This window comes from Tissierellales bacterium (assembly GCA_025210965.1).
Taxonomy (GTDB): Bacteria; Bacillota; Clostridia; order Tissierellales; family JAOAQY01; genus JAOAQY01.
This window is the reverse complement of the sequence record JAOAQY010000197.1, coordinates 1-57,671: the sequence shown is the minus strand read 5'-3', so window position 1 is coordinate 57,671 and position 57,671 is coordinate 1. Positions and strand designations below refer to the sequence as shown.

Annotated in this window: 47 protein-coding genes and 1 riboswitch (1 of these 48 running past the window's edge); of the genes, 40 read left to right on the top strand and 7 right to left on the bottom strand. The window is 34.5% G+C overall.

Annotation, left to right across the window (positions count from 1 at the left end; all coding sequences use genetic code 11):
• From N4A40_14480 to N4A40_14470, 3 genes are all read left to right on the top strand, one after another.
• Positions 1–947, top strand: the 3' portion of a protein-coding gene (locus N4A40_14480; protein ID MCT4663061.1) for a sigma 54-interacting transcriptional regulator. It extends 886 nt beyond the left edge of the window; 947 of the gene's 1,833 nt are visible here — the last part of the coding sequence; its start codon lies off the left edge, out of view; it ends in the stop codon at positions 945–947.
• Positions 948–1,072: 125 nt separating this feature from the next.
• Positions 1,073–2,356, top strand: coding sequence for an L-serine ammonia-lyase, iron-sulfur-dependent, subunit alpha (locus tag N4A40_14475; GenBank protein MCT4663060.1), 1,284 nt, complete (start codon positions 1,073–1,075; stop codon positions 2,354–2,356).
• Between the two features lie 18 nt (positions 2,357–2,374).
• On the top strand, positions 2,375–3,016 hold the full coding sequence (locus N4A40_14470) for a hypothetical protein (protein MCT4663059.1): 642 nt from the start codon (positions 2,375–2,377) through the stop codon (positions 3,014–3,016).
• A 173-nt stretch (positions 3,017–3,189) separates the two neighbouring features.
• Here the strand turns inward: N4A40_14470 and N4A40_14465 are convergent, their stop codons facing one another.
• Positions 3,190–4,536, bottom strand: coding sequence for an MATE family efflux transporter (locus N4A40_14465; protein ID MCT4663058.1), 1,347 nt, complete (start codon positions 4,534–4,536; stop codon positions 3,190–3,192).
• A 215-nt stretch (positions 4,537–4,751) separates the two neighbouring features.
• On the opposite strand from N4A40_14465, the gene N4A40_14460 reads away from it, so the two are divergent.
• The 17 genes from N4A40_14460 to N4A40_14380 all read left to right on the top strand — a co-directional run bounded on the left by N4A40_14460 (position 4,752) and on the right by N4A40_14380 (position 23,639).
• Complete coding sequence (locus N4A40_14460; GenBank protein ID MCT4663057.1) at positions 4,752–5,327, top strand: TetR/AcrR family transcriptional regulator; 576 nt, start codon at positions 4,752–4,754, stop codon at positions 5,325–5,327.
• 171 nt (positions 5,328–5,498) lie between these two features.
• Entirely contained in the window at positions 5,499–6,473 is a 975-nt protein-coding gene (gene galE / locus N4A40_14455; GenBank protein ID MCT4663056.1) for a UDP-glucose 4-epimerase GalE, read from the top strand.
• A 96-nt stretch (positions 6,474–6,569) separates the two neighbouring features.
• On the top strand, positions 6,570–7,196 hold the full coding sequence (locus N4A40_14450) for an HAD family hydrolase (protein MCT4663055.1): 627 nt from the start codon (positions 6,570–6,572) through the stop codon (positions 7,194–7,196).
• 114 nt (positions 7,197–7,310) lie between these two features.
• Positions 7,311–8,576: an MFS transporter gene (locus N4A40_14445; GenBank protein MCT4663054.1), complete on the top strand. Its 1,266-nt coding sequence runs from the start codon at positions 7,311–7,313 to the stop codon at positions 8,574–8,576.
• A gap of 51 nt (positions 8,577–8,627) precedes the next feature.
• Positions 8,628–9,194 carry a helix-turn-helix domain-containing protein gene (locus tag N4A40_14440; protein ID MCT4663053.1) on the top strand — a complete coding sequence of 189 codons (567 nt, stop codon included), beginning with the start codon at positions 8,628–8,630 and terminating at the stop codon, positions 9,192–9,194.
• 106 nt (positions 9,195–9,300) lie between these two features.
• The gene (locus tag N4A40_14435) at positions 9,301–10,416 is read left to right on the top strand and encodes an HD-GYP domain-containing protein (GenBank protein ID MCT4663052.1); all 1,116 of its coding nucleotides are present in this window, start codon (positions 9,301–9,303) and stop codon (positions 10,414–10,416) included.
• Between the two features lie 106 nt (positions 10,417–10,522).
• Entirely contained in the window at positions 10,523–11,344 is an 822-nt protein-coding gene (larE, locus tag N4A40_14430) for an ATP-dependent sacrificial sulfur transferase LarE (GenBank protein MCT4663051.1), read from the top strand.
• A 1-nt stretch (position 11,345) separates the two neighbouring features.
• On the top strand, positions 11,346–12,128 hold the full coding sequence (gene larB / locus N4A40_14425; protein MCT4663050.1) for a nickel pincer cofactor biosynthesis protein LarB: 783 nt from the start codon (positions 11,346–11,348) through the stop codon (positions 12,126–12,128).
• On the top strand, positions 12,121–13,065 hold the full coding sequence (locus N4A40_14420) for a LarC family nickel insertion protein (protein MCT4663049.1): 945 nt from the start codon (positions 12,121–12,123) through the stop codon (positions 13,063–13,065). The genes larB and N4A40_14420 overlap by 8 nt, the downstream gene beginning before the upstream one ends.
• Before the next feature lie 26 nt (positions 13,066–13,091).
• Entirely contained in the window at positions 13,092–13,499 is a 408-nt protein-coding gene (locus N4A40_14415) for a LarC family nickel insertion protein (protein ID MCT4663048.1), read from the top strand.
• A gap of 185 nt (positions 13,500–13,684) precedes the next feature.
• Positions 13,685–14,770, top strand: coding sequence for a D-xylose ABC transporter substrate-binding protein (xylF, locus tag N4A40_14410; GenBank protein MCT4663047.1), 1,086 nt, complete (start codon positions 13,685–13,687; stop codon positions 14,768–14,770).
• A 179-nt stretch (positions 14,771–14,949) separates the two neighbouring features.
• Positions 14,950–16,491: a xylose ABC transporter ATP-binding protein gene (locus N4A40_14405; GenBank protein ID MCT4663046.1), complete on the top strand. Its 1,542-nt coding sequence runs from the start codon at positions 14,950–14,952 to the stop codon at positions 16,489–16,491.
• Positions 16,481–17,614, top strand: coding sequence for a sugar ABC transporter permease (gguB, locus tag N4A40_14400; GenBank protein ID MCT4663045.1), 1,134 nt, complete (start codon positions 16,481–16,483; stop codon positions 17,612–17,614). The genes N4A40_14405 and gguB overlap by 11 nt, the downstream gene beginning before the upstream one ends.
• Before the next feature lie 158 nt (positions 17,615–17,772).
• The gene (locus N4A40_14395) at positions 17,773–18,720 is read left to right on the top strand and encodes a substrate-binding domain-containing protein (GenBank protein MCT4663044.1); all 948 of its coding nucleotides are present in this window, start codon (positions 17,773–17,775) and stop codon (positions 18,718–18,720) included.
• The gene (locus tag N4A40_14390) at positions 18,707–20,131 is read left to right on the top strand and encodes a histidine kinase (protein ID MCT4663043.1); all 1,425 of its coding nucleotides are present in this window, start codon (positions 18,707–18,709) and stop codon (positions 20,129–20,131) included. Before N4A40_14395 ends, N4A40_14390 begins: the two co-directional genes overlap by 14 nt.
• Complete coding sequence (locus tag N4A40_14385) at positions 20,124–21,614, top strand: response regulator (protein MCT4663042.1); 1,491 nt, start codon at positions 20,124–20,126, stop codon at positions 21,612–21,614. The genes N4A40_14390 and N4A40_14385 overlap by 8 nt, the downstream gene beginning before the upstream one ends.
• A gap of 81 nt (positions 21,615–21,695) precedes the next feature.
• Positions 21,696–23,639, top strand: coding sequence for an NAD(+) synthase (locus tag N4A40_14380; protein MCT4663041.1), 1,944 nt, complete (start codon positions 21,696–21,698; stop codon positions 23,637–23,639).
• On the opposite strand, the gene N4A40_14375 is transcribed toward N4A40_14380, so the two are convergent.
• A complete protein-coding gene (locus N4A40_14375) occupies positions 23,614–24,060 on the bottom strand; it encodes a C-GCAxxG-C-C family protein (GenBank protein MCT4663040.1) in 447 nt (148 codons plus the stop codon). The two genes, N4A40_14380 and N4A40_14375, sit on opposite strands and share 26 nt — an antisense overlap.
• A 167-nt stretch (positions 24,061–24,227) precedes the next feature.
• On the opposite strand from N4A40_14375, the gene N4A40_14370 reads away from it, so the two are divergent.
• Positions 24,228–24,491: a TfoX/Sxy family protein gene (locus N4A40_14370; protein MCT4663039.1), complete on the top strand. Its 264-nt coding sequence runs from the start codon at positions 24,228–24,230 to the stop codon at positions 24,489–24,491.
• Between the two features lie 100 nt (positions 24,492–24,591).
• Here N4A40_14370 and N4A40_14365 read toward each other — a convergent pair whose 3' ends face one another.
• The 3 genes from N4A40_14365 to N4A40_14355 form a co-directional block, all read right to left on the bottom strand.
• Positions 24,592–26,397, bottom strand: a complete 1,806-nt coding sequence (locus tag N4A40_14365; protein MCT4663038.1) for an ABC transporter ATP-binding protein/permease — start codon at positions 26,395–26,397, stop codon at positions 24,592–24,594.
• A gap of 12 nt (positions 26,398–26,409) precedes the next feature.
• A complete protein-coding gene (locus N4A40_14360; GenBank protein ID MCT4663037.1) occupies positions 26,410–28,206 on the bottom strand; it encodes an ABC transporter ATP-binding protein/permease in 1,797 nt (598 codons plus the stop codon).
• Between the two features lie 231 nt (positions 28,207–28,437).
• Complete coding sequence (locus N4A40_14355; GenBank protein ID MCT4663036.1) at positions 28,438–28,620, bottom strand: hypothetical protein; 183 nt, start codon at positions 28,618–28,620, stop codon at positions 28,438–28,440.
• Positions 28,621–29,128: 508 nt separating this feature from the next.
• Here N4A40_14355 and N4A40_14350 point away from each other — a divergent pair.
• The 3 genes from N4A40_14350 to N4A40_14340 all read left to right on the top strand — a co-directional run bounded on the left by N4A40_14350 (position 29,129) and on the right by N4A40_14340 (position 32,447).
• Entirely contained in the window at positions 29,129–30,400 is a 1,272-nt protein-coding gene (locus N4A40_14350) for an MFS transporter (protein MCT4663035.1), read from the top strand.
• A 180-nt stretch (positions 30,401–30,580) separates the two neighbouring features.
• Positions 30,581–31,123, top strand: a complete 543-nt coding sequence (locus N4A40_14345) for an XRE family transcriptional regulator (GenBank protein MCT4663034.1) — start codon at positions 30,581–30,583, stop codon at positions 31,121–31,123.
• A 247-nt stretch (positions 31,124–31,370) separates the two neighbouring features.
• On the top strand, positions 31,371–32,447 hold the full coding sequence (locus tag N4A40_14340; GenBank protein MCT4663033.1) for a Xaa-Pro peptidase family protein: 1,077 nt from the start codon (positions 31,371–31,373) through the stop codon (positions 32,445–32,447).
• A 117-nt stretch (positions 32,448–32,564) separates the two neighbouring features.
• Here N4A40_14340 and N4A40_14335 read toward each other — a convergent pair whose 3' ends face one another.
• Positions 32,565–34,244: a cache domain-containing protein gene (locus N4A40_14335; protein MCT4663032.1), complete on the bottom strand. Its 1,680-nt coding sequence runs from the start codon at positions 34,242–34,244 to the stop codon at positions 32,565–32,567.
• 3 nt (positions 34,245–34,247) lie between these two features.
• The gene (locus tag N4A40_14330; GenBank protein ID MCT4663031.1) at positions 34,248–36,638 is read right to left on the bottom strand and encodes a cache domain-containing protein; all 2,391 of its coding nucleotides are present in this window, start codon (positions 36,636–36,638) and stop codon (positions 34,248–34,250) included.
• 134 nt (positions 36,639–36,772) lie between these two features.
• Here N4A40_14330 and N4A40_14325 point away from each other — a divergent pair, with 134 nt between their 5' ends.
• The 16 genes from N4A40_14325 to recQ form a co-directional block, all read left to right on the top strand.
• On the top strand, positions 36,773–37,483 hold the full coding sequence (locus N4A40_14325; GenBank protein MCT4663030.1) for an ABC transporter ATP-binding protein: 711 nt from the start codon (positions 36,773–36,775) through the stop codon (positions 37,481–37,483).
• Positions 37,483–39,828: an ABC transporter permease gene (locus tag N4A40_14320; protein MCT4663029.1), complete on the top strand. Its 2,346-nt coding sequence runs from the start codon at positions 37,483–37,485 to the stop codon at positions 39,826–39,828. Before N4A40_14325 ends, N4A40_14320 begins: the two co-directional genes overlap by 1 nt.
• Before the next feature lie 16 nt (positions 39,829–39,844).
• A complete protein-coding gene (locus N4A40_14315) occupies positions 39,845–41,077 on the top strand; it encodes an efflux RND transporter periplasmic adaptor subunit (protein ID MCT4663028.1) in 1,233 nt (410 codons plus the stop codon).
• Between the two features lie 73 nt (positions 41,078–41,150).
• A riboswitch (purine riboswitch) is annotated at positions 41,151–41,253 on the top strand.
• A gap of 151 nt (positions 41,254–41,404) precedes the next feature.
• Positions 41,405–41,989, top strand: a complete 585-nt coding sequence (locus N4A40_14310) for a xanthine phosphoribosyltransferase (protein ID MCT4663027.1) — start codon at positions 41,405–41,407, stop codon at positions 41,987–41,989.
• Between the two features lie 2 nt (positions 41,990–41,991).
• Positions 41,992–43,131 (top strand): BMP family ABC transporter substrate-binding protein, encoded by a 1,140-nt coding sequence (locus N4A40_14305; GenBank protein MCT4663026.1) that lies wholly within the window; start codon positions 41,992–41,994, stop codon positions 43,129–43,131.
• 14 nt (positions 43,132–43,145) lie between these two features.
• Positions 43,146–44,666: an ABC transporter ATP-binding protein gene (locus N4A40_14300; GenBank protein MCT4663025.1), complete on the top strand. Its 1,521-nt coding sequence runs from the start codon at positions 43,146–43,148 to the stop codon at positions 44,664–44,666.
• Positions 44,659–45,732, top strand: a complete 1,074-nt coding sequence (locus N4A40_14295; GenBank protein ID MCT4663024.1) for an ABC transporter permease — start codon at positions 44,659–44,661, stop codon at positions 45,730–45,732. The genes N4A40_14300 and N4A40_14295 overlap by 8 nt, the downstream gene beginning before the upstream one ends.
• Positions 45,732–46,661, top strand: coding sequence for an ABC transporter permease (locus N4A40_14290; protein ID MCT4663023.1), 930 nt, complete (start codon positions 45,732–45,734; stop codon positions 46,659–46,661). Before N4A40_14295 ends, N4A40_14290 begins: the two co-directional genes overlap by 1 nt.
• 85 nt (positions 46,662–46,746) lie before the next feature.
• Positions 46,747–47,823: a response regulator gene (locus tag N4A40_14285; GenBank protein ID MCT4663022.1), complete on the top strand. Its 1,077-nt coding sequence runs from the start codon at positions 46,747–46,749 to the stop codon at positions 47,821–47,823.
• A gap of 782 nt (positions 47,824–48,605) precedes the next feature.
• Complete coding sequence (tig, locus tag N4A40_14280; GenBank protein MCT4663021.1) at positions 48,606–49,886, top strand: trigger factor; 1,281 nt, start codon at positions 48,606–48,608, stop codon at positions 49,884–49,886.
• 79 nt (positions 49,887–49,965) lie between these two features.
• Positions 49,966–50,550 carry an ATP-dependent Clp endopeptidase proteolytic subunit ClpP gene (clpP, locus tag N4A40_14275; GenBank protein ID MCT4663020.1) on the top strand — a complete coding sequence of 195 codons (585 nt, stop codon included), beginning with the start codon at positions 49,966–49,968 and terminating at the stop codon, positions 50,548–50,550.
• Positions 50,551–50,610: 60 nt separating this feature from the next.
• The gene (clpX, locus tag N4A40_14270; GenBank protein ID MCT4663019.1) at positions 50,611–51,882 is read left to right on the top strand and encodes an ATP-dependent Clp protease ATP-binding subunit ClpX; all 1,272 of its coding nucleotides are present in this window, start codon (positions 50,611–50,613) and stop codon (positions 51,880–51,882) included.
• 161 nt (positions 51,883–52,043) lie between these two features.
• Positions 52,044–54,434, top strand: coding sequence for an endopeptidase La (lon, locus tag N4A40_14265; protein MCT4663018.1), 2,391 nt, complete (start codon positions 52,044–52,046; stop codon positions 54,432–54,434).
• Positions 54,435–54,437: 3 nt separating this feature from the next.
• A complete protein-coding gene (gene yihA / locus N4A40_14260; GenBank protein MCT4663017.1) occupies positions 54,438–55,073 on the top strand; it encodes a ribosome biogenesis GTP-binding protein YihA/YsxC in 636 nt (211 codons plus the stop codon).
• A 329-nt stretch (positions 55,074–55,402) separates the two neighbouring features.
• A complete protein-coding gene (locus N4A40_14255; GenBank protein MCT4663016.1) occupies positions 55,403–55,804 on the top strand; it encodes an ATP-binding protein in 402 nt (133 codons plus the stop codon).
• Positions 55,805–55,865: 61 nt separating this feature from the next.
• On the top strand, positions 55,866–57,671 hold a 1,806-nt coding region (gene recQ / locus N4A40_14250), incomplete at its 3' end, for a DNA helicase RecQ (GenBank protein ID MCT4663015.1).

The window sequence follows — 57,671 nt, the reverse complement described above, 5'->3', positions numbered from 1 at the left end:
CTGCCAAATCGAATTCTACAGTGCTTATACAAGGAGAGAGCGGTACAGGTAAAGAACTATTTGCTAGAGCAATACATTTTCACAGTCATAGAGCGCAGAGACCATTTATAGCAATAAATTGTGCAGCTATTCCAGAACAACTATTAGAAAGTGAATTGTTTGGATATGAATCGGGTGCATTTACAGGTGCCAAAAAGAGCGGGAAGGCAGGAAAATTTGAATTAGCACGTAAGGGAACATTATTTCTAGATGAAATCGGAGATATGCCTCTTCACTTACAGACAAAACTTCTAAGGGTGTTGCAAGAAAAGACTATAGAAAAAATAGGAGGAACGTCTAGTATCCCTATAGATATAAGAATAATAGCAGCAACTAATAGAGATTTAGAAAAGCAGGTAGCAGAAGGTGCATTTAGAAGTGATTTGTACTATAGATTGAATGTAATACCAATAAAAATACCACCACTTAGGATGAGACCTGATGATTTAGATGAACTCATAGATTTTGGATTGAAAAAATTCAATGATAAACTAGATAAACAAATAACTAAAATAAGCGATAGAGCTAAAATGAGTTTGAAAAAACATGCATGGGAAGGAAATGTAAGAGAACTTGAGAATGTACTAGAATATGCTATAAATATGTGCAAAAAAGATAAAATAGATATAGAGGATTTGCCGAGTAAATTTAGAGGAGTAGATAGTCAAGAGGAAGTATATGTACCACAGACACTTGATGAATTAGAGAAAAGTGCTATAGAAAAAACTATGAATATATATGCTAATTGTCCTAAAAAAGTAGAAGAAGCTGCAAAAGCATTGGGAATCAGTAGGGCGACACTTTATAGAAAATTAAAAAAATATAAAATGATCGAAAACGAAGAGTCTCATATTGAGACGAAAAAAGAGCAAAAAGAAGAAGAAATGATAGAAATAATCTCATATTGAGACGAAAAAGGTCGGAAAAAGTCTCGTTTTGAGACTTTTTTTGTACGGATGGCTTATTTGAGCGATTTGTTAAATGGCACGCTATTTGCAAGTATATAAAAACAAATATATGCGGAGGTGCCATTATGAATAGAAGCGATATGATATTAGAGACACTAAAGAGAGAAGTTGTTCCAGCAATGGGATGTACTGAGCCAGTAGCGGTAGCGCTAGCGTGTGCAAAGGCAAAAGAGCTAAAATACGGAGTAATAGAAGATATATCAGTTAAGGTTAGTCCAAATATATACAAGAATGGATTAGCGGTAGGAATACCACATACAGAAGAAGTCGGTTTATTTATAGCAGCGGCTTTGGGGATAATAGCAGGAGATAGTGAGAAAAATCTAGAAGTACTTAGTGAAATAGAAGACCGTGAAGTTGATAGTGCTAAAGCACTTTTGAAATCAGGTAAATTGAGTTTAGATATAGCGGATACTGATGAAAAAATATATATAGAAGTAGTTTACAAAACTAACGGAGGTAGCTCTAAAGTTATAATACAGGGTAAGCACAATAATTTTACATATATAGATGTTGACGGAAAAGCTTTAGTTGATGATAGAGTAGAAAATTCTACTACTAATAGTTCAAAAAACTTGTTGTATACATTGCCAATTCGTGAGATAATTCAAGTAGTAGAGAGTATGAACGGTAATGATTTAGAATTTATGCTAGATGGATTTGAGATGAATGAGCGTATTGCCAAAAAGGGTTTAGAGAGTAAATTAGGTATGGGTGTTGGCTATGGACTTCAGGCAAATATAGAAAAAGGTATATTGAGCGACGATTTACACAATATAGCTATGGTACTTACTGCAGCAGCATCTGATGCTAGAATGTCAGGTACAACACTTCCTGTTATGAGTTCAAATGGAAGCGGGAACAATGGGCTTACAGCGATATTGCCATTAGTAGCGTATTCTAAAAAAATAGAGGTAGACGATGAGCGTATGGCGAAATCACTTGCCATAAGTCATCTTATAAATAGCTATATAAAAAATTATATAGGAAGATTATCGGCTATTTGTGGTTGTGGAGTAGCGGCAGGTACAGGAGCTGGTGCGGCATTAGCATGGCTTATGGGAGCTAGTTATGATCAAATTGATGGAGTAATAAACAATATGCTAGCGAATACTAGCGGTATGGTTTGCGATGGAGCAAAAGTTGGATGTGCGTTGAAGTTGGCTACATCTGCTTCGGCAGCAGTTCAATCAGCCTTACTCGCACTAGAGGGAAGTATAGTACCTATGCACAATGGGATAGTCGGAGAAACAGTAGAAGAAACTATAAGAAATCTAGGAATAGTATCTGATAAAGGAATGAGAATTACAGATAGCGTCATCCTTCAAGTCATGAGGGAGATGCAATAAGACTAGGGGGAGAATTCTATGGCGGAGATAAAATTTCATTTAGCAAGTGCAAATAGTAAACCAGTTACTAAATTTAATCTAGACAAAAAGTTTAGTAATCACAAATTTGGAAGAGAGATATTCAAAAAAAGTCCACAGGAAAGCTTGATGGCACTAAAACAAAAATTAGAGGAGCGGATTACAAAGATACAAGAAGGTGACTCGCCAACTGAAATAAAGCAAGAACTCATTAAAAATTTGAAAAGTCAGATAAAATTGTTGGATTTGCGAATGGAAGAGCAGCACCGTCAGAAGATAAAACAAGAAGAAGAAAAGATAAAGAAAAAAGCTCGCGAAAGACAGATTGAAAAAGCCGATTCAAAAGAGGAGGTTTCTGAAATAGAAATGGAAGATATGATTCAAAATATGGGAGCATATCAAAGTGCTGCTAAAAAAATGGCACTAGGACATGGTATGAAGCATAGCGCTAAAATTTATAGAGCAGAAGCAAAGGTCGGTAGATATTTTGACGAATCGAAGATAGAGAAGGCAGAAGAAGTCGAGATGAAGCAAACTAAAGTCGAAGCAGAATCATTAAAAGAGCTTAAAAACATAAATGATAGAAAAAAAGAAATTGAAAAAGATAGGAAGAAAAAAGAAGAACGTATCAATAAAAATTAAAAGTGTAAAAATATGCCTAGTTGCTATTTAAATTATCTCCAAAATAAAAATTTTGAGGGGTAACTTAAAACGCTAGGCATATTTTTTATTGAAAATTATCAGAGCAAAGCATTGCAGAAACTTTTTTGCAATTTGAAAGCGTAGAGCCACTATGGCTTTGACCTAGTAGTGGATTAAATTATTTTTTTCTGCCATCTGCCAGTTTTAAATATAGAAAAACCAACGATGCAAATTATCGCATTGCTTAAAACCATAGCGTACCAAACTCCATTTGATTCCCAAGCAGTAAATGTCTTAAATAATATTATAAGAGGAATTCTAACTAGCCACAATCTGCCCATAGTTATAATCATTGCTGATTTTGTATGACCAGAACCTTGAAATACTCCTATTAGAATTTGGAAAAAACCCATCAAAGGAAGTCCGGCAGATATCCAATGCAAATAATTTGTGGAAAGATCAACAATGTGCTGACTTTCTGCGAATTGCCTAACTATACTCTCTGACAATAAAAAGATTGTACATCCACCAATTACTAAAAAAACAGTAGAGAGAATAGCACTTTGCTTTATGGCTTCCTTTGCTCTAGGTAGATTGTCGGCTCCTAGATTCTGACCGATTATAGGAATTAAAGCATTGCCAATTCCCATCGCAGGCATTAGCACTAGTGAATTTATTCTATTTCCTATACCAAAAGCTGTTATAGTACTATCACCATATGATATTATGAAGAAATTAAGTACTGAGAAACCAAGTGCCGCAGTAGATTGACCTATAGAAGATGGCAATCCAATTCTTAGTATTTCTTTTAATAAAATCCTATCGGGTCTCAAATCATTTATGTGAAGCTTATGTTCTGATGTTGATTTGAAAAGAGTTGAAATAGCATATATAGCAAATATACCTCTTGCAAGAACTGTTGCATATGCAGCCCCTGCAATTCCAAGATTAAATACAAATATAAAAATAGGGTCAAGCAGTATATTTAGCCCAACGGAAAGCCCTCCTATAATCATGGGCTTAAAGGTATCGCCAAACCCCTGTCGTATAGAGTTATATGAAAACATCAAAAACATAGTGGGCATACCAGCTAATATTATTTTCAAAAACGTAGTTGAAGCATGATAAATCTTGTCTTCAGCTCCAAATAAACTAACTAAAGTTGGGGCTAATAAATATCCAAGAATACCAAATATAATAGAAAAAACAATTGAAAAAAATATCATTTGACCAGATATTTTAGTTGCTTTATCATAATCTTCAGATCCTATATATTGAGAAATTAGAGTAGAACCTCCAGCTGCTATACCGAGCCCTAGAGCCATTACAAAAAATATTACAGGCCATACAAGTGTTATAGCTCCTACATATATCTCATCTATTTGACCTACGAACCAAGTATCTGTCAAATTGTATATAGTTTGTATGAGGTTATTTAGCATTATTGGGGCGGCTAATGTAAGTAGAACTTTGTTCATATTTCCACTTAAAATCATTTGTCTTTTGTCGGATGAATTCATAAAAAAGCTCCTTTCAAAGTCATCGTATGGATGAAATTTACAAGTTATGCTATTAGTTTACAACAAAACTATTTTACATTCAAATGTTAAAAAGTGTTAATAAAGAGTAAAATAATTTTAAAATATAATGAAATGGATTGACATCGCGTTTTATCTTTGTTATTATGAATTTGTGATCGCTAAACAGCGAGAAAAAACATAAAAGGAGTGCTAGTATGCCAAAGATTATAAAAAATATTGAACAAAAAATCTTTAATGCTGCTTTTGAGCTATTTGGAACAGAAGGTTATAGAGGGGTAGACATGAAGTCAATTGCTCAAAAAGCAGGAATCGGCGTCGGAACCCTTTACAACTACTATCCAAACAAAAAAGAATTATTTTTAAGTGTTCTTGAAAGTAGCTGGGAAGATACGATTCTTAAAGTTAGTCAAAACTTGAGTCCGAAGTATTCAGCTCGAGAAAATATTAAGAAATTTGTCGAAGTATATTATGGGGAAATTGAGAAGAGAAAAGGTATGGGCAAGGTAGTTACCAGAGAAAAAGACTTCAAAAACCATAGGGATTTCTTTAAAAAAGTACAAAAAAGATTGGCAGATGTTTTATTTAAAAACATACATGCAGGTCTAGATGATCATATTTTGATGGAAGATACTAGATTAGGAGATGCATTAGCAGTAGTAGTAAATATGAATGCAGATTTATATCCAGATGAAAAAGAAAGAAATATAGAATTTTTATATTATTTACTTTGCAAGATTCTATTGAAATCAAATCAAATAGCTAAGTTATAGGATTAGAAAACAAATAGGAACCAACGACCTTGTGCGGCGAGTTCCTTTTTTTTGCTCTAAATCATAAAATACGGAAAAATTTTATTTCAAAATTCATCGTAGTTTAATCATATTTTAACGTCAAACATGTACTATATAAGTATAAATAGTAAATGACTAGGAGGCGAATTTATGATTTTAGTATGTGGTGGAGCAGGATATATAGGCAGTCATATGGTTAGATTGCTAAATAATAGTGACGAAGATGTAATTGTAATAGATAATTTAGTAAATGGACATGTAGAATCAATTCCGGAGGGAGTTAAATTTTGCAAAGGAGATCTTAGAGATGAAAAATTTCTAGATAAGATATTTTCGGAAAATGATATAGAATCTGTAATTCACTTTGCTGCTTATTCTATAGTGCCACAAAGTGTAAAAGAACCTATAGACTACTATGAAAACAATGTCTATGGTACAATGTGCCTATTGAGAGCTATGGTAAATCACAATGTAAAAAAAATAGTATTCTCATCTACGGCGGCGGTTTATGGAGAGCCAAAAAACATTCCGATAAAGGAGACTGACCAAACAGAACCTACAAATACGTATGGAGAGACAAAACTTGCAATGGAAAAAATGTTTAAACGACTTGAAATAGCACATGATATAAGATATATTGCACTCAGATATTTCAATGTTGCTGGTGCAGATGCTAGTGGAGAAATAGGAGAAAGTCACAGTCCTGAAACACATCTCATACCACTTATACTACAAGTTCCACTTGGAAAGAGAGAGAAAATATATATTTTTGGCGATGATTATGAAACTAGAGATGGCAGTTGTGTTAGAGACTATATTCATGTAATGGATTTGGTAAAAGCTCACAAATTAGCACTTGGTAAGCTTAGAGATGGAGGAAAGAGCGATGTCTACAATCTAGGTAGCGGAGAAGGTTTTAGCGTAAAAGAAATGATAGAAGCTGCTAGAAAAGTTACAGGTCATCCGATACCAGCAGAGCTTGCGCCGAGAAGAGCTGGAGATCCAGCGACACTTATTGCTTCCTCAGATAAAGCAAGAAATGAATTGGGATGGAAACCTAAATATGAAAATGTAGAGAAAATGATACAAACAGCTTGGAACTGGCATAAAAATCAGAGATACTAAATTAGAAGTGATATTTAAAACAAATTATTAATACAAAAAGTAAGTAAAGAAAGAGATGTTAAATCATCTCTTTCTTTTAGCAAAGGGGAGAAATAAATGTACAAATGCATTATATTTGATGTTGATGGAACACTTATAGACACAGAGTCCGTGATACTTAGAACATATCAAGAACTTATGAAAACGAAGAAAAACAAACACTATGAGATCGAAGATTTAAAATTCACTATGACTATGACTGGAGAAGATTCATTTATAGCCTTAGGTTTTGAAGATATGGACGAAGCAACTAATGACTTCAATGCGATACTTATAAATCATTTAGATGAACTTATTCCATTTGATGGTATGTCAGAAACCATAGAAAGCCTTAGAGAGAATAATGTATTGCTAGGAGTGGTTACATCGAGAGTGCATGATGAATTGGTAGCTGATTTTGACAGAGCATGGCCTGATAACTATTTTGAAGCAATAATATGTGCAGATGATACAGATCATCATAAGCCACACCCGGAGCCACTTGAGCTATTTTTTAGAGCAACAGGAATAAGAAAAGAAGAATCTGTATATATCGGAGATACCCACACAGATGCTAAATGTGCTAAAGCTGCAGGTGTAGATTTTTTATTAGCTGGTTGGGGAGCTGGAGATATGCAAGATGAATCATATACAAGAATTGAGACTCCAGCTGAAATACTCAAATACGTAAACGTATCGAAATAAAAAATAAGCAGAAACACCATAATTTGTTACGGAAATGAAAAATATCACTTGACAAACTTATACCCTAACGTTAAAATATTTATAACGATAAAAATAATTTAATGGGGGTTGTTTATGTCAGGGAGAATAGGGTTAAAGAAAAATTGGAATTTCAAAAAGGTTTTAGGAGCGACACTGATAAGCAGATTTGGTGATGCAATAGATAGTATTGCGATAAGCTGGCTAGTATATGTGCTTACTGGATCGAAATTATTGATGGGAACACTATTTGCACTTAGCTATGTCCCAAATTTGATAATGACACCTATAGGTGGAGTAGTGGCGGATGTATTTCCTAAGAAAAAAACAGTTGTTTTAGGTGATTTTGGAAGAGGAATATTAGCAGTCTGTTTGGGTCTAGCTTACTATTTTCAAGTACTAGAAGTTTGGCATTTGATAGTATTTACACTTTTAAATTCGACGTTTGAATCGTTTTCAGAACCTTCAAGGGGTGCATTGTTTCCACTCTTAGTTGACAAGGAAGACATAGTTTCTGCTAGGGGGATGAGCTCTACAATTCAGACAATAGGGACACTTGGTGGATTAGGTGCGGCTGGAATGATAATATCGTTTATTGATATATCAGGAGCTATATGGGTAGATGCTGCAACGTTTTTTGCATCTGGATTATTGGTTTCTATAATAAAATTAAATGAAAAAATAAATAAAGATGTGAAATTGGATTTTAATAAGACCAAGCAATTGATGAAAGAAGGAGCTATTTATGTCAAGGGGAGAAAAGTGCTCATGTATTTTGTCATGGCAGCTGCATTTATAAATTTTGCATTTGTACCATTTAATGTGCTTAGACCAGTATACGTAGATGAAGTATTAAAATCTGGCGCAGCAGGATTAAGTCTTACTGGTATGGGGCTTATGTTTGGAATGTTGCTTGGAGGTATATTAGTAGCAAAACTAGGTTCAAAATTAAAGATAGTTCAAACTATTGGGCTTGGAATATTTTTTGTAGGCTTAGCTTATGCAGCACTTGCAATTCCAAATTTTGTTGAGTTTTCACCAAATATAGCGCTTTATTTTGCAATAGGTGATTGCTTGCTATTTGGTCTATGTATACCATTTATACAAGCGCCATTGTCAGGGTATCTTATGAAAACAACAGATCCAGACAAGATGGGACGAGTGATGTCTATACTAAATCTTATAAACTTAAGTACAGTTCCAATTGGCGGATTTTTAGTGGGTGCGCTAGGTGAATATTTTTCAGTGTCGACTCTATTTATGATAATGGGACTTATGAGCACATTAGGCGCAGTGCTATTTATAGTAAATCCTACCATCAAAAAAGAATTTAAAGAAGATGAGATAAAACAATCTGCCTAGTAAATTGTAACAATATAAAAAATGATGTATAATGGGTGCGAGGTGATTAACATGGGCGGAGTCCGTCAAATAGAAACAGATGAAGAAATAAAAATTGTTTCAGATCCATATCGCATGAAAATTATATCTACATTTTCGAGGATGAATAGACCTTCGACAGTTAAAGAAATTGCAGATAATATGGGAGAAGTGCCGGCAAAAGTACATTACCATGTGAAGAAACTTTTGAGTATAGATTTATTAGAATTGGACCATACCGAGACTATTAACGGTATAATTGCCAAATATTATAAATTGACAGCTGAGAGATTTGAAATCAAATATAAAGATGAAGATCAAGTCAACGTCAAAAATCTAGATTCTCGTTTGAGAGTTGTTATGACAGTAATTGATAGTTTTAAACAGGATTTTTACGATATGTACGAAATAAGGAAAAAAAATAAGGTAAAAGGGGAGTCAGGAAAAGCTATGATTAGTCAGGAAAACATATATGTGACTCTTGAAGATCTAGAAGACTTTTACCAGGAAATAGAGAAATTCATGGAAAGTCATAGAGAGAAAAAATCAGAGGAACAAAGGGAGTTTAGTTTATTTACTGGATATGTTCAAAAAGATTAAAATATGATATAATATTAAAGAACTACTTATTAAGTGGTTCTTTTATTGTATATTAGGGATGAATGGTGTTAGGAGAATTAATATCCTAAAGAAGTAGGTGGTAAAGATGAGAATAAAACCTATAAATTCGGTCAAGCCAGGAGATTGCTTGGGAAGAACATTGTACAATGCTCAGGGGAAAGCTATGCTACATGCTGGGGCAGTTTTAAATGCTGTTATTATAAAGCGAATTAGGGATCATGGATATTTGTCACTATATGTCCAGGATGAGTTTAATAACGATTTGGAAGACGTCGTTCGACCAGAAATCAGACAAAAGGCGATTAATGTTATAAGAGAAAGTTTTGACAGTTTTGAAAAATATGTCAAGTACATAAATAGTGGAATAAAAGTAAACAAAAAGTTGATGGCAAAGCTTCGAAATGAATTTGCCGAAAAGGTAGACCATATAGGTAAAGATTTAGTAGATGAGGTTCTAAGTAATAGAGACGTTTCTATAAATATAGTAGATATAAAGAGTATGGACAGCTATACTTATCAGCATTCGGTAAATGTATGTGTATTATCTGTTGCGCTTGGAATAGAGATGGGACTGAACAAATATCAATTGAATGATTTAGCGGTAGGTGCGCTATTGCACGATATAGGAAAGACGTTTATACCTATGGAAGTTTTGATGAAGCCAGGACGATTGACTGATGAAGAATTTGAACAGATTAGAAGTCATTCGCAATTAGGGTATGATTACTTGAAGAAAAACATTATGCTCTGTGGTTTGTCAAAAATCATAGTTCACCAGCATCATGAGAGGCTTGATGGAACTGGATATCCTAGAAAACTCGAAGGTGATCAAATACATAGATATGCAAAAGCTGTGGCTATTTGTGATGTCTATGATGCACTTACATCAGACCGAGTGTACAAAAAGGCTGATTCACCTGGATTTGCACTTGAATATATAATGTCAAATGCAGGGATACAATTTGACAAAGAGCTTTGTAAGCTTTTTTTCAAGAGAATAATACCGTATCCAGTTGGAACACTTGTCCAATTGAGCACGGGAGAAAAGGCCATAGTTGAGAGACTGAATAGATTTTTGGCGCTTAGACCAGTTGTACGAGTTATAGATACAGGTGTTGTCTATGATTTAGAGAAGGTCAGAAATATAGTTATAAAAGGGCCGAATAGTGGAGAAATTAACAATCGAAGTATGGAGATATGATAGAAGTGATTCACTTCTATTTTTTTCTTGCTAAAAATTTGAAAATTTGATACAAATAAAAGGGGAGAGATTTCCCAAAATACAATATATAGAAAGAGGTTTTTGCGTGAATATCCAGGAAAAATATGAAAAGCTAAAAATGATTTTGAGAGAAATGGGCGAGATTGCAGTAGCTTATTCTGGTGGAGTTGACTCGAATTTTTTGGCAAAAGTAGCAAAGGATGTTCTCGAAGAACGAGCAATCGCAATTACTATGATTGCCCCACTTCACTCTGAAAGTGAAATGGAAGAAGCTAATGAATTAGCTAAACAAATAGGAATTAGAAGAATTATAATCAGGGAAAATGTATTGGAGCAGAATGTATTCAAAGAAAATCCAGAAGATCGCTGCTATCATTGTAAAAAACTTATATTTTCTATGATAAAAAAAGTGGCAGAATCGCAGAATATAGCATATGTAGCAGATGGATCTAATATGGACGATATGGGAGATTATAGACCAGGGCTTAAAGCTATAAAGGAATTAGGGGTCAGAAGTCCTCTTAAAGAAGCGAATTTAACAAAACAAGAAATTAGAGAATTATCTAAACAGCTAAATCTTCCTACTTGGGATAAACCTGCATTTGCCTGTCTTGCAACTAGATTTCCCTATGGAGAAACAATAACAAATGAGGGGCTTAGAGCTGTTGAAATGGCAGAAAATTATTTATATAAAGAAGGATTTAAGCAATATAGAGTGAGATGTCATGGTAATTTGGCTAGAATTGAAGTCTTGCCAGAAGATCGAAAAAGATTTTTTGATCAAAAATACATGGATGAAGTTGCTCTAAAATTTAAGTCATTTGGATTTACCTATGTATCATTGGATTTACAAGGATATAGAATGGGAAGTATGAATGAATCCATAGAGACTAGTGGGGGGAATTAGTATGGAAGAAAAGCAGATTAAAGAATTATTAGAAGCTGTGAAAAGTGGACAAGTAAATGTAGAATCAGCTATGGGAAAATTAAAGGATTTGCCTTTTGAAGATATAGGATATGCCAAAATAGATCATCATAGAAGTTTACGAAACGGATATCCAGAAGTAATATTTTGTGAAGGAAAGGCAATAGAGCACATAGTTGGTATAGTTGAAAGAATGCTTTTGAGAGACTGTAATATATTGGCAACTAGAGCTAGTGAAGACGTATTTGAAGCAGTTTCAAAGATAACAGACCTAGCAGAGTATCACAAGCAATCTAAGCTCATAATTATAAGAAAAACTGAAATTCAAACCACAAGACACAAAATACTAATAGCGACAGGTGGAACTTCAGATATAGCAGTAGCAGAAGAAGCTGCTCTTACAGCTGAAATTCTAGGAAATAGTGTTGAAAGACTATACGATGTAGGTGTAGCGGGAATTCACAGGTTACTTTCAAATAGAGAGATGCTCGCTGAAGCAAGTGTAGTGATAGCAGTAGCAGGTATGGAAGGTGCACTGGCAAGTGTTGTAGGTGGACTGGTAGATGTGCCTGTAATAGCAGTTCCAACGAGTATAGGATATGGTGCAAACTTTGGTGGATTAGCCGCACTACTTGCTATGTTAAATAGCTGTGCGAGTGGAATCAGTGTTGTAAATATAGACAATGGTTTTGGAGCAGGATACTTAGCAAGCACTATGAATAGACAACTAGAACAAGCTTATGAGAGGGGAATGGAAGATGCCTAATACACTTTATATAGAATGTTTATCAGGAATCAGTGGAGATATGACTATAGGAGCTTTTTTGGATTTGGGAGTAGACCAAAAACTCTTTTTACAAGAACTATCAAAAATTAATATAGATGGATACAAAATAGAGATTCGAAAAGATCAAAAAAATGGAATTACAGGAACTAAATTTGATGTGATACTAGACTGTGATGGTGCACACGAGCACAGTCATGACCACGACCATACACATGGACACAGTCATGACCACGACCATGCACATGAACACAGTCACGGCCATACACGCGATCACGACCATACACACGATCATGACCATACACACAATCACGAACACACACATGATCATGACCATACACACAATCATGAACACGGACACAGCCATGATCATTCTCATGGAGATCATCATCACGAGCATAGAAATTTGGAAGCGATAAATGCAATTATAGAAAAAGCAGAACTATCAGAGCGAGTAAAAAAACTTAGCAAAGAGATGTTTTTACATGTAGCAAAAGCAGAGGCTAAAATACATGATAAACCGCTTAATGAAGTTCATTTTCACGAGGTTGGAGCGGTGGATTCTATAGTAGATATTATAGGTGCGGCTATATGCATTGATTTACTGGATATAGATGAAATTATAGCTACGCCAATTCATACAGGAACAGGATTTGTCAAATGCGCACATGGTAAAATACCAGTACCTGCACCTGCAACACTAGAAATACTTAAAGGAATGCCAGTATATTCAACTGGAATTCGAAGTGAACTAGTAACACCAACAGGAGCAGCTATAGCGAAAACATTGGTACAAAAATTTGATGATAGACCAGAGATGAGTATCGAGCGAGTGGGATATGGACTTGGAACAAAAGATTTAGAAATATCGAATTTACTCAGAATGAGTATAGGTAAAAAAAAACAAGTGAGATACTAACTATAATAGAGACAAATATTGATGATATGAATCCTGAATTTTACGATACATTGATGGGAGAATTATTTGAATTAGGTGCATTAGATGTATACACTACACCTATTATGATGAAAAAAAATAGACCAGCAAATAAACTGAGCGTATTGGTTAAAAATGAAGATTTAAAAATCGCAAGTGAAAAAATACTTAGAGGAACTACTACATTTGGAGTTCGGTATTATGATGTAAATAGGACTATACTAGATAGAAAGTTTGAAAAAATAGATACAAAATACGGACAAATTAAAGTTAAAATCGGAATTTTAGATGAGGAAATATTGAAAGTAGTCCCAGAGTATGAAGATTGTAAAAAAATAGCAAAAGCTCATAGATTAAGCGTTATAGAGGTTTATAGATTAGCGCAGAGTGAAGCTTTAAAGATATTTGTAAAATAAAGCAAGGAAAAAATCAACTATTATTTTGTTGTCATGACAAAATAATGCTAGTTGATTTTTTTTTGTTCAAAATGGGTAATATAATGCATGAGTAAGATAATATTTTATGTAAATGATTTGATATACTATGTGCAAGAGGAAAACCATTTCCTAAAAGTTTGTACGATAATGAGGGAGGATGAATCATGAAATTTAACAAAATGAAGAAATTTTTAGTATTATCTTGTGCAGCAATTATGACAGTAGGTATGTTAGCAGGTTGTGGTGAAAAGAAGGAAGAACAAACAGCATCTACACCAGCAGAAAAGGACACTATCGTCGTAGGATTCTCTATGGACACACTTAAAGAAGAGAGATGGCAAAAAGACAGAGACACACTTATGGCATTAGCTAAAGAGTGGGGTGTAGAGATTAAGATTCAAGCAGCTAATGGAGATGACAATAAGCAATTGTCACAGGCAGAGAACTTAATTGCTCAAGGCGTTGATGTTCTTATGGTAGCACCTCATAATGCAGAGGTAGCAGCTTCAATCGTTGATAATGCTCATGCAGAAGGTATTCCAGTATTATCATACGATAGACTTATTAAAAACTCAGATGTAGACGTTTACGTTTCATTTGATAACGAAAAAGTAGGGGAATTGCAAGCTAAGTATATAACAGGCATAGTGGATTCAGGAAACTTTGTTTATATAGGTGGAGCTCCAACAGATAACAACGCTCACTTATTTAAAAAAGGTGCTATGAACATATTGCAACCAATGATTGATGAAGGGAAAATCAATTTAGTTTATGATCAAATGTCAAAAGACTGGCAACCATCAGAAGCTCAAAAACACATGGAAAATGCACTTACAGCAAATAGCAACAAAGTAGATGCAGTTATTTGTGCAAATGATGGAACAGCTGGTGGAGCTATATCAGCATTAGCAGAGCAGCAATTAGCGGGTAAAGTACCTGTAACTGGACAAGATGCTCAAGTCGGTGCACTTCAAAGAATTGCAGAAGGACAGCAAAGCATGACAGTTTACAAGCCAATTCCTAAATTAGCTGAAAAAGCACTTAGTGTAGCTATTCAATTAGCTAAAAAAGAAGACGTTGAAACTAACTCAGCGGTTAACAATGGAAAGATTGATGTTCCATCTGTACTTTTAGAGCCAGTTGTTGTAGATAAAGAAAATATCATGGATACTATCGTAAAAGATGGATACCATCCATATGAAGAAATCTACAAAAACGTACCAGAGAGCGAAAGACCAGAAAAGAAATAGAATTATTAAATTAAATGCGGGGGAGTCCCCCTCCCCTCAATGTGGATTGGATGCTATTTTGAGAAAAATAGCTTCCAATCTTTTTTAAGAAATTGAGGAAAGGACATAGAGATGAGGCTATGGTTTTTCCTGAATGACATAAAGAATAGGGGCTATGTGATATTAATGGAGGGGAAAAGATGAGTGATTATATTTTAGAAATGCGAAACATCACCAAAGAATTTCCTGGTGTAAAAGCACTAGATCACGTTAATTTTGAAGTATCTAGAGGCGAAGTACACGCTCTATGTGGCGAAAATGGAGCTGGAAAATCTACACTTATGAAAGTTCTAAGCGGAGTTTATCCATATGGAACTTATGATGGCGACATAGTTTTAAATGGCGAAGTTCAGCAGTTTAGACACATCAAAGATTCAGAAGAAAAAAAGGTAGCAATAGTGTATCAAGAATTAGCACTAGTACCGCAAATGACAGTGGCAGAGAATATATTTTTGGCGAACGAACCACTGAAATTTGGAAAGACCACTATAGACGATGACAGATTAAATTATATGGCAAAGCAATTATTAGATAAGTTAGGTTTGGATTTATCTCCAGATACGAAAGTAGGTTCACTAGGGGTTGGCCGACAACAATTAGTGGAAATAGCTAAAGCACTTTCAAAAGATGTTGAGCTACTAATATTAGACGAACCTACAGCAGCACTTACAGATTCAGAGGTAGAGACATTATTTAGAATCATTGGAGAGCTGAGAGAAAAAGGAATTTCATTTATAATAATAACTCACAAGTTAGAAGAAATATTTGCTATAGCAGATACAGTTACTATACTTAGAGATGGTCAAACCATATCAACTCACAATATTGACGAATTAGATGAAGATGCAATTATTCAAAAAATGGTTGGTAGAGAATTAGATGAAAGATATCCAAAGATAGTTCACAAGGGAGAAGAGACAGTATTAGAGGTCAAAAACTTTACTGTAAAAGATCCATCGAATTCTGGAAGAATACTAGTTGACAACGTAAGTTTTGAAGTGAAGAAAGGTGAGATACTTGGCATTTCAGGACTAGTTGGGGCTGGTAGAACAGAACTAGTAATGGGGATATTTGGAGCTTATCCTGCATATAGTACTGGAGAGATATACCTAGATGGTGAACAAATCAAAATAAAATCTCCAAAGGATGCTATCGAAAAAGGACTAGCATTAGTAACAGAGGATAGAAAGGGAAATGGACTTATACTAGATCAGAGTATAACTATAAATACTACACTTCCTGCGCTATACAAATGCATGAACAATGGTGTAATAAATGATAGCAAGGAAATCTACCATACAAATAGATATGTAGAAGAATTGAAGACTAAAACACCAACAATAGAGCAGAAACTTAAAAACCTTTCTGGTGGTAATCAGCAAAAAGTTGTTTTAGGTAAATGGCTAATGACGGATCCAAAGGTGCTCATATTAGATGAACCTACTAGAGGAATCGATGTTGGTGCAAAATACGAAATCTACAATATAATGAATCAATTGGTAGAGCGAGGCGTAGCAGTTGTGATGATTTCATCTGAATTGCCGGAAATACTAGGTATGTCAGATAGGATACTTGTCATGCATGAAGGACAGTTTAGAGGAGAGCTTTATTATGGAGAAGCTACTCAAGAAGATGTTATGTATTTCGCAACAGGAAGGAGACGTGTAGAAAGTGAAAACTAATCTAAAAAATATAGATGTAAGAAAATATACTATGATGATTGCCTTGGTGGGAATACTAATACTATTCACATTCTTGGATAGCTCAGGAACATTTCTGAGTGCTAGAAATATGTCAAATTTAGTTAGACAAATGGCTGTAACAGCAGTACTCGCAATGGGTATGTTCATGATATTAGTTGATCTTCATATCGACTTATCACTTGGATCATTGGTTGGATTGACAGGGGGAGTTAGTGCAATACTCATGTACCAATTCAATATGAATCCTATAATTGCAATACTACTTACTATAGCACTTGGAGCACTATGTGGTGTGTTCACGGGAACTTGGGTAAACAAGGGTGTACCTGCATTTATTGCATCGCTAGGTGGAATGCTTGCTTATAGAGGGGCTATAATGGGGCTATCTAAGGGTCAATCGATACCAGTTAGCAGTGATACTTATAGATTTTTAGGAACAGCTTATTTACCAACAACAGTAGGCCTTGTAATAGGTATCGCAGCAAGTGTTGTTGTAGTTATGATGATATTTAAGAAGAGAAAAGAACGTCAAGATTTTGGTTTTAAAGTAAGACCAATGGTTGGAGAAATAGCATATAGTGTAATTTATGTAGTAAGTATAATGGGATTTGTATTCTTAATGAACTCATACAAAGGTATTCCAATGCCTATATTCATAGTATTGATATTAGGGTTATTACTTAGTTTTGTTACTAAGAAAACCAGATTTGGTAGACAGGTATTTGCAATTGGAGGAAACAAAGAAGCGGCTAAACTTTCTGGTGTAAACATCAAGAGAAGAACACTTCAGATATTTGTTATTTCAGGAGTGATGGCCTCGCTTGCAGGTATACTTCTTACAGCAAGACTTGGAACTGCAACAACAGATGCTGGTAATAGTTTCGAATTAGACGCGGTTGCATCGTGCGTAATCGGTGGAACTTCACTATTAGGTGGAGAAGGAACTATAATGGGTGCTATACTAGGAGCACTTGTAATGGCTACTATAGACAATGGTATGAGTATATTAAATACAGAGTCTTATTGGCAGCTTATAGTAAAAGGTTTGATCTTGATAGTGGCAGTATTTGTCGATATCAATTCAAAAAATAAAGCAAAGTAACCTTTCCTCAAGAAGGCTCTCTACGTGCAATTGCAGTAGAGGGCTTTTGCTATTTTTGATTATTAGGATTATATAGAAAAAAATGGCAGAAAAAAGCACTGAGATGGGTATAATAAAATAAAATACTGATTTAGAAATAAACTTAAAAGAGGGATACTATGAAACGAAGAATAGTTGTATTAATGGGAATCATGGCTATACTTACGATAATAACATTTGCCATGCAGCCAAGATTTTATACATCTCAGGAACAAAAAGAATATATTCAAACTGGAGATTATCACTTCATACTAATACTTAAAGAAAAAGATTCTTTTTGGCAAGATGTAGAGAAGGGTGCTAGGGAATATGCAAGGGCAAACAATATCACATTGTCAGTACTAAAACAAGATTACTTTGAAAAAGAAAATATTTATCAAATGATGGATAGAGCTATAGAGTCAAATCCAGATGGAATAATGGCTTATGGACTCAATAGTGAAGAGAGTGAGAATCTTATAAATAAAAGTATAGAACTAAACATACCATGGATTTGTTTAGGTGAAGATGTGCTAAAGAGCAATAGGAGTGGATACATAGGTATCAATGACTATTATGTGGGTAAACTGATGACTCGAAAAATGATAGATCATATAAACTACTATGGAGATTTGGCAATAGTTATGAATAGTGAGGAGAGTAGTTTTATACTTTCTGCGATAAAGGAAATGACAAATGAGAGGAAATACGTAAACGTAATTGAAACAGCATATATAGATATGAATAGAGTAAATACGTACAAGATAATAGAAGATATAGTGCAAAGAAATCCAGAGCTGAAAGGAATAATATGCACTGATCCTTATGCAACTTATGTAGCCGGGCAAGTTATTGTAAGGCTAAACAAAGTTGGTCAAATAAAAATTGTAGGTATAGGAGAACTAGAGGAAACACAGAGATTTGTGGAAAAAGGAGTAATTCAGGGTGCAGTTATGAGAAGTCCAGTTATTATGGGCGAAAAAGCAGTTGAGACAATGCACGATATGAAAAAAGATGAATTGGTAAATGATGCTATATTTATAGATGTAAGTTATTTTGAAGGGGGCATACATGATGAAGATGACTAGGCCTCTAACGATAAGAGAAAAGGTTATTATAAGTTATATGCTACTTATAATGATTTTAGCATGGCTTATTGGAAATCTGCTCTATTCAAATTATACGCTAGCTCAGAGCTACAATGAGCTAATGGGAGATTTAGTAGATTTAAACAATATTAGTCAAGAGATAGACAATAGCATGGAGAGTATAGATAGGTTACTTCTGACACGTTCGACTGTATATATTGACAGATATTACTCACACATGTACGATGCTGGTGCTGAAATGGTAGTATTTGAGAATGGAAATATAAGTGAAGAAAATTACTATAGAATGAAAGACTTGAGACAGCTTATGGTTAGCTATCAAGGCTATTGTGAAAAAACATATACCATAGCACTATCAAGTAATGATGAAAGGTATATAGAAAACTACAACGATGCTCAGAGAATATATGGATACATGAAAGCCCTTATACAAGAAACATATGATGGTATATCCGAAAAAGGATTTAGCAACTATGAGCAAATGGAAAATTACAATAATCTTATGTGGTGGATATTCACTATACTTTTTGTGATAATGGTTTTGGGCGCATCGGTATATGCATATGAATTTTCAAAAGAAATCACAAAGAATATTCACGAACTGACTGAGGCATCGAAGAGAATATCAAAAGGATATTTCGATCTCGTAGAGCTAAAGGGAACACCAGATGAGGAAATAAGCATACTAGCGGGAGCTTTTAACAAAATGGTTATAAATACAAGGAGGCTTATGCATGAGATACAGAGAAAGGCTGATTTAGAGAAAGAGGCTCAATTTAAAGCTCTTCAAGCTCAAATAAATCCTCACTTTTTGTTTAACACATTAAATGTGATAGACAAATTAGCACTAATAGAAGGTGCAGATAGAACCTGTGAACTTATAGAATCCCTTTCTGATTTACTCAGATACAATCTAAGAAGAATAGATGCACATGTAACATTACAAGATGAGATATACAATATTAGAGAATATGTAAATATACAAAAGGCAAGATTTAGCGATAGACTTGAATATATAGAGGACATAGATGAAAATTTATTGCCATACACATTGCCAGCGCTGAGTCTACAGCCGGTAATAGAAAATGCTTTTAAACATGGACTTGAAGGGAGCGAAGAAAAAGGAGAAATCCGATTGACTATAAAAGAATTTAATGAGAAAATCATCATAGAGGTATGGGATAATGGCAAAGGTATAGACAAAAGCGTACTTAGTGGTGAAAAAAAGAGTACATCTAAGGGGCACACCACTGGTATTGGGGTAGATAATGTAAGACAGCGTTTGAATTTATATTTTAAGGAAAAAAGTCAATTTATAATGGAAAATCATGAACAGGGAGCAGTTGTAAAAATGATTATACCAAAGGTAAGGGGAGAGGGTTATGTATAAACTACTTATAGCAGATGATGAACCTTTAGAGAGAGAAGGCATACGGGTAATAATAGAGAAATACACGGAGGATATAGATCTAGTAGGAAAGGCTAAAAACGGAAGAGAAGCGATAGAACTTACTAGAAAATATATGCCAGACATAGTATTTTTGGACATAAAAATGCCGGGAATAGATGGAATTGATGCAGCTAGAGAAATAAAGTCGATAAACCCAGATATAATAATATATATTTTGACAGCACACGATTACTTTGAATATGCAAAAGAAAGTGTGGCTATAGGAATTAACGACTATCTGCTAAAACCAGTTAGAAAACAGATTATAGTAGATAAATTAGAAGAGGCAAAAAAACTGGTAGATCAAAGGCAAAATGAAAAAAATGAAAGCTTGAAGATGAGAGAAGTACTAGGTGGAGCAAAGGATCTCATAGAAAAGAGAATGGCACACATAGTACTAGAAGACTTACTTGAAAAAGATGAAGCAGCGAAGCACCAAATAGAGCTATTAGAGTTAGATTTTAAAAACTTTTGTGTTCTCGCTATAAAATGTCAAGAGTCAACAGATTATCTAGAACTATATAACGAAGTAAAGTCTATTTACAAAAGAAATGACCAAAATTTAGTTTCGCTATATAATGATTGTGTATATTTGATATTAGCAGAAAATGAAGCTGACGAAATTGACTTACAAAATTTAGCTCTTAAAAGTGCAGAAACAGCATACAAGAGGCTTAAAAGAGCTGGATACAATGTAAAAATAGGTGTTGGATTTGGAGATCACTATAGTGAACTTAAGGAAACACTCATAGAGGCTAGAAAAATCCTTAGAAAAACAGATAAAGAAATCACAATAGTTCATGAGAGTATAGTTATAGAATCAGAAGTAAATGAAAAATTGAATGAGAAATTGTCACTAGTGAAAAAAATTCAGAGAGGAGACTTCATAGAAGAAGAGAGTGTAAAAACACAAATAGACACCTACTTTGAAGAAAGATGGAGATTTGAATTATTTGAATTACTAGTGATACTTCGAGATAGATTCTATGCTTATAAAAAGAATGTATATTTTGATGAACCCATAGACTTAATAAAAAAAGACGAAGATATGGAACTCATAAAACAATCATTCTACAGAGAAATAGAAAGGTATAGAAAAGATATTTTGTCTATAAATGACAGAATAATATTGTCTTCAAAGCAATACATCCGAAATAATTATGGAAGTGATATCACACTTGAGAAAATAGCACAAAAATTTGCGATAAGCCCTCACTATTTTTCGAAATTATTTAAACAAGAGACTGGAAAAAACTTTATAGAATTTTTAACTGAAGTTAGAATACAAGAAGCGAAAGAAAGACTCATGAATGGAACATCTATAAAAGAAGTGGCAATAGATGTCGGCTACAAGGACCCTAATTATTTTAGCAGGGTATTTAAGAGAGTTACAGGAGAGAGACCTAGCTCTTATAGCAAATAGATTGACAGACTTTTCACGCCTCTAGCGGAGAATAGATTTTTTATGTATAATTACAATAGAAAAATAATGGGAGGCAGAATTATGAAAAGCTACGGAATAATACGTGTTGCTGCAGGTGTAAACAGATTAAAGATAGCAGATCCACTTGCAAATGCACAAAATAGCATAGAACTTATAAAAAAAGCTAAGAGTCAAAAAGTACAACTACTAGTGCTTCCAGAGTTAAACATTACAGGATACACATGTGCAGATCTATTCTTCCAAGAACAATTATTAAAGCGTGTAGATCATGCAGTTGAGCTAATTAGTGAAGAGACAAAAGGATACAACGGAATAGTATATATAGGGATTCCGTATCTGTATAAGAATAGATTGTATAATTGTGCACTTGCAATTCAAAATGGCAAGTACTTAGGTCTTGCACCTAAACAATACATTCCAAACAATAAGGAATTTTACGAAAAAAGATGGTTTACATCTGGAGACAAGGTACTAGAGAAGACTGTATTTGTAGAATACAGAGGGCAGAATATACCATTTGGTAGATTCTTACTGGAAGATTCGCAGACTAAAGCTATAATTGGAGCAGAAATATGTGAAGACTTGTGGGCACCTATACCACCATCTAGCATATTGGCATTAAATGGAGCAAATATAATAGTCAATCTATCGGCAAGTAATGAATTAGTTGCCAAAAGCGAATACAGAAGAGATTTGGTAAAAAATCAAAGTGCGAGATTACAATGTGCCTATATTTACTCATCATCTGGCGTTGATGAAGCAACTAATGATGTAGTATTTGGTGGGGACACCCTCATATTTGAAAATGGCAGGTCGTTAGCGATAGGAGAGCGATTTAAAAGAGAGAGCTTTTTAACTATAGCAGATGTAGATGTCGAACAATTAAACTTTGAAAGAATGAGTTCTAAAACGTTTGCAGATTGTAGCATAAACTATGAACTGGACATAGAGCGAGTGATAGTAAAACCATTAGTGGAAATAGAAGATTTAAAAGAAAGCTACAGAACATATGATAAAAATCCATTTGTACCAGGAGAAAATCAAGATAGAGCTAAGAGATGCAGAGAAATATTCGAGATACAATCAAGTGCACTTGCAAAGAGACTTGAACACATAGGATCACCTAAGGCGGTCATAGGTATATCTGGAGGTCTTGATTCGACTTTAGCGCTATTAGTTGTAGTAGAAACATTTAAAAAACTAAAAAGACCACTTACGGATATAGTTGGCATAACTATGCCTGGATTTGGAACTACAGATAGAACATATGACAATGCTATAGATTTGATGAAATCACTTGGCATAACACATAGAGAAGTAGATATAAAGAAATCTGTTAGACAGCACTTTGATGATATAAATCATGACGAATCAATTCACGATATAACATATGAGAATTGTCAAGCAAGAGAGAGAACTCAAATACTAATGGACGTTTCAAATCAAGTCAAAGGACTGGTAATAGGAACAGGAGATTTATCAGAAGTTGCACTCGGCTGGTCTACTTACAATGGAGATCACATGTCTATGTATGCAGTAAATGTAAGTGTACCTAAGACTCTAATACAATATGTAGTAAGATGGGTTTTAGAAGAACGCTTAGAAGAAAATGAATCTAAAAAAGTACTTGAAAGAGCGCTTAGAGACATATTAGATACACCTATAAGCCCTGAATTATTGCCACCAGATGAGACAGGGAATATAAAGCAAAAGACAGAAGATACAGTAGGGCCTTATATACTACATGATTTCTTTTTGTATCATACTGTTCGTGGTGGAGTTAGAAAAGAAAAATTAAGAGCTATGGCTCTGAAAACCTTCCAAGAAGATTATAAGCCTGAAATAATAGATAAATGGCTTAATCACTTCTATAGAAGATTTTTTACTCAGCAGTTTAAAAGAACTTGCATACCTGATGGACCCAAAGTAGGATCGGTATCCCTATCACCTAGAGGCGATTGGAGAATGGCAACAGATTCTAGTTTTGGAGCTTGGATGGATTGATTTTGCAATAAGTTTTTGTAGCAAATTTATTAATAGTTTCTTCTAGAGCTTCACCGGCTTCAAAGATTACAGGATTACATCCTACATCTTCACGGCGGTGGAGCTCTTTTAATTTTTCACAATGAGTACATGATAGTCGCTTTTTAAAATTTTCGAAAAAATATGCATTTATCTCTTTTAAAATTTCAGAATCGTGAGCACGTTTTTCAGTAAAAACCACACCTATAATTGCAAGTCCGCCAGTTAGAGCACCGCAGGCTTCATCTTGATACATTCCTCCACTAAATGGAGCCATAGCATGGAAAAAATCTTCAGACAGATCAAGAGAATAAGCATCAGATGCAGCCATAACAATAGTTTCAGAGCAGCTTAAATCATACAAATCCTTGTTTCTATATTTTTCTATAAATTGTTCTAACATATAAATACCTCCTAAAATATTTGATGGCTATATTATAGCACAGAGAAGTGAAATATTTACTACAAAAAGATAGATACAAATAGAACGTAAAATTTGAGATTATTTGCGAAAAAGGGTATAGTGTTAGAAGAGATATCAGAAATATAATTCGAACTGGGGGAAGATATATGGGTAAATTATCCGAAATGCCAAACATAGGTAAAGTTTTGGAGGGCAAATTAGAAAGAGCAGGTATAGACAATCCATCCGACTTAGTAGTATTTGGCAGCAAAGCTAGCTTTGAGAGAATCAAAAAAGCTGACCAAAGCGCATGTCTAAACACATTATATGCTCTAGAAGGTGCTATACAGGGAATTCGCTGGCATGGATTAGATGAAGTAAAGAAATCAGAATTAAAGGAATTTTATAGAAAGCACTATGGAAATAAATAGTGATTGATGAAAAATATTGATTAATAGAAAATGCTGATTAAGGAATAAAGCTGAGAATAGTAGAATAGTTTAACTCTACAGATTCTCAGCTTCTATTATGCTAATTTTTTATAGAAGTATTGATATTGTACTCATCAGAAAATTGTTTTTTATAAAGACTATAATACGCACCTTTTTTGTTCAACAATTCCTTGTGAGATCCAATTTCAACTATGCTACCATTTTTTAGAACCAAAATTCTATCAGCATTTCTAATGGTAGAAAGTCTGTGAGCTACTATAAAACTAGTTCTTCCATGCAAAACTTCATCTATAGCTTTTTGAATCAAAACTTCAGTTTCAGTATCGATAGAAGAAGTAGCTTCATCTAGTATAAACAAAGCAGGATCACAGAGTATAGCCCTTGCAAACGAAATTAATTGTTTTTGACCAGTTGACAATCGGCTACCACCTTCACCGACTTCTGTATCATATCCATTTTCAAGTTTTGATATAAAACTATGAGCTTTTACCATTTTAGCAGCTCGTATCATCTCTAATTCGCTAGCATCAGGATTAGAATACAATATATTATCTCGTATAGTTCCGCTAAATAGATGCGGCGATTGAAGTACGTAACCTATGTTAGAATGGAGCCATTTTTGAGGTATATCTCTTATGTCGATACCATCTATAGAAAGAGTACCAGAAGTAGCTTCATAAAATCTACATACCAGATTAACTATAGTACTTTTGCCAGATCCAGTTTCGCCAACTAAAGCAATAGTTTCTCCCGCATTTACATTTAAAGAAAAATCTTTTAGAACAGATTCTTCCTCTACATAGTGAAAATCAACATGATCAAAACAGACATTTCCCTTTATGGTTGGCAATTCATCTCCATAAGACTCTAAAGAAATTCTATCTTTTATATCAGATTCAGTTTCGATCAAAGACAAAATTCTTTCAGCAGAAGCCTGGGAATTTTGAAGTTCTGCAAATATCCTTGCAAGATCTTGTATAGGATCAAAGAAAAGTACGGTATAATTTATAAATAAAATTAAAGTACCAGGCATTAATGTTCCCACTGACATCTCATATCCACCATAAGTCATAACCAAAGCAGTTCCAATACTTCCAAGAATCAATACAACTGGAAGATATAGTGAAGAGAATATGGCAGCTCTAACAGAAGAGTTCTTCATTTTGCTAGTAAGTGACTCAAAAGAATTAAGATGGCTATCTTCTAAAACCAAAGTTTTAGTAGTTTTAGCGCCCATGATACCTTCACTGAATGCTCCAGTAATTTTTGAATTTGTCTTTCGAACTTTTCTATATGATTTAAGTATCTTTTTTTGAAAATATATACTTACAATTATCAAAATAGGTATGACAGCTAGTGTCATTAGACCAAGCTTGAAATTAGCTATGAGCATCACGACGGCAATTATTGCCATCATAGAATTAGCCCAAATCATATCGACTAATCCCCAAGAAATAGTAGAGCTCAATTTCTCAATATCAGAAGTCATTCTAGCCATTATCCAGCCAGTTGGTGTCTTATCATAATATGAAAACGAGAGCTCTTGAAGTTTTTTAAATCCATCTTTTCGTATTTCATAATTGAGTCCCATTTCTATCTTGCCAGCTATTGCTATTAGAAAATATACATTGACACTTTGAATTAGAATCAATACTCCGTAAGCGGCGCTAAATAAGCCTAATTTATCTAGTTCTTTTGGTATGATAATATAGTCGATGACGTATTTTGTGAGAAGAGGGAGTGCGGCATCTATTCCCGCAACTCCAACCATCACAATGGCTAATAATATAGCATCTTTTTTATAGGCTTTACCGTAACGAATTAGTTTTTTCCATAGCCTTAAATCTACTTTCTTGTTGTAATTTTGTTCTTTAAATTCAGCCATAATTATCCCTCCTTAGACTGAAAGAGGAAGTTCATCATCTAAATTGTTTTGTAAATTGTGTATTCGATGATAAATACCTTTATTTGCTATGAGTTCTTCATGATTACCAGATTCCATAATTTTTCCATTTTCTAACACCAATATCAAATCAGCCTCAGATAAACTAGAAACCCTATGAGAAATGATAATCTTTGTTGCATTTCTGTTTACAGATTGTAGAGCGGTTCTTATATTTAAATCTGTTTCGGTATCAACAGCACTTAGTGAATCGTCAAATATGAGTATAGGACAATTAGTAAGTATAGTTCTCGCTATTGCAACTCTTTGCTTTTGACCACCAGAGAGAGAAACTCCCTTTTCACCGACAAGAGTATCGTAACTTTTATCAAAACCCTCTATTACATCGTGAACACAGGCAATTTGAGCAGCAGCTATAATTTCTTCTTCAGTAGCATTTGGTCTTGCTATCTTGATATTTTCAGATAAAGTTTTGGCATATAGAAATGGTTCCTGGAGAACTAAACCAATCTGCTTTCTTATAAATGGTTTGTTGAAACTATTTAATTCGACACCATCTATTTTGATACTACCGCTTTTATAGTCATACAATCTAGTCAGTAAGTGAACTAATGATGATTTTCCAGAGCCAGTAGAACCTAAAATTGCTAGAGTTTGACCAGCTTTGATTTTGAAAGATATGTTGTTTAGCACATCGCTATCATCATCATAAGAGAAACACACATTGTCAAAAGTGATATTTCCGTTTACATTTACATCTTTTTTGCCGGTTTCAAAATCTTCAGCAGGAATTTCTAAAATATCGTGAATACGGCCTAGAGAAACAGTAGCTTTACCCATATCTGCTAGAATTCTTCCCATTTGACGCACTGGCCAAAGAAGCATATTTTCATAAGTTATAAATACACTCAAAGTACCAAGCGTTATCTCACCTATATAAGTTAGGTAAGAGCCATAAACTAGAACGATTGCAGCTTGAGTCAAGCATAGAAAATCGGATGAAGACCAGTAAATAGCCAATAATTTTATTAATTTATAAGTTAAATCAGTAAAATTCTTATTTTTTTCATCGAATTTATCAATTTCCAATTCCTCTTTTGCAAAAGCCCTTACAACGCGGACTCCAGTTATATTCTCTTGCAATGTAGTCGATAATTTTCCCTCAGCTTCATCAGATTTAGAGAAAAATTCTTTTACTTTCACAAAAAATATGAATGAAAATAAGAATATAAAAGGCACTATAGACATGGCAACAAGTGTCAATTTGACATTTAGACTCAACATGATAGCTATAGAACAAATCAGCATAAATACAGCTTGACCTATTGTAACAAATTGAGTAGCCAAAAATTTTCTTATAGTTTCAACATCAGAGGTACAGCGCTGAATTAAATCACCGGTTTCAGCCTTTACATGATTATCGTATGGAAGTCTTTGAAGATGGTCATAAAGAGCTTCCCTCATTTGTCTTGCGCTATCTTCAGAGGCTTGAGCTGCTAATTTTCCTTTGTAATACATGAAGAAACCTCTGATTGCAGTAAAAAATATTATAATAAATCCAATAATCCATAAGTTGTCATATAAAAAGTCTATTCCACCAATATAATTTATGACATCTGTTATTATGCCAGATTCTAATGGTTTATCTAGAAGTATTGAATCTATAGTTGTTCTTATAATAAGTGGATTAATCATTGAAAAAAGTGTAGCTAGAGCGACAGCTCCCATAGCTAGTAAATATCTGAGCTTGTTACGCTTCAAAAATACTGAAATTTTCTTTATAGTAGTCATGAAATCATCTCCTTGTGAATAAATTTTCCGGGTACGAGTTGAGTATAGGTGGAGTTCTAACCTTTTTTAAATTTGATCGGTTCTTGTTTTTTAAAACATTTGACATAGCAAAACCTCCTTTTTTGTATAAAAAAACCACAGGTATTCACCTGTGGTGGAGTAGAACTAGACAAAGGTACAAAAAAACCACAGGCTAGATGACCTGTGGTAATTAGCAGAAAAATTTACTTATCAGATCATCCGATTATGAAATTGGTCAGACTGGTCCCCAAAAAAGCCCAAATCCGCAAAATTAAACGCAAAAATCCCATATAGAGCGCGAGCAAGCACACGTACAGAAAGATTCATATTAACTTTAACAGAATTTCTAATTGAGTTAGTAATGCTTAAATCGTTATAAACCAAAGTATTCATAATCGGACCTCCTTTCGTAAATTAAAATTTTTAATCAAGTCGTAAAAATCAGAATATTTTCACGTACGCTTAGATTATACCCTTTAATTTAAAAAAAGTAATAAAAAAACCATATTTGTAACCTTATTGTAATATTTGCGAAACAAAATAGTTGTTCATTGTTTCGCTTAGATGACAAATGTGAAAAAATATTTGACAAAACGGGTATAGAGAAACTAGAATGAGATAAGACAAAGGTCAGTTTGAATATAAAAAAGGAGTGGTGACTCATGCTAGAGTACGATGATAATGTAGTAAATAAGGGATTTGAGAAGAAAATATTACACAGGTTCTAGGCATTCTACCAGAATTTATTAGACTATTGGGTTAAAGCTGAAGTGTTTTGCCACAAACTTTGATAGATCTATTTCTTTTGGAAGAACCGCTAGAAGGTTCTTTTTTTGTACCCAAATTGAGAACATAGGTTTGGCGCATATGTTAAAAGAACCAAAAGAGGGAGGAATAGATTTTGGAAATTACTAAAAAAATCAAAAAATCATTGGAGCCTTATATGGGGCTACCTAGGGAAGTATATGTCATATTTATATCGAGAATGGTCAATGCAATGGGAGCATTTGTATGGCCTATGATGACGCTTTTACTCACTAGTAAAATTGGACTTAGCGAAAAAGAAGCTGGTTGGTATATGATGCTACCGGGAATATTTTTTATATTTGCAAGTTTACTAGGAGGTAAGTTAGCAGATGTGTTCGGAAGAAAGGTTATAATAGTTACACTTGAATTAATAGCAGCAGGTTTGTATATCATGTGTGGTTTTATAGAGCCATCCATGACGACATATTATTTGATAATGGCAGCAGGTTTTTGTTATGGAGTAGCAGATCCAGCTCATGGCGCACTAATTGCAGATATAACGACACCTGAAAATAGAGATGCAGCTTACGCACTTTCTTATATGGGTTTCAATCTAGGATTTGCAATTGGGCCAGCTATTGGTGGATGGTTATTTGAAAACAATTTACACTGGTTTTTCTGGGGAGATGCAATTACTGCAATAATAGCCATAACACTTCTCATGATTTTTGTAAAAGAGACTATACATTTGACCAAAGAGGATGTTGGAGTAGACCGCCAACTTGAAAAACAAGAGCAAGGTTCTATAATAAAGGTATTATTGAAGAGACCAGTTTTAATTGGATTTGCATTTATAATGTTTGGATACAATTTTGTATACGCACAGTGGAGTTTCATGGTTCCGATTCATACAGACTTAGTTGTTGAAGAGGGAGCAAAGTGGTATGGATTTTTATCTAGTTTCAACGGATTTGTTGTTATAGCTTGTACGCCGTTGATTACACTTATACTTCACAAACTAAAAACAATACAGAGAATAGTAGTAGGCGGATTATTGTATATAGCAGGATATCTATTTTTTATACTGACACAAAATATAGCATTTTTCTTCATCGGTGTAGGAATATTTACTCTAGGAGAGATAGCAGTCACTGTAAATGCAATGCCATTTATAGCAAACCATACGCCATCTAGTCATAGAGGTCGAATGAATGCTATAATACCTATGATATCAGGATTAGGATTCACTATATCACCTATGATTATGGGAAATGTAATTGAGAGTACTAATATTACAACTGCATGGTGGTTCGTATGCATCATCATGGTTGTATTTAGTGTATTCATGGTATTGCTAGGTCATTTTGATGAAAAAAGCAAAGCGACTAATATGACAAACGAAGCTGAAAAAGTAGAGACAGTATAAAAAGTATAAACGACATAGATTTATTTACGAGCAAGACTATATGTAAAATATAAAGAAAAAACACAAAAAGCATTGATATCAACGTGATTACTCTTGTTATCAATGCTTTTATATTGCATTAAAGTGTGATATTCTAAGGTAAGGAAACAGTCGGTTAAGGATATGGGGGTTGTCGTGTAAATGAATGGTATTGCAGAAAAAATAAAAAAAGCTAGACAAATGAAAGGTTATACGTTGAAAGAGATGAATGCGCGAACAGGATTGTCTGTTAGTTTCTTGTCTCAAGTAGAAAATGGCAGTTCATCACTAGCGATTACATCACTAAAGAAAATAGCAGATGCGCTTGAAGTACCTATAAAAGCCTTTTTTGATGATTATGAGGAACATTCATATGTAACAAAATCAGAAGAACAGCATCCGTTTAAGCTAGAAAAAGCAAATATAGAATATAGAAGACTCAGTGGAGACTTTCCAGATAGAAAAATAGAGACTATATTAGTTAAAATGGGGAGTAACGAGAAGCATAGAGAAATATTCACACATCCAGGTGAAGAATTAGTATACATATTAGAAGGAGTACTAATAGTAAATCTTGATGGAAAAGAATATCTTTTGAAAAAAGGAGACACTATGCATTACCCATCTAATATACCTCATTTTTGGATAAACCCGATAGATAGGGAAAATAAATTTTTAAGCACAACAACTCAAGTGTTTTTCTAAAAACAAAAATAGCATTTTAATATTATTGTGGAATCATACACATACAATCTTTTAAAAACCACTTATAGCCGCTAAAATATATTTTGCGGTAGAGTGGTTTTTTATTGTGAAAAATAGAAATCACAAATAATTCTTGTATAGATGAAAAAAATTTACTATAACAGTAAAAATGCCTTGGCATTATTTTAAAAATTGTGATAATATTGAAATTAGTAAGAAGTCAATTATAAAATAAGAGGTGAAATAAATGAATCAAAAAAGATTAAATGTAATTTTAGGAAAAATGCAGGAAAAGGGTTTAGACCAAGTAGTAATTACTTCTCCAGAGTCAATATTCTATTTATTAGATGAGTGGATTCACCCAGGCGAGCGTATGTTAGCACTTTATTTAAACAAACAAGGCGAGACAAAATTATTCTTAAACGAATTATTCCCTATATCAAAAGATTTAGGTGTAGAGATTCAACATTACAACGATACAGAAGATCCAATTGAATACTTAACAAAAATAGTTAGTGGAAATACAGCTCTTGGAATCGACAAAGAGTGGCCATCACATTTCTTAATCAGATTGATGAAGAAAATGCCAGAACTCAAAGTAGAGATAGGTTCAGAATCAGTAGATGAAGCTAGAATGATCAAAGATGAAGATGAAAGAGAACTTTTGAGAAAAGCATCTCAAATAAACGATAAAGTAATGGCTGAAGCAATAGAATTAGTAAAAGCAGGACATTCAGAAGTAGAAGTTGGAAAGAGATTGGCGGATGTATATGCAAAATACGATACACCAGCATTCTCATTTGATCCACTTATTTGCTATGGTGAAAATGCAGCTGAGCCACATCATAGTTCTGATGAAACAAAATGGAATGAAAATGAATGTGTAATTATAGATATTGGTGGACTTACAAATAGTTATGCTTCAGATATGACTAGAAGTATATTCTTAGGTGAACCAAATGAAGAATACAAAAAAATATACAATCTAGTAAAAGAAGCAAATGCAGCTGGTATAGCAGCAGTTAAACCAGGTGCAAAATTTAGCGATATAGATAAGGCAGCTAGAAAAGTAATTGAAGACGGAGGATATGGACCATACTTCACACATAGAACTGGTCACAACGTAGGTATCTGCGTACATGAAGCGCCAGATGTTAGCATGACAAATGACATGGAAGTCAAAGAAGGAATGGTATTCTCAGTAGAGCCAGGAATTTATCTTACTGGAAAATACGGAGTTAGAATAGAAGACCTAGTATTAGTTACAAAAGACGGCTGTGAAGTATTAAATAGCTATCCAAAGGACTTACAAATAGTAAAGTAAATAATAGAAATACAAATTTAAATTAACTTCAAAAAGGGTCAAGTCTGAAATTTCAAATAACCCAAACGTTAGATGAAATCTCAGACTTGACCCTTTTTTATATTATATAACAGTAGTTTACAGCTCTTTTGGTGCATAAATATGGAAAGTAGTTCCAACTCCGATCTCGCTTTCGCACCAAATATCTCCACCAAGTTGTTCAGTTACAATAGTGTATACGAGATTTAGCCCTATTCCAGAACCTCCCTGTCCACGTCGAGTAGTAAAAAATGGATCAAATATCTTGGTTACATTTTCTTCGGGTATACCTATACCAGAATCTGCAAAATCAAGGAATACACTATCATCTTCTTCCCATATTCTTATCAATATAGTCCCATTAGTGTCATCGGTAAAAGCATGTATCAGAGAATTCATCAGCAGATTTGTAATTATTTGAGAATACGCTCCTGGATAACTATTTACAAAAATTTCTCCATCACAATCTACTATGATATCATGTCCAGAATTTTTGTATTCGTGTTTCAAACTAAATAATGTAGACTCTATATACTCATGGAGATCAAATCTAGTCATAATATTTGCATGTTGATCGACAGCCATTTGTTTGAAGTTTCTAACGAGCTCAGCTGCTCGATTCAAAGTTATAGACAGCATATTTGCAGATTCATCCATGTGATCCATGTAATTTAGCAAAGTCTTCTTCGACATTTTTTGATCTAGCAACATAGCCCTGTTTTTTTCGTTTAAATTCAATATATGAGAAACAGTAGTTATACTTGCACCAAGTGGCGTATTTATTTCATGAGTTACGCCAGATACTATATTGCCAAGTGCAGCCATTTTTTCAGATTCAAGCAATTGCCTTTGAGTCTTATTTAAAGTTTCGATAGAATCCTGTAATTCACGAGTTCTGTGCTCTACTCTCTTCTCTAATTCAGCTTCTATTTGTTTTCTTGAAGTTATTTCCTTATTTAGAGTAGTCAGCATGTAATTGAATTGAGTAGCTAGTATACCAGTTTCATCATTATTTGAAACATCTAAAGAGTCTATCTCATAATCGCCCTCAGCAACCTTGCTTATAGAATTTGTCAATTTAGATATTGGGTTTAGTATAGAATTTGATAAATAAAATACCAAAGAGAGTCCCACTAGAGACGTTATAAAAAACATGAAAATTGTTAAACTCAAAATGGAATTTGCACCTCTGTTAAAATCTTCTAGATAGATACTTGCTACTATAACCCAGTTCCAATTTTTATCGAATTCAGAGTAATTTGTCTTGGGAGCTATCACATCAGAGTATGGTAAAACCCAGTGATAATTTGTAAATCCACCTCCATCTATTGCTTTTTCTATCATTTCACGCACTATGAAATGAGAAGAATCAGCCATATCGGTAGAATCATATAGATAAGCTCCTTCAAGTGTAGGATGAGCTATTTCATATCCGTCAGTATCTAGTATGAAAAAATAACCATGCTCACCTAGTTTTAAATTGTTATTTATAGGTCTAGTACCATCATCAGCCATAGGGCCTAGTATCAATTGCTTTATATCTTCTTGTGCTTCTTCTAGTGTTAGTTGACCAGATACAACTTCATTTTGCCTGATATTTATAGCTTCCTTTATCATTCGAACTCCATTTTGCATGACTATTTTTCCAGATTCGGCTAATTCAGTTGATGCACTAGAATATGAAACATAGCCAATGATTCCGTTTGAAAGGAGAATTAATATTGAAAACGTTAATATGAACTTATATCGTATTGAAAATTTTCTGTTTTGATCATTCATTTATCAAATCTCCTTTCTGTGTTGTAACAAAGCAATAGGCAATTTCATAACCAAATTAGAGGAATTATCCTCAGCAATATCAAAAAATACAGAACCATTCAGTGTTTTATTTACGATGTTTTGTACAATAGTGAGTCCCAAACCAGAATGAGAATCAGGCATACTAGTGTAAAACGGCTTAAACATTTCATCATTTAATCTGTCACTAGCGTAGCTTTCTCGATACTCTACAAATATATTATTATCATTCTTATAAAGCCTTATAGAGACAAAAATGCCATCAGATCCAAATTCTATTGTATTGTCATAGAGCTGCTCAAATATTATATTAAAAGCATTAGGGTAAGAATCTATAGTAATATCAGCTAAAGCTAGAGAAATCGGGACGGGGTGTTCGAGCATTGGATGTTCGAAATGATGTCTGGCGATTTCTTTCAAATGAGCATTTAATGAAAAAACTTTTCGCTCACCTATAGATTGACTTCCTGATAATAACTTAAATGATTTTATCAACTTATCAACTCTTTTCAGATTGTTCTCCAAAAGTGTTGTAGATTCATCAATTTTTTTTACGAATGATATTAAATTTTTCTTAGACAATTTATTTTCCGATAGTTTCTGCACCAGCTCCTCATATATAAATCGAATATGCGAAACAGAGGAAATAGAAACGCCGAGAGGAGTATTTATATTATGAGCTACCCCAGCTACAAGATGATTCAATGATCCTAGAAGTTCTGCTTTGATAGCAGTTTCTTTTGTTTCATTTAGTAAATCTATAGTCTTTTGGAGTTCAAGCGTTCTTTCAGACACCTTTTGTTCCAAATTCATAGTAAGCTGCTTTAGTTCAGATATATCAGTGATTATACCAAATGAACCGTAAATATCTCCGAAATCATCGATTAGTGGAGTTGCATTTATTAGAGTGTAGAGCGTTTCATTTGACTTTGTCAAAAATTCCATTTCATAACTATCTTCTAACCCCATCTTTCTATCCGTTATTTTACTTGAAAGCAAATCTTTACTTTTAGAATCCAATAGCTCATACATATTCATGCTTAAAAGCTCCTCTTGAGAATAACCAAGTATTATAGCAAGCTCAGGGTTCACGTCTTTTATCTCACCATTTAGATTTATTTCTAGAAATCCCTCATTCATAGTTTCTAATATGGTTTTCAATCGTTTTTCATTTGCTCGAATCAATTCTTTCGATTCATTATTTTCAACGATTTGAAGCTTCAGCTGATCTTGTTGACCTTTGATATCATCCAAGAAATGGTTGTAGTAGCGACTTAGCGTACCGATTTCATCATCGTATTTATAATGGAAATATGCATCTAAGTTGCCTTTAGAACCATTTTGCATTTGATTTGAAAACTGTTCTAGCGGCTTACTAATAATACGGCTAGCCCTTTCGTTTATCAAAACTATTAGAACAAAAGAAGCCAAAGTTGTTAATATAAGTAGTTTTTGAACATCAAAAAGAGGAGAATAAAACTCTTCAGAATATCCAGAAGAAGTTACAATCCAATTGTACTCAGGTATAAATTCAAATACTGCCAACTTTTCTCTAAACTCATCCTCATTTGGATTTTTCCATGGATATGTGTAAACTCCAGTCTTTTTGTTGAAAATATAAAATATAGAATCATATCTTGGGTCATCCTTAGCATCCAGAATGTTTACATCTTGTAAAAACGGATGGATGATGAATTTACCATCATTTCCAATTACATAAGAATAACCTGTTTTTCCAAATTTTTTGGATAGAAAAGATTCTTCAAAGTCATGTATGTTTATAAGATCTGTGAATTCTTCTCTATAACTAGATGCAGATATAATCCAGTCCCAAGGTTCAAAGTAAGTCATGTATAGGGCTTTCGGGCGAGTTTTTGTATCCTCTGGATTTTTCCAATCATATTCTATATACCCCGTTTTTAATTCAATTTGTTTTTTACCGAAATCGAAAGTTTCGATTGAGGTTTCAACTAGTTCATCCACTGGATGAACCTCTAATATACCCTCAGAATCAACTATGTATAGATAACCTGTTGAACCTATTGTTGGTTCAAGTAACAATTTAGATACCTCAGTTTTAGCCTCTTCTAAAGTCATTTCACCTGAGAGATAACGTTTGTGATAATTTTCAGCAATGTGCTTGTAATTGTCAGCTAGTGTCCTAAGGTGGTTTTTTATGGAAGTATCAGCAGCTGTTTTAACCATATCGACCATGCTAGAAGTTGAAAGCTCAAGATGAGTTCCTATGCTGGTTTCAAGCTCAGCTTTGTAATTAGAGTACGTTATTATATTAAAAATAGAAAAGCTAAATATAAATATGGTGGAGTATAATAGCATTAGCTTGTATTTTATTTTTAAATTTTTAAAGTAGTTCATTAAATTACCACCTTTCATATATAAAAATTACCCAGAATTATTGGTTAAATGCATAAAAAATAATCATAAAATACACTAATTAAATACTATTTGGGTAAAAAGGATAAAAGGGAAGTTTTAGAATGGAGGTCAATATGGATCGAAAACCATTAATACAAACAAAGCTCTTATCAAAGCATTATCAGATGGGAGAAGTAGAAGTCAAAGCACTTAACAAAGTAGATTTACAAATTTATAGTGGTGAATTTGTAGTTATAGTAGGCCCTAGTGGTTCGGGCAAAAGTACATTATTGAATATGATAGGAGGAATGGACTTACCTAGTGAGGGAGATGTCTATTTCAAAGAAGAATGTATAACTCACTATAGCGATAAACAATTGACTGAGTACAGGAGGCACAAAATAGGTTTTGTGTTTCAATTTTACAACTTAATGGCAAACCTTACAGCTAGAGAAAATATAGAACTCGCTACGGAAATTACTACAGATGCATTGGAAATAGATAGCATAATAGAAAACCTAGGACTATCAGAGCGAAAAAGTCACTTTCCATCACAGATGAGTGGAGGTGAGCAACAGAGGGTTGCGATTGCGAGAGCCATTGCAAAAAATCCAGAGGTAATACTTTGTGATGAACCTACAGGAGCACTTGATTTTGAAACTGGAATATCGATACTATCAGTACTCAAAAAAATAAATAAAGAATATGGAAAGACCGTTATAGTAATTACTCACAATGCGGGCATATCGAAGATGGCAAATAGAGTCATAAAGATGAGAAGTGGAAAGATAATAAAAGACGAGTACAATCCATCACCGATAGCTCCTGAAAGGATTGAGTGGTAATGAGAAAGATTAATATCAGGCTTTGGAGGCGGTTGAAACAAACAAAAGGACAATTTGCAGCTATCGTAGGATTAGTAGCAATAGGTATACTTGCATATGTAACGATGAACATGGCAATTATAAACCTTGAGAACTCGCTATATCTATACTATAGTGATCAAAACTTTGCAGATTTATTTGCAGAAGTTGTTAGAATACCAGAGAGCAAAGTTGACATACTTGAGAAGGCAGAAGGAATAAAATTAGTCGAAGGAAGAATTACCCAGGACATACTCATGAAGACAGATGATGAATCGAAAGTCAAATTAAGACTGATATCTGAAAAAGAGAATGGACATATAAATAAACTATACTACAACGATGGAGGCCCGATAAAAAATACCAGAAGAGATATATTGGTTATAAAACAATTCGCAAATGCTAGAAATATAGCAGTTGGAGATGAAATGGAGATAAGCTTATCGGGAAAGACATACAAATTCTACGTAAAAGGTATAGTTTCAAGTCCAGAGTTCGTATATCTCATGGAGAGTGAGCAGAGCATGATGCCTATGCCAGACCAATTTGGAATAGTATACCTAAATGAAGAAATAGTTCAAGAACTATTGGGATATGGAGACTATTACAACGAATTGGTAATGAAAGTTCAGGCGGGTAGAGACTTAGATTATACAAAAGAAAAATTTGAGCATAAAATAGAAAAATACGGTTTGAAAAGACTCTTTACTATGAAAGATCAACTAAGTCACAACATGGTAAATGAAGAAATTCAAGGTGTGAAAAAGACTGCAAATGTAGTGCCTATAATATTTTTAGGTGCAGCAGCTATGACTATAGCTCTAATGATCTCTCGGATAGTAAAAAACGATAGAATGTCTATTGGAGTTATGAAAGCGCTTGGATATACAAATATAGAGATACTAATGCACTACACAGCTTATTCACTAATTATAGGTATTGTCGGAGCTATGGTTGGAATACTAATAGGTACACCGCTTTCAGGAGCATATGCGGAGATGTACAAAGAATTTTTTGATATTCCATATTTGAAAATTGTAATTTACTACAATTACGCATTTTTAGGAATACTACTTAGTGGAGCATTTTGTGTAGTATCTGGAGTCATGGGAGCACGAAGAATAGTACAAATAGCACCAGCAGAATCCATGAGACCAGAAGCGCCCAAAAAAGCACATGCAATATATATAGATAAAATAAATGGTATATGGAAGCATTTATCGTTTTCTTGGAAAATGGTGATGAGAAACATGCTGAGAAGCAAAAAAAGATTTCTATTTATAATATTTGGTATAGCGCTATCTTTTGCAAATATACTATTTATACTTAACATGATAAGCTCCGTCTACGTACTATTTGATTTGCAATTTGAAGAATACCAGCAGATAGACTACGTAGTAAACTTTACACAGCCAATACATGAAAGGGCAGTATTGCAGATAGATGAGCTAATAGATGCAAAAAATATAGAAGCTAGGGTAGAGTACCCATACAATTTGAAGAGCAAGTGGAGAGATAAGGTTGTAAACGTCATAGGAGTAAAGGCGAATACACCATTTTATAATCTTCAGACATTAGGAGGAAAAAGAGTTCAAATAGAAAGCGGAGGAATATACTTAAGCGAAGCACTTGCAAAGAAACTAAGAGTGGGAATAGGAGACAAAATAACAATAGAATCATTCCTACCTGAAAGAGAAGACTTAGATATAAGAGTGAAAGCCATTGTAGAGCAGGCGCTAGGAGCAAATGCATACATGGAGATAAAAGATATGCAAAAAACACTAGTAGATCCTCAGATGATAACATCTGTCATGGTAAATAGTAAAGATGATGTGAAAGACAAACTTGAGGATGTAAAAAACATAATGAATGTTCAATCGGACGATGACTACAAAGATATGTTCGACCAATTTTTAGGACTCATGATAACATCTACTACTATTATGGTTATAATGGCAGGATTTATAGGATTTGCTATAATTTATTCATCTACAGTAGTAAATATAAATGAACGAAGATTGGAACTAGCCTCACTTAGAATATTAGGTTTTTCTAAAGATGGATTGTACAAAATAATGAAAAAAGAGAATTATATCATGGCTACGCTAGGACTCATACTAGGAGTTCCAATGGGCAATGCTATGTCAGAGGCTGTTATGACAGCATTTAGCACAGAATTATATACCATGAAAGTCTATTTCGATTTCAGAGTTTATGTGGTATCAGCTGTACTTACTCTCATGTTTATAGCATTGGCACAGGGATTTGCAAAGAGAAAAATACACCATATAAACTTCATAGAAGCACTTAAAAATAGAATGACTTAGGGGAGGTTAGAGTGAGATGAAAAAGAAATATATCATAGGAACTGTAGTGGCACTTGCTGTAATTGGTGCAGGGATATACTCAACATCAAATCAAAGTCTGCCAGTTGAGACGTACGAAGTGAAAGAGATAGAACATCTAGAAAAATTTGTAGAAGAAACAGCAGTAGTAAAAGCAAGAGAACAACAAGAGGTTTACGCCATAAATCCAGGAGAGCTCACAGATATCTACGTTAGAGAAGGACAAAATGTTGATTCAGAAGTGTTACTTGGAAAACTAGATGAGCAGAATATAAAATTGCAACTAGAGCAGTTGCAGGCAAACAAAACAGAGTTAGATGCACTTTATAAAGAAACATTAAAACCTGCAGATTGGCAAGTTGTACAGGAAGCTAAGAGCAGTCTAGAAATAGCTACGAGCAACTATCAAAAAGCTCAGAAAGATTTTGAAACTGCAAAAGCACTTTATGCTAGTGGTGCAATGGATTTGAGTACATTCAACCAGCATCAAAATGCATATGAAGTCCAGAAAAACAATGTAAATATAGCGAAAAGTCAATTGAGTCTAGTGCAAAAAAATGTATCTAAGAATGTAGAGGCTCAGCTAAAGGCTAGAGTTGAGGCACTAAATAAAAATATAGCTATACTTGAGAACAATTTAGATAGATATTCTTTTAAATCATTGATTGCAGGTATAGTTACAGAGATTCCATTCAAAAAAGGACAGTATATACAACCAGGTATGAAGGTATTTGAAATAAGCGACTTAGATACATTGTATTTAGAGACAGAGGTATTAGCATCTGATGTAAAAGATTTAAATATAGGAGGGCGTGTAGTTGTAAAAGAACCCGAACTAGGGCTAGACTTCGAAGGTGAAATCACATTTATAGCTCCAAAGGCGCACAATAAACGTTCGGATTTAGGAATAGAGCAAAAACGAGTAGATGTAGAAATGACATTTAAAGGGAATCCTAAATCGCTGAAACTTAACTATGAGTTAGATGTAAAGCTAATTATAGGGGAAAGAAATAATATTATCAGCGTACCAAATAGTGCGATATTTAAAATAGATGATAGTGATTACGTTTTTGTAATAGAAAATAACGTTTCGAAGCTTAGAAAAGTAGAACTTGGACTAGAAGGTGAAGAAAATACAGAAATCATACAAGGTCTTGAAAGTGGCGAAATCATCGTAGATTCACCTAGTGATCAATTAGAAAAAGACATGAAAGTAAAGGTTGTTTCCTAAAAAAAACTTGCAACCTATAAAAAATCTTGTTATGATTAATGTAACTTAAAGATAAATACGAACATTCGTGTTTATTAACTGAATAATATTCGCTTGTATAAATCCGGCAATAAGGGCTGGGAGTTTCTACCTGACCACCGTAAATGGTCTAGGCTACAGGTGTATGGCATCTTCTTGATAAAGATGAAAGTCTTTATTTGTATGACCTATATTGTATAGTATTAGCTGTGCAATATTGCTCCTTGGGTTGGGGTTATTTTGGGATACTTATTTTGAAGAAATTGTGACTGCTTACGCCTGATTATATTTTAGAAAGAGGGATGTAAAGTGCAATCACAAATACTACAGGAAAGAATCTTAAAAGATGGGGATACAAAGGGTTTTGATATTGTAAAGGTGGATAGTTTTCTAAATCACCAGATTGATGTTACATTGATGGACCACATAGGAGAAGCTTTTTATAAAAATTTCAAAGAACAAGGCATAACAAAGGTCTTGACAATAGAAGCTTCAGGTATAGCTATTGCGATGGCAACTGCGCGTTATTTTGACGTTCCAGTTGTATTTGCAAAGAAAGTAGAGTCTAAAAACTTAGACGACGAAATCTATACTTCTGAAGTTTTTTCTTTTACCAAAAATAGAACTTACCAGGTCCGTGTTTCAAAAAGATACATCAGTCCAGATGACAAAATACTAATAGTTGACGACTTTTTAGCAAATGGAAAAGCGTGTGAAGGATTAGTTGAAATAGTAGAATCAGCAAAGGCAGAAATCAAAGGTATAGGTATCGTCATAGAAAAAGGATTCCAACCAGGCGGAGCTAACCTTAGAGGCAGGGGATTTGAAGTACAATCACTTGCTATTATAGACGCCATAGATGGTGGCAAGATTGAATTTAGGGAGGAAGTTTAAGGATGAAGAAATTAGTCAAGATCATGATGGTAATGATGGCAGTAATGGCATTAGCAGTAGGGTGTGGTGGATCAAATGATTCAAAAGAAGAAGCAAAACAAGAGGGAACAGAACAAGTAGCTAGTTCAAATGAAGCAGAAACTAAAGCAGATGATATGACTATAGGTTTCATATTCATAGGACCTATTGGAGATGGTGGATACACATATGCTCACAACGAAGGCAGATTAGAACTAGAAGAAAAACTTGGAGTAAAGACAATATACAAAGAGTCAGTACCAGAAGGACCAGAAGTAGAGAAGGTACTTAGAGATATGGTTGACCAAGGTGCAAAAGCTATATTTGCAACTAGCTTTGGATACATGGACTATGTAGAAAAAGTAGCAAAAGATTACCCAGAGGTTAAATTCTTACACTGCTCAGGATATAAATCAGGAGACAACTTCGTAAATTATTTTGGTAGAATGTATGAACCAAGATTCTTGTCAGGTTTGGTAGCAGGTATGAAAACAAAGACAAACAAAATCGGTTATGTAGGTGCATTTGAAATTCCAGAAGTTGTAAGAGGAATAAACGCATTTACACTTGGAGTAAAAACAGTAAATCCAGAAGCAGAAGTAGATGTTAGATGGACACACACTTGGTACGATCCAGCTAAAGAAAAAGAAGCAGCAAAGGCATTATTAGATGCAGGTAGCGATGTAATAGCTCAGCACCAAGATACAGCAGGTCCACAGCAAGCAGCCGAAGAAGCAGGTGCATTTGCAATTGGTTATAATACAGATTCAGAAGACAAAGCTCCAAAAGCATATATGACTGCACCAGTTTGGAACTGGGGAGTGTACTATGTAGATCAAGTACAAAAAATGATAGATGGAACATGGACGGCAGAAAACAAATGGGGCGGAATGGATGAAGACATGGTTAAACTTTCACCTCTTACTCAAAATGCACCAGAAGAAGCGAAAGCTGTAGTAGCTGAATACGAAGAAAAGATCAAATCAGGAGAATTCAAAGTATTTGGTGGAGTGATCAAGAAGCAAGATGGAACAACAATCGGAGAAGACGGCAAGGTATTAGATGACCAAACACTTCTTGGAATGGATTGGTTCGTTGACGGCGTTAAAGGTTCTATAAAGTAGTAGGGGAGATTATTATGGATAAATTGGTAAGCATGAACAATATTACCAAGAAATTTGGCGCAGTGTATGCAAATCGCTGCGTCAATCTCCATTTAAATGAAGGAGAAGTCTTGGGTATACTTGGTGAAAATGGGGCAGGAAAGAGTACTCTTATGAACGTACTTGCAGGAATATATCAGCCAGATGAAGGTAGCATAGAGATAAGTGGTAAAACAGTACATATGAAATCGCCTAGAGAAGCTATTTCAAATGGTATAGGTATGATCCATCAACATCTTAAATTGATAGATAGTCACAGTGTATTTGAAAATATAATAGTAGGAGAAAAAAAGAAATTTGTAATAAACAAGATGAAATTGCAATCAGAAATAGAAGAATTGTCTCAAAAATATGGATTGCAAATTGATCTAAATAAAAAAATAGCAGATCTTTCCATAGCAGAAAAGCAGAGAGTGGAAATACTAAAAGTCCTCTACAAAGGAGCCAAGGTTTTGATATTAGATGAACCTACAGCAGTACTGACTCCACAAGAAACTAGGGGACTTTTTGATATCGTTAGAACCATGAAAGAAAGAGGATGTGGTATCATAATCATCACTCACAAGCTTGGAGAAATACTTGAAATAAGCGATAGAATCACAGTGCTTCGCAAGGGAACATCTGTCAAAAGCTTCGAAAATAAAGGACTAGATCCAAAGATACTCACAAACGAAATGGTTGGAGAAGCAGTTGATCTAGTAATAGAAAGACCAGAGTCAAATAGTTCGGAGATAGGACTCAAGATAAGAGATTTAAACGTGACAAATGATGAAAGTGTAAAAGTACTTAGAGATATAAACCTAGATGTATACAAAGGAGAAATACTGGGTATAGCGGGAGTTGCAGGTAGTGGACAAAAAGAATTATGTGAAGCTATAGCAGGACTTCAAAAAATAAAAAGTGGATCCATAGAATTTAAAGAAAAAGATATAGTTGGATCGACTCCAAGAGAAATTATAGACAGCGGTATAAGCATGAGCTTTGTGCCAGAAGATAGACTTGGAATGGGACTAGTTGCATCTATGGATTTAGTAGACAATGTACTTCTCAAATCATACGGAAATGGCAAGGGAATATTGGTTCGAAAGAAACCAGCAATAGACAAGGCCAATGATTTAGTTGAAAAACTCAGCATATCAACACCATCTATAGAGACTCCTGTTAGAAAATTGTCTGGTGGAAATATCCAAAAAGTACTACTTGGAAGAGAGATAGAAAACTCACCAGAAATACTCATAACAGCATATGCGGCAAGAGGTCTAGACATAGGATCTGCGCACCTAGTTTATGATCTGCTAAACGATCAAAAACAAAAAAATGTAGCGGTAATGTTTGTGGGGGAAGACTTAGATGTACTTCTAAAACTTTGCGATAGAATAGCAGTATTTTACGATGGATGTATTCAAGGCGTAGAAAAAGCTCAAAACCTAGATAAAGAAAAATTAGGTTGGATGATGGCTGGCAAAGATTTAGAGGAGGTGGAATCAAATGTTTAGATTAGCGAAGAGAGACGATTTGACCAAAACGCAAATTATGATGATTAGACTCTCATCTGTATTTTTGGGATTTATAGTTATGAGTTTGTTTTTTGTAGGGCTTGGTAAAAATCCAATAGATGTATACAAAGCAATGCTAGAAGGATGTTTTGGATCACCATATAGAATAAAAGAAACCATAAGACTAATGATACCACTTGCAATCATATCACTAGGACTTATAATAGCGTTCAAAATGAAATTTTGGAATATAGGAGCAGAAGGGCAAATACTAATGGGAGCTATGGGCGCAAGCTATGTAGCACTAAACTTTCACACACTTCCAAAAGTACTCGTGTTATTACTAATGATAATAGCTTCCATAGTATGTGGAGGAATCTGGTCAATGATTCCAGCATTTTTCAAAAGCAAATACGCGACAAACGAGACACTTTTTACACTCATGCTCAACTATATAGCACTTAAGTGGGTCATATTTTTACAATACGGACCATGGAAAGACCCTAAAGCATTTGGATTTCCCAAAGTGCCAAACTTTGAAGATAGTGCACTATTACCACAAATAGGAGGACTTCACATCGGCTGGATATTCCTACTAATACTGATGGCAGCAATATATATAATGATGCATAAATCAAAATTCGGATATGAAATATCAGTTATAGGAGAGAGCGAAAACACAGCGAGATATGCTGGAATACATGTGAGCAAAATTACATTAAAAGCAATATTTTTAAGTGGTGGTATCGCAGGACTTGTCGGCATGATTCAGGTATCTGGAGTTAGCAGTACTCTAAATTATGAGATATCAGCAGGCATGGGATATACAGCTATAATAGTAACTTGGCTTGCAAACATGAAAATAGCATTTATACCGATTGTAGCATTCCTATTTGCAGTGCTAAGTCAGGGTGCATCTTATATACAGACAGCATTTCAAATACCTCAAAGTGCAGCAGAGATACTTCAGGGGATAATACTATTATTTGCTCTAGGCGGCGAATTCTTTATCCACTATAAAATATATCCTGTGCACAAAGATAAAGCATCAAAGGAGGTAGCATAATGGGTAGTTTACTATTTTTATACACAGCGATACAAGCAGGGATACCGCTTTTATTTGCAACACTTGGAGAAATCATAACAGAAAAAGCAGGGCATCTAAATCTAGGTGTTGAGGGTACTATGTTAGTTGGAGCCGTTATGGGATTTATGGTTGGAAATACCACAAATCAGCCAATACTTGCAATGCTAGCGGCTATACTAGGTGGTGCATTTATGTCACTTATATATGCATTTTTGACAGTAAGTCTCAGAACAAATCAAGTAGTTACAGGACTCTCGATAACAATACTCGGAACTGGAATATCAGGATTTGTGGGACAAGCACTAGTTGGTGAAGTTCTAAGCCCAGAGTTTAAATCATTTTTTGAAAATATATCTATACCAATACTTTCGAAAATACCGTATATAGGTCCATTGTTATTCAATCACAATATAATGGTGTATATGGGATTCATAATAGCTGTAGTACTTGGATTTTATCTGAAAAATACGCAGGCAGGGCTCAACCTTAGAACCGTTGGAGAAGACCCAGCAGTTGCAGATGCAAATGGAGTAAATGTAAACTTTTACAAATACATTCACTGCATGATAGGTGGGGGTCTATGTGGTCTAGGCGGAGCTTATCTATCGCTTATATATATACCAGCTTGGCAGGATAACATAACAGCTGGAAGAGGATGGATAGCGGTAGCACTTGTAATATTTAGCGGATGGAGTACATCAAAAGCAGTATTTGGAGCGTTATTGTTTGGAGGACTAGATATAATAGGATTTAGAATACAGGGAATGAATCTTCCAATATCACAATATCTCATAGATATGCTTCCATATTTAGTAACGATATTTGTTTTAATATACAATGCTATGAGAAAGAAAAACGATGGAGCACCAAAAGGACTCAGCGTGCCTTATTTTAGAGAAGAGCGATGAATCATTAGCATAATGCTATGATATGTGGGTAGAATAAGAGTAATGATAATGTCATTATATAGAAATCATTTAGAGAGGTGATTGTATGGCAGATGAAATTACTCGTGACATAAACGAAAAACATAGAGTGACAGTAATGTTTGTAGACGATGAAATGATGGTGCTAAAAGCTCTCCGAAGAGCACTTAGAAAAGAGCCATTTAACAAAATATATGTAAATGATCCTAGAAAGGTAATGGATATATTTGAAAGAGAAGAAATAGCAGTTATAGTTACAGATATGAAAATGCCCCATATAGACGGTTTGAAACTACTTAAAATGGTAAAAGAAGGATACCCTGATACTATAAAAATAGTTCTATCAGGATATACACAACTACCGCAAGTATTAGCAGCATTAAACCACGGCGATTTGTACAAATTTATAACCAAACCATGGGATATGGCGGATGATTTTTTGCCGATAATTCATGAAGCTATAGAAAAGTATGAAAAACTTATGGAGAGAAAAAAACTCAGTTTCAACGTAATGCAAAAAAATCAAATGTACAAAAAACTACTGGATTTATCCAAAAACAAAGAAACAAATTTTCAGCTTGAAATAAACAAGATAAAAGAACTAAGTGAGATAATGATGCAGAGACTGAGAGACATATCGCTTAGAGATCCGATTTCTATATCTAGATATATAGAGTATTATGAAAACGCATACAATGTATGGCTGTATTCAATACCTAGAAATGATTTAGAGTTTAGCATAGAAAGATTAGAATCAGACTTTAAGAAGATATTCTCGAAAAAAAATGTAGATATAGAGATTGGTGGATTAGAAAAAGAAGAGAAAAGACAAGTACTTTATGGTAATTATAGATTGTTACTAAATGCATTTATTGCTATAGATGACATGATAGTAGAGACGTGTAAAGAATCCATTCAAAAACATTCTGTTGTAGTAAAAATGCTAAATCAAGAATCCACGAAAGCATTGATATTTATGAACAAATTAGAATTTGAAAGTAAAGACGAGAAAAAATACATGGATGAATTTAGTAAATTTATGAATGAAGTGATATCTAATCTAGGTGGTAGCTTTGAAATACTCAAAGTAGAATCACAATACTACTACAGGCTCAGCACCTATTTTTCAATAAAAACGGACTAAAAACAGGCTGCTTTAAAATGAATGAACAAATTCATTTTGAAACAGCCTGTTTATTATCTAGAGAGTGCTATCATGTGAGAATCATAGAATTGTTCATTGATTAATATCGTAGGGGAGTTAGTGTTTTGGCAGTTAGTATTGCAGCAGTTAGTATTTAAGCAGTTAGTATTTAAGCAGTTAGTATTTAAGTAGTTGGTGTTTAAGCAGTTAATATTGTAAGTAGTTGTATCTAGGTGTTTATAAAGAGAAACTAAGCGCAAAAAAATTAACAGGATGGCTTATCCTGTTAATTTCGGGGTGTACAATTGAGTTTGGGTGGAATAAAATCCCTGAGATTGTTAAAAACAATGCTCAATCATATTTTAAGAGGTTGATTATTATATACCACCTGTGAAAAAGTTTAAACAAAAAAATAAAAAAAATTTTGTTAATTATAAAGAAATCGAAATAATTATGTCCAAATACTACAATATAATAAGGTAAAAAGGGCAAAAATGATTAGAAATAAAGCACGATATATTGAAAACTTGACATAGGTATTAATCATCTATATAATACACTTGATACGGAACTTGAAAATAAAAATAGAGAAAAACTTTTTTGATGAAAAGTATACTGATTACTTTGAAAGTCAAAATTCAAAAGATGTGTTAAAAAATGGATGATATTGCATTCAAAAATTATCCATATACAGGGAAACATGTCTTGTGTTATAATATATTAGTTAAGGAAAAAAACGAAAAAGAAATTGCACGTACATGCGTGTTTTAGGAGGAAATTTCATGGCAACTTTAGTAAAAAAAGAAGGAAATCAAGTAACATTTACATTTGAAATCGCATCAGAAACATTTGAAGGTGGAGTACAAAAAGCTTACCTAAAAAACAGAAAACACTTTGATATCTCTGGTTTTAGAAAAGGTAAAGTACCTAGAAAATTGATCGAACAAAGATACGGAGTAGAAGTGTTCTATGATGATGCAATCAACGAAGTATTACCAGAAGCTTATGAAGCAGCTGTAAAAGAATTAGCATTAGACCCAGTTGATCGTCCATCAGTAGACTTCAAAGAAGAAATCGTAAAAGGTCAACCAGTTGTAATGGAAGCAGAAGTAACTGTAAAGCCAGAAGTAAAATTAGGCGAATACAAAGGTCTAGAAGTAGAAAAAACTGAGCCAGAGATCACAGACGAAGCTGTAGATCATGACTTAAGCCACAAAAGAGAAGAATACGCTAGAGTAACTACAGTAGAAGATAGAGCAGCTAAAGAAGGCGACACATTAACTATCGACTACAAAGGATTCGTAGGAGAAGAGCAATTCGAAGGTGGAACAGCAGAAGGACAAACTCTTGAGTTAGGTTCAAACGCATTTATCCCAGGATTCGAAGAGCAATTAGTGGGTAAAAATGTAGGGGACGATGTAGAAGTAAAAGTTACATTCCCAGAAGAATATCATGCAGAGAACTTAGCTGGACAAGAAGCTAAATTCGAAGTAACTATTCACGAAATCAAAGAAAAAGAATTACCAGAATTAGATGATGAGTTTGCTAAAGACGTAAGTGAGTTTGATACATTAGAAGAATTAAAAGCAGATATCAAAGCTAACTTATTGAAACAAGCACAAGAATCAGCTGAGAACGAATTCAAAAACACTTTGATTGACAAAATCGTAGAAAACACAGAAATCGACTTGCCAGAAGCAATGGTAGATGGTCAAATCAATGCTGAATTACAAAACTTCCAATACAGCTTAATGTACCAAGGTCTTACTCTTGATAAATACTTCGAGCTTACAAACACTACAGCAGAAGATTTAAAAGCTCAAATGAGACCAAACGCTGAGAAAATGGTTAGAGGCGAATTGGTATTAGAAGCTATCGGTAAAGCAGAAAGCATCGAAGTATCTGACGATGAGTTAGAAGAAGAATACACTAAGATGGCAGAGCGTTACAACAGAAGCGTTGAAGACTTAAAGAAAGACTTAAAAGACGGCGATGTAGAATACATCAGAGCTGGAGCAGTTAAGAGAAAAACAATAGACTTCATAGCAGCAAACGTAAAATAATTTAGACAAAAACACATAATCGCCTACCTCAGAAGAGGGGTAGGCGTTTCATACTATAAACCTAGCGGAGGTGGAATATATGCCATTAATACCTTATGTAGTAGAAAATACAGGAAGAGGCGAGAGATCATACGATATCTATTCTAGACTTTTAAAAGAGAGAATCATCTTTTTAAACGGAGAGGTAAACGATGAATTAGCAAGCGTTGTTACAGCACAGCTTTTATTCTTGGAAGCAGAAGATCCAGACAAGGAAATTCAAATGTATATCAACAGCCCTGGCGGATCAATTACCGCTGGTATGGCGATTTACGATACTATGCAATATATCAAACCAAAGGTTTCGACTATATGTATAGGTTTGGCTGCTAGTATGGGTGCATTTTTATTAGCTGCAGGAGCTAACAAAAAGAGATTTGCATTACCAAACTCAGAAATCATGATCCATCAACCAGCAGGTGGTATTCAAGGTAAGGCTACAGATATGCACATATATACTGAGCGAATCTTGAAGACTAAGAAAAAATTAAACGAGATATTAGCAGAGAGAACTGGTCAAACTGTTGAGAAAGTTACGCAAGATACAGAACGTGATAACTTTATGTCAGCAGACGAAGCCAAAGATTATGGCTTAGTTGACGAAGTGATTTCGTATAGAGATTAGAGATCTTTTGTAAGACTTTGAAACAAGACGGTATGGAGATCTTAGATAGGAGATGTAACTATGTCAAAATATGAAGAGAAACAATTGCGTTGCTCATTTTGTGGAAAAACACAAGATCAAGTTAGAAGATTGATCGCAGGCCCAAATGTCTACATTTGCGATGAGTGTGTGACATTGTGTCAGGAAATCATCGAGGAAGAATTCGAAATCGAACGCGACAGTTTTGAAATAGAGGAATTATTGAAGCCAGCTCAGATCAAAGAGATCCTAGATCAATATGTCATAGGTCAAGATCGAGCGAAAAGATCCCTTGCCGTAGCGGTTTACAACCACTACAAGCGAATCAAAACAAACAACGTATCGGAAGATGTAGAACTTCAAAAGAGTAATATCTGCTTAGTAGGACCTACAGGTTCAGGTAAAACACTTTTAGCACAAACACTAGCGAAGATATTGAATGTGCCATTTGCTATAGCAGATGCTACATCACTTACAGAAGCAGGTTATGTTGGTGAAGACGTAGAAAACGTATTATTGAAACTCATTCAAGCTGCAGACTACGACATGGAGAAAGCAGAGAAGGGAATCATATATATAGACGAGATTGACAAGATTGCTAGAAAATCTGAAAACCCATCTATCACTAGAGACGTAAGTGGTGAAGGTGTTCAGCAAGCACTTCTTAAAATTATAGAGGGAACTGTAGCTAGCGTGCCACCACAAGGTGGTAGAAAGCATCCACACCAAGAATTTTTACAGGTAAACACTAAAAACATTTTGTTCATAGTGGGTGGAGCATTTGCAGGTCTTGACAAAATCGTTCAAAAAAGAGTAGGAAAAACATCTATGGGATTTGGAGCTGATCTAGTTAGCCAGTCACAATTTGATGAAAAAGCACTACTTGCACAGCTTCAACCAGAGGACTTATTGAAGTATGGAATCATACCAGAACTTGCTGGTAGACTTCCAGTACTAGTAACACTTAGTCCACTAGACGAAGAAATACTTCTTCAAATACTTACAGAGCCAAAGAACGCTCTAGTTAAGCAATACAAAGAACTATTTAAAATGGATCATGTAGAGCTTGAGTTTGAAGAAGAAGCATTAAAAGCAGTTGCTAAGAAGGCCATAGAGAGAAAAACCGGTGCTCGTGGTCTAAGGGGGATACTAGAAGACGTAATGACAGAAGTTATGTACGAAATCCCATCTAGAGAAGATGTAGAAAAATGCATCATCACAGAGCAATCTGTTACTGAAAAACGCGAACCGACACTTCTATTAAAAGAGGGTCACAAAAGACTAGCTTTAGAAAAAGAAGAATCAGCATCGTAAAAAAAGTGCCCACCGATGAGTGGGCTTTTTTCGTTATAATGGAAAATAACCCTTTAAATTGATTGACTAAATTACAAAATTTAGGGTAATATATAGAAGACAAAAAATAAAACAAAAAGCTTATACCATAAAATAGACCCAATGAAAAGGAGGCGGAAATAATGGAAAGCTATAAAATAGAACGTACAAGAAGAGAGATTCCGTTGATTCCACTTAGAGGACTTTCAATTTTTCCATACATGGTTATACATTTTGATGTAGGTAGAGAAAAATCGACAGCTGCTATAGAGCAGGCTATGATGACGGATTCACTTATCTTTTTGACATCACAAAAAGAAACTAGAATGGAAAATCCGACTAAGAATGATTTTTATGAAGTTGGAACGATTTGTAAGGTGAAGCAAATGCTCAGACTTCCAGGAGACACACTTAGAGTATTAGTAGAAGGACTTAAGCGTGCCGAGATACAAGAAGTGCTTAGCGAGGACGACTATTTCAATGTAATAGTAGATGAAATAGAGCTAGATGCACCAGATGAGCCAGGCTCAGAGATGGAAGCCATGATGAGAATGGTGATGGAAACATTTGAAGACTATGTTACTGCATCTAACAAAATAACTACAGATGTACTTCTCACAGTGGAAGAAATCGAAGACCCCGAGAGACTTGCAGACGTAATAGCTTCTTACATCTACTTGAAGCCAGAGAGCAAGCAAACGATACTAGAAGCATTCGACCCATTTGAAAGACTTGAAAAGTTGAACTTTATACTTAGAGAAGAACTTGAAGTAATTCAAATAGAGGAAGAAATAAACAACAAGGTAAAAACTCAAATCAACAAAGTTCAGAAAGAATACTATCTAAAAGAACAGATGAAAGCTATTCAAAAAGAACTTGGCGAAGAAATGAGCATAGACAACGAAGTAGAAGAATACTTGGCTAAGATTAAGAAATCTAAAATGCCAAAAGACGTCAAAGAGAAAGCCAAAAAAGAGGTAGGACGACTTAGACATCTATCTCCATCATCGGCAGAAACTGGCGTTATCAGAAACTATGTGGAGTGGTTAGTAGAACTTCCATGGGGCAAGATGAGTAAAGACAGTACTGATTTGAAGAGATCTAGACAGATACTAGATGAAGATCACTACGGACTTAAAGATGTAAAAGAGAGAATACTAGAGTACTTGGCAATCAGATCTATAGCGAAAGATATGAAAGCGCCTATACTTTGTCTAGTAGGACCTCCAGGAGTTGGTAAAACTTCTATAGCTAGATCTATAGCTAGATCATTGAAGAGAGAATTTGTCAGAATGTCACTTGGTGGTATGAGAGATGAAGCTGAAATCAGAGGACATAGACGTACTTATGTAGGAGCTATTCCAGGTAGAATCGTATCAAACATGAAGAAAGTTGGAGTGAAAAACCCAGTATTCTTGTTAGATGAGATAGACAAACTAAATAGCGACTTTAAAGGAGATCCAGCATCTGCACTACTAGAAGTATTAGATCCAGAGCAGAACAACACATTTACAGATCATTTCCTTGAAGTACCATTTGATCTTTCGAAAGTTATGTTTATAACTACAGCTAACACTACATCGACTATACCAGGTCCATTACTTGACCGTATGGAACTTATTCAAGTATCTAGCTACACTGAGGATGAAAAATTCCAGATAGCTAAGAGATACTTAGTGCCAAAACAGATCAAAGAACATGGATTAGAGCCATATGATGTCAAGATATCAGACAATACACTCAAAGAAGCTATATCAGGCTACACTAGAGAAGCTGGAGTTAGAAGACTTGATAGAACTATAGGAACACTTTGCCGTAAAGCAGCGAAAAAAATCGTTGAAGACAAGGTGAAGAGTGTGAGAATAAATGCAGGAAACTTAGAAAAATACCTAGGTGTCAGAAAATACTCTCCAGAGATGGTTAACAAAGAGAGTGAAGTCGGTATAGTTACAGGACTTGCGTGGACAGCAGTAGGTGGAGTTACTCTAAGTATAGAGGTAAACCTAATGCCAGGTAAAGGCAAAGTACAGCTCACAGGAAAACTTGGAGATGTAATGAAAGAATCTGCTATGATTGGTATATCTTATATCAGATCTAGATCAATCGACTTTGGAATAAATGAGAAATTCAACGAAGATACAGATATCCACATCCACATACCAGAAGGAGCTACTCCAAAGGATGGCCCATCTGCAGGTGTAACAATGGTTACAGCAGTTACATCAGCACTTACAAAAATACCAGTGAGAGCAGATGTAGCAATGACAGGTGAGGTTACACTTAGAGGTAAAGTACTTCCAATAGGTGGACTTAAGGAAAAGAGTATCGCAGCACATAGAGCAGGCATGAAAAAAGTACTAGTGCCAATGGAGAACAAAAAAGATATGGAAGAAGTGCCAGAGAAAGTTAAAAAGGCATTGGAATTCGTATTTGTAGAAAATGTTCAAGAAGTACTAGAACACGCACTTGAGAAAATGCCGACTAAGAAGAAGGTAAGTACTCGCAAGAAGACTACCAAGAAGAAGGAGCAGTAAAAAATGATAATAAAAAAATCAGAAATTCTGATTACAGCTGCACGTCCAGATCAATATCCTGAAGCAGGACCAGTTGAAATAGCGCTGGCAGGACGTTCAAACGTAGGTAAATCATCACTTATAAACACTCTGATAAATAGAAAAAATCTAGCTAGAACGAGTGGACAGCCAGGAAAGACACAGACTTTAAACTTTTACAACATCAACGACTTGTTTAGATTTGTAGACCTTCCTGGATATGGATATGCTAGAGTATCTAAAGCAGATAGAGTGCGCTGGGGTAAGATGATAAACACATATCTAGAATCTAGAGACACCATGAAAGAAATGTTCTTGCTAGTGGATATCAGACACAAGCCAAACGAGCACGATGCCATGATGTACCACTGGATGGTGGACAACGGATTTGCAGGATATGTAATAGCGACTAAAGCGGATAAAATTTCAGGTAATGACAGATTCAAAGCTGTAAAGAGAATTTGTGAAGCACTTGGAATAGAAGACAAAAAACTAGTTATTCCATTTTCAGCTACTAAGAAAATGAATATTGACAAAATATGGAGAACCATAGAAGGCATATTGATAGAAGAAGATGTAGATCTTGAAGGATATATACGAGAAGAAAACACTTCAAAATAGAATTTATGTATTTTTGTAAATAGACAGTACTGTGTAAACAGTACTGTCTATTTTTATGAAAATTTAATAAACTAATCAATTGAAAATTCGCTAATAGCGTTTTTTGTGAAAAATAAGACAATCAAGTTTATGAAAATCGGTTTTATTTTAATATTTATTTTGATATAATTATAAAGGCATTGGTAAAGGGTTTCACCTGTACAAAGATTACAAAAAATACATAAAAAACACATATAAAACATACATAAAAAATTTTTAAAACCCAAAGAGCTGGGTAAATAATAGGTGAGGCTAGTTAGTTAACAATGTAAATGAAAAGGACGGACGTGATGGAATTGAGTTGGAGTTTAAAAAAAGTATTGAGTAGTGACTTCTTGAAAATCAGAAATGAGCTAGAGCATATCTTCACAAGTATGAAGCAACAAATCAAGGATGACAATCTTTTTTTCGATACAAAATTAATATTAGATGAGCTAATATGCAATGGAATCAAACATGGCAATAGCGAAGATATAGAGAAAAAAGTCGAAGTGTCCATAGAGATAAATGATGACAATATAATGATAAAAGTCAAAGATGAGGGCGATGGATTTGACTACAATTGTGAAGACTACGACCCTTACAGCCTCGAATCTAATGGACGAGGACTTTGCTTAGTAGATGGTCTAAGTGACGAATTGCATATTGACAAAAACACCATTACTTCAATAAAATATGTAGAGAACGATTAAAAGAGACTCTTAGCCTAAGAGTCTTTTTTAGAGCGATGAAAAAAAGGTGGGGCAAGTAAACATGGATAGAGTAAAAAAACTACTAAAAAAACACTACGGATACTCAGAATTTCGAAAAGGACAAGAAGAGACCATAGAGAGCCTCATAAACGAGCGAGACACATTAGCGATAATGCCAACAGGAGCTGGTAAATCACTGTGCTATCAACTACCAGCTATGATATACGATGGGATAACCATAGTCATATCGCCTCTTATATCACTCATGAAAGACCAGGTAGATGCGCTAAATGAAGCCGGCATAAACGCAACATATATAAACAGCACACTCAGCTATGATGAAATAGACGAGAGACTATACATGCTACAGAGCGGAGAGTACAAACTCCTATACATAGCTCCAGAGAGGCTAGTCGCTCCAGATTTCAGACAGATGATGAGTCACATAAATATATCAATGATAGCCATAGACGAAGCACACTGTGTATCGCAGTGGGGACACGATTTCAGACCTAGCTATGCATCCATAGCACCTCTTATAGCAGAGATGGACAAAAGACCGATAGTAGCAGCATTTACAGCTACAGCCACAGAGAGCGTAAAACTAGACATACTAAAACTACTGAATCTAAATGATCCTAAAGTAGTGATCACAGGATTTGACAGAGAAAACCTCTACCTATCAGTTGTAAAGGGCAGAAACAAAAAAGACGTAATACTAGATTACGTATCTTCGCATAGAGAAGACGTAGGGATCATATACTGTGCTACGAGAAAAGAAGTAGATGCAACATACGACCTTCTCATGAAAAAAGGCTATGATGTGGGAAGATACCACGCAGGGCTAACAGATGAAGAGAGAAAAGAAACTCAAGAAGCATTCATATACGATGATATAAAAATCATAGTCGCGACAAATGCATTTGGTATGGGTATAGACAAATCAAACGTGCGCTACGTAATTCACCACAACCTACCTCAAAACATGGAAGCCTACTATCAAGAGGCAGGACGTGCTGGTAGAGATGGCGAGCCAAGCGAATGCATACTCATATTCTCACCACAGGACATAATGATACAAAAATTCATCATAGAACAGAGTATAGCATCACAGGATAGACAAAACATACTATATGAAAAACTTCAAACTATGGCAGACTACTGCCACACATCTAAATGTCTTAGAGAATATATACTAAACTACTTTGGCGAAGAATACGAAGATGAAACATGTGACTATTGTAGCAATTGCAAAGACGATAGTGAACTCACAGACATGACATTAGAGGCACAGAAGATATTTTCATGCATATATAGAATGGATCAAAGATTTGGAACGACAATGGTAGCAGATGTACTAAAAGGGTCAAAAAACCAAAAAGTTTTATCACAAAACTTCCAAGAACTCTCCACCTATGGTATCATGGAAGAATACGCGGCAAAAGAAATCAAAGCCATGATGAATGGACTCATAGCAGATGAATACCTAGAACTAGAAGGTAATCAATACCCTGTTGTGAGACTAAAACCAAGAGCAATAGCAGTTTTAAAAGGCAAAGAAACAGTTATGAGAAAAATGCACAAACTAGCTCCAAAATCAGAAAAAGACAGCGAGCTATTTACTATACTAAAAGACCTTCGTAAAGAAATATCACAAAGAGAAAAAGTCCCTCCATATATCATATTTGCAGATAGCACACTATCAGACATGAGCACATACATGCCCCTAAACGATAGAGAACTAATAGATATAAAAGGAGTCGGCGAATCAAAGGTCAAAAAATACGGAGCAGAATTCATAAAAGCAATAGAGAGCTACATGAAAGCTAAAGACATAGATCCAGAATCGAGACCAAATATACACAAT

Excerpts from the sequence above, each read along its gene's own strand:
- N4A40_14475 (MCT4663060.1), top strand. The coding sequence starts at position 1,073 with ATGAATAGAAGCGATATGATATTAGAGACACTAAAGAGAGAAGTTGTT.
- N4A40_14470 (MCT4663059.1), top strand. The coding sequence starts at position 2,375 with ATGGCGGAGATAAAATTTCATTTAGCAAGTGCAAATAGTAAACCAGTT.
- N4A40_14465 (MCT4663058.1), bottom strand. The coding sequence starts at position 4,536 with ATGAATTCATCCGACAAAAGACAAATGATTTTAAGTGGAAATATGAAC.
- N4A40_14460 (MCT4663057.1), top strand. The coding sequence starts at position 4,752 with ATGCCAAAGATTATAAAAAATATTGAACAAAAAATCTTTAATGCTGCT.
- galE (MCT4663056.1), top strand. The coding sequence starts at position 5,499 with ATGATTTTAGTATGTGGTGGAGCAGGATATATAGGCAGTCATATGGTT.
- N4A40_14450 (MCT4663055.1), top strand. The coding sequence starts at position 6,570 with ATGTACAAATGCATTATATTTGATGTTGATGGAACACTTATAGACACA.
- N4A40_14445 (MCT4663054.1), top strand. The coding sequence starts at position 7,311 with ATGTCAGGGAGAATAGGGTTAAAGAAAAATTGGAATTTCAAAAAGGTT.
- N4A40_14440 (MCT4663053.1), top strand. The coding sequence starts at position 8,628 with ATGGGCGGAGTCCGTCAAATAGAAACAGATGAAGAAATAAAAATTGTT.
- N4A40_14435 (MCT4663052.1), top strand. The coding sequence starts at position 9,301 with ATGAGAATAAAACCTATAAATTCGGTCAAGCCAGGAGATTGCTTGGGA.
- larB (MCT4663050.1), top strand. The coding sequence starts at position 11,346 with ATGGAAGAAAAGCAGATTAAAGAATTATTAGAAGCTGTGAAAAGTGGA.
- N4A40_14420 (MCT4663049.1), top strand. The coding sequence starts at position 12,121 with ATGCCTAATACACTTTATATAGAATGTTTATCAGGAATCAGTGGAGAT.
- N4A40_14415 (MCT4663048.1), top strand. The coding sequence starts at position 13,092 with ATGAATCCTGAATTTTACGATACATTGATGGGAGAATTATTTGAATTA.
- xylF (MCT4663047.1), top strand. The coding sequence starts at position 13,685 with ATGAAATTTAACAAAATGAAGAAATTTTTAGTATTATCTTGTGCAGCA.
- N4A40_14405 (MCT4663046.1), top strand. The coding sequence starts at position 14,950 with ATGAGTGATTATATTTTAGAAATGCGAAACATCACCAAAGAATTTCCT.
- N4A40_14395 (MCT4663044.1), top strand. The coding sequence starts at position 17,773 with ATGAAACGAAGAATAGTTGTATTAATGGGAATCATGGCTATACTTACG.
- N4A40_14390 (MCT4663043.1), top strand. The coding sequence starts at position 18,707 with ATGAAGATGACTAGGCCTCTAACGATAAGAGAAAAGGTTATTATAAGT.
- N4A40_14385 (MCT4663042.1), top strand. The coding sequence starts at position 20,124 with ATGTATAAACTACTTATAGCAGATGATGAACCTTTAGAGAGAGAAGGC.
- N4A40_14380 (MCT4663041.1), top strand. The coding sequence starts at position 21,696 with ATGAAAAGCTACGGAATAATACGTGTTGCTGCAGGTGTAAACAGATTA.
- N4A40_14375 (MCT4663040.1), bottom strand. The coding sequence starts at position 24,060 with ATGTTAGAACAATTTATAGAAAAATATAGAAACAAGGATTTGTATGAT.
- N4A40_14370 (MCT4663039.1), top strand. The coding sequence starts at position 24,228 with ATGGGTAAATTATCCGAAATGCCAAACATAGGTAAAGTTTTGGAGGGC.
- N4A40_14365 (MCT4663038.1), bottom strand. The coding sequence starts at position 26,397 with ATGGCTGAATTTAAAGAACAAAATTACAACAAGAAAGTAGATTTAAGG.
- N4A40_14360 (MCT4663037.1), bottom strand. The coding sequence starts at position 28,206 with ATGACTACTATAAAGAAAATTTCAGTATTTTTGAAGCGTAACAAGCTC.
- N4A40_14355 (MCT4663036.1), bottom strand. The coding sequence starts at position 28,620 with ATGAATACTTTGGTTTATAACGATTTAAGCATTACTAACTCAATTAGA.
- N4A40_14345 (MCT4663034.1), top strand. The coding sequence starts at position 30,581 with ATGAATGGTATTGCAGAAAAAATAAAAAAAGCTAGACAAATGAAAGGT.
- N4A40_14340 (MCT4663033.1), top strand. The coding sequence starts at position 31,371 with ATGAATCAAAAAAGATTAAATGTAATTTTAGGAAAAATGCAGGAAAAG.
- N4A40_14335 (MCT4663032.1), bottom strand. The coding sequence starts at position 34,244 with ATGAATGATCAAAACAGAAAATTTTCAATACGATATAAGTTCATATTA.
- N4A40_14330 (MCT4663031.1), bottom strand. The coding sequence starts at position 36,638 with ATGAACTACTTTAAAAATTTAAAAATAAAATACAAGCTAATGCTATTA.
- N4A40_14325 (MCT4663030.1), top strand. The coding sequence starts at position 36,773 with ATGGATCGAAAACCATTAATACAAACAAAGCTCTTATCAAAGCATTAT.
- N4A40_14320 (MCT4663029.1), top strand. The coding sequence starts at position 37,483 with ATGAGAAAGATTAATATCAGGCTTTGGAGGCGGTTGAAACAAACAAAA.
- N4A40_14315 (MCT4663028.1), top strand. The coding sequence starts at position 39,845 with ATGAAAAAGAAATATATCATAGGAACTGTAGTGGCACTTGCTGTAATT.
- N4A40_14305 (MCT4663026.1), top strand. The coding sequence starts at position 41,992 with ATGAAGAAATTAGTCAAGATCATGATGGTAATGATGGCAGTAATGGCA.
- N4A40_14300 (MCT4663025.1), top strand. The coding sequence starts at position 43,146 with ATGGATAAATTGGTAAGCATGAACAATATTACCAAGAAATTTGGCGCA.
- N4A40_14295 (MCT4663024.1), top strand. The coding sequence starts at position 44,659 with ATGTTTAGATTAGCGAAGAGAGACGATTTGACCAAAACGCAAATTATG.
- N4A40_14290 (MCT4663023.1), top strand. The coding sequence starts at position 45,732 with ATGGGTAGTTTACTATTTTTATACACAGCGATACAAGCAGGGATACCG.
- N4A40_14285 (MCT4663022.1), top strand. The coding sequence starts at position 46,747 with ATGGCAGATGAAATTACTCGTGACATAAACGAAAAACATAGAGTGACA.
- tig (MCT4663021.1), top strand. The coding sequence starts at position 48,606 with ATGGCAACTTTAGTAAAAAAAGAAGGAAATCAAGTAACATTTACATTT.
- clpP (MCT4663020.1), top strand. The coding sequence starts at position 49,966 with ATGCCATTAATACCTTATGTAGTAGAAAATACAGGAAGAGGCGAGAGA.
- clpX (MCT4663019.1), top strand. The coding sequence starts at position 50,611 with ATGTCAAAATATGAAGAGAAACAATTGCGTTGCTCATTTTGTGGAAAA.
- lon (MCT4663018.1), top strand. The coding sequence starts at position 52,044 with ATGGAAAGCTATAAAATAGAACGTACAAGAAGAGAGATTCCGTTGATT.
- yihA (MCT4663017.1), top strand. The coding sequence starts at position 54,438 with ATGATAATAAAAAAATCAGAAATTCTGATTACAGCTGCACGTCCAGAT.
- N4A40_14255 (MCT4663016.1), top strand. The coding sequence starts at position 55,403 with ATGGAATTGAGTTGGAGTTTAAAAAAAGTATTGAGTAGTGACTTCTTG.